42 protein-coding genes and 1 riboswitch (2 of these 43 running past the window's edge) are annotated in these 57671 nt (G+C 42.4%); of the genes, 21 read left to right on the forward strand and 21 right to left on the reverse strand.

Features of this window, described 5'->3' with window-relative positions; all coding sequences use genetic code 11:
* The 5 genes from AC1DYB_RS01240 to AC1DYB_RS01260 all read left to right on the forward strand — a co-directional run.
* Positions 1 to 1716: the 3' portion of a SusC/RagA family TonB-linked outer membrane protein gene (locus AC1DYB_RS01240; RefSeq protein WP_477431736.1), read on the forward strand. 1419 nt of this gene lie to the left of the window's left edge; 1716 of the gene's 3135 nt are visible here — the last part of the coding sequence; its start codon lies off the left edge, out of view; the stop codon is at positions 1714 to 1716.
* Between the two features lie 23 nt (positions 1717 to 1739).
* Positions 1740 to 3512 (forward strand): RagB/SusD family nutrient uptake outer membrane protein, encoded by a 1773-nt coding sequence (locus AC1DYB_RS01245; protein ID WP_477431738.1) that lies wholly within the window; start codon positions 1740 to 1742, stop codon positions 3510 to 3512.
* 82 nt (positions 3513 to 3594) lie between these two features.
* The gene (locus tag AC1DYB_RS01250) at positions 3595 to 4893 is read left to right on the forward strand and encodes an MFS transporter (RefSeq protein ID WP_477431740.1); all 1299 of its coding nucleotides are present in this window, start codon (positions 3595 to 3597) and stop codon (positions 4891 to 4893) included.
* Positions 4894 to 4897: 4 nt separating this feature from the next.
* On the forward strand, positions 4898 to 5998 hold the full coding sequence (locus AC1DYB_RS01255) for an endo-1,4-beta-xylanase (protein WP_477431742.1): 1101 nt from the start codon (positions 4898 to 4900) through the stop codon (positions 5996 to 5998).
* A gap of 17 nt (positions 5999 to 6015) precedes the next feature.
* Positions 6016 to 8853: a glycosyl hydrolase 115 family protein gene (locus AC1DYB_RS01260; RefSeq protein ID WP_477431744.1), complete on the forward strand. Its 2838-nt coding sequence runs from the start codon at positions 6016 to 6018 to the stop codon at positions 8851 to 8853.
* A gap of 67 nt (positions 8854 to 8920) precedes the next feature.
* Here the strand turns inward: AC1DYB_RS01260 and AC1DYB_RS01265 are convergent, their stop codons facing one another.
* Both AC1DYB_RS01265 and AC1DYB_RS01270 read right to left on the reverse strand, forming a co-directional pair.
* On the reverse strand, positions 8921 to 9667 hold the full coding sequence (locus AC1DYB_RS01265; RefSeq protein ID WP_477431746.1) for an SDR family NAD(P)-dependent oxidoreductase: 747 nt from the start codon (positions 9665 to 9667) through the stop codon (positions 8921 to 8923).
* 31 nt (positions 9668 to 9698) lie between these two features.
* Entirely contained in the window at positions 9699 to 10730 is a 1032-nt protein-coding gene (locus AC1DYB_RS01270) for a LacI family DNA-binding transcriptional regulator (RefSeq protein ID WP_477431748.1), read from the reverse strand.
* Between the two features lie 170 nt (positions 10731 to 10900).
* Here AC1DYB_RS01270 and uxuA point away from each other — a divergent pair, with 170 nt between their 5' ends.
* The 7 genes from uxuA to AC1DYB_RS01305 all read left to right on the forward strand — a co-directional run bounded on the left by uxuA (position 10901) and on the right by AC1DYB_RS01305 (position 20981).
* Positions 10901 to 12088, forward strand: coding sequence for a mannonate dehydratase (gene uxuA, locus AC1DYB_RS01275; protein WP_477431750.1), 1188 nt, complete (start codon positions 10901 to 10903; stop codon positions 12086 to 12088).
* 147 nt (positions 12089 to 12235) lie between these two features.
* Complete coding sequence (locus AC1DYB_RS01280) at positions 12236 to 14176, forward strand: sialate O-acetylesterase (protein ID WP_477431752.1); 1941 nt, start codon at positions 12236 to 12238, stop codon at positions 14174 to 14176.
* A gap of 18 nt (positions 14177 to 14194) precedes the next feature.
* Positions 14195 to 15739 carry a glucuronyl esterase domain-containing protein gene (locus tag AC1DYB_RS01285; protein WP_477431754.1) on the forward strand — a complete coding sequence of 515 codons (1545 nt, stop codon included), beginning with the start codon at positions 14195 to 14197 and terminating at the stop codon, positions 15737 to 15739.
* A gap of 17 nt (positions 15740 to 15756) precedes the next feature.
* Positions 15757 to 16566, forward strand: a complete 810-nt coding sequence (locus tag AC1DYB_RS01290; RefSeq protein ID WP_477431756.1) for a polysaccharide deacetylase family protein — start codon at positions 15757 to 15759, stop codon at positions 16564 to 16566.
* A 254-nt stretch (positions 16567 to 16820) separates the two neighbouring features.
* Positions 16821 to 19001, forward strand: a complete 2181-nt coding sequence (locus AC1DYB_RS01295; RefSeq protein ID WP_477431758.1) for an alpha-glucuronidase family glycosyl hydrolase — start codon at positions 16821 to 16823, stop codon at positions 18999 to 19001.
* 23 nt (positions 19002 to 19024) lie between these two features.
* On the forward strand, positions 19025 to 20134 hold the full coding sequence (locus tag AC1DYB_RS01300) for a glycoside hydrolase family 43 protein (RefSeq protein ID WP_477431760.1): 1110 nt from the start codon (positions 19025 to 19027) through the stop codon (positions 20132 to 20134).
* A 10-nt stretch (positions 20135 to 20144) separates the two neighbouring features.
* On the forward strand, positions 20145 to 20981 hold the full coding sequence (locus AC1DYB_RS01305) for an alpha/beta hydrolase (protein ID WP_477431762.1): 837 nt from the start codon (positions 20145 to 20147) through the stop codon (positions 20979 to 20981).
* Between the two features lie 391 nt (positions 20982 to 21372).
* Here the strand turns inward: AC1DYB_RS01305 and thiD are convergent, their stop codons facing one another.
* The 8 genes from thiD to thiS are packed head-to-tail and all read right to left on the reverse strand — an operon-like array spanning position 21373 to position 28538.
* Complete coding sequence (thiD, locus tag AC1DYB_RS01310; RefSeq protein ID WP_477431764.1) at positions 21373 to 22203, reverse strand: bifunctional hydroxymethylpyrimidine kinase/phosphomethylpyrimidine kinase; 831 nt, start codon at positions 22201 to 22203, stop codon at positions 21373 to 21375.
* A gap of 17 nt (positions 22204 to 22220) precedes the next feature.
* Positions 22221 to 23276: a molybdopterin-synthase adenylyltransferase MoeB gene (moeB, locus tag AC1DYB_RS01315; RefSeq protein ID WP_477431766.1), complete on the reverse strand. Its 1056-nt coding sequence runs from the start codon at positions 23274 to 23276 to the stop codon at positions 22221 to 22223.
* Positions 23277 to 23279: 3 nt separating this feature from the next.
* A complete protein-coding gene (thiH, locus tag AC1DYB_RS01320) occupies positions 23280 to 24395 on the reverse strand; it encodes a 2-iminoacetate synthase ThiH (protein ID WP_477431768.1) in 1116 nt (371 codons plus the stop codon).
* The gene (locus AC1DYB_RS01325; RefSeq protein ID WP_477431770.1) at positions 24388 to 25155 is read right to left on the reverse strand and encodes a thiazole synthase; all 768 of its coding nucleotides are present in this window, start codon (positions 25153 to 25155) and stop codon (positions 24388 to 24390) included. Before AC1DYB_RS01325 ends, thiH begins: the two co-directional genes overlap by 8 nt.
* An 18-nt stretch (positions 25156 to 25173) precedes the next feature.
* Entirely contained in the window at positions 25174 to 25821 is a 648-nt protein-coding gene (locus tag AC1DYB_RS01330) for a thiamine phosphate synthase (RefSeq protein WP_477431772.1), read from the reverse strand.
* Between the two features lie 9 nt (positions 25822 to 25830).
* Positions 25831 to 26430 carry a thiamine phosphate synthase gene (locus AC1DYB_RS01335; RefSeq protein ID WP_477431774.1) on the reverse strand — a complete coding sequence of 200 codons (600 nt, stop codon included), beginning with the start codon at positions 26428 to 26430 and terminating at the stop codon, positions 25831 to 25833.
* Positions 26431 to 26433: 3 nt separating this feature from the next.
* Complete coding sequence (gene thiC / locus AC1DYB_RS01340; protein ID WP_477431776.1) at positions 26434 to 28317, reverse strand: phosphomethylpyrimidine synthase ThiC; 1884 nt, start codon at positions 28315 to 28317, stop codon at positions 26434 to 26436.
* 17 nt (positions 28318 to 28334) lie between these two features.
* On the reverse strand, positions 28335 to 28538 hold the full coding sequence (gene thiS, locus AC1DYB_RS01345) for a sulfur carrier protein ThiS (RefSeq protein WP_477431778.1): 204 nt from the start codon (positions 28536 to 28538) through the stop codon (positions 28335 to 28337).
* A 55-nt stretch (positions 28539 to 28593) separates the two neighbouring features.
* Positions 28594 to 28681, reverse strand: a riboswitch (TPP riboswitch).
* Between the two features lie 386 nt (positions 28682 to 29067).
* On the opposite strand from thiS, the gene AC1DYB_RS01350 reads away from it, so the two are divergent.
* A complete protein-coding gene (locus AC1DYB_RS01350; protein WP_477431780.1) occupies positions 29068 to 29763 on the forward strand; it encodes a DUF2461 domain-containing protein in 696 nt (231 codons plus the stop codon).
* 10 nt (positions 29764 to 29773) lie between these two features.
* On the opposite strand, the gene AC1DYB_RS01355 is transcribed toward AC1DYB_RS01350, so the two are convergent.
* Positions 29774 to 30391, reverse strand: a complete 618-nt coding sequence (locus AC1DYB_RS01355) for a hypothetical protein (RefSeq protein WP_477431782.1) — start codon at positions 30389 to 30391, stop codon at positions 29774 to 29776.
* A gap of 53 nt (positions 30392 to 30444) precedes the next feature.
* On the opposite strand from AC1DYB_RS01355, the gene AC1DYB_RS01360 reads away from it, so the two are divergent.
* Complete coding sequence (locus tag AC1DYB_RS01360) at positions 30445 to 30753, forward strand: MoaF-related domain-containing protein (protein WP_477431784.1); 309 nt, start codon at positions 30445 to 30447, stop codon at positions 30751 to 30753.
* A gap of 55 nt (positions 30754 to 30808) precedes the next feature.
* Here AC1DYB_RS01360 and AC1DYB_RS01365 read toward each other — a convergent pair whose 3' ends face one another.
* The 3 genes from AC1DYB_RS01365 to AC1DYB_RS01375 form a co-directional block, all read right to left on the reverse strand.
* Complete coding sequence (locus AC1DYB_RS01365; RefSeq protein ID WP_477431786.1) at positions 30809 to 32203, reverse strand: FAD-binding oxidoreductase; 1395 nt, start codon at positions 32201 to 32203, stop codon at positions 30809 to 30811.
* Positions 32204 to 32303: 100 nt separating this feature from the next.
* The gene (locus AC1DYB_RS01370) at positions 32304 to 33308 is read right to left on the reverse strand and encodes a c-type cytochrome (protein ID WP_477431788.1); all 1005 of its coding nucleotides are present in this window, start codon (positions 33306 to 33308) and stop codon (positions 32304 to 32306) included.
* 125 nt (positions 33309 to 33433) lie between these two features.
* Positions 33434 to 34132: a hypothetical protein gene (locus tag AC1DYB_RS01375; protein ID WP_477431790.1), complete on the reverse strand. Its 699-nt coding sequence runs from the start codon at positions 34130 to 34132 to the stop codon at positions 33434 to 33436.
* 343 nt (positions 34133 to 34475) lie between these two features.
* Here AC1DYB_RS01375 and AC1DYB_RS01380 point away from each other — a divergent pair, with 343 nt between their 5' ends.
* Both AC1DYB_RS01380 and AC1DYB_RS01385 read left to right on the forward strand, forming a co-directional pair.
* On the forward strand, positions 34476 to 35810 hold the full coding sequence (locus AC1DYB_RS01380; RefSeq protein ID WP_477431792.1) for a CehA/McbA family metallohydrolase: 1335 nt from the start codon (positions 34476 to 34478) through the stop codon (positions 35808 to 35810).
* A 298-nt stretch (positions 35811 to 36108) separates the two neighbouring features.
* On the forward strand, positions 36109 to 36567 hold the full coding sequence (locus AC1DYB_RS01385; protein ID WP_477431794.1) for an organic hydroperoxide resistance protein: 459 nt from the start codon (positions 36109 to 36111) through the stop codon (positions 36565 to 36567).
* Positions 36568 to 36713: 146 nt separating this feature from the next.
* Here the strand turns inward: AC1DYB_RS01385 and AC1DYB_RS01390 are convergent, their stop codons facing one another.
* The 7 genes from AC1DYB_RS01390 to AC1DYB_RS01420 form a co-directional block, all read right to left on the reverse strand.
* On the reverse strand, positions 36714 to 38552 hold the full coding sequence (locus AC1DYB_RS01390) for a right-handed parallel beta-helix repeat-containing protein (RefSeq protein WP_477431796.1): 1839 nt from the start codon (positions 38550 to 38552) through the stop codon (positions 36714 to 36716).
* A gap of 24 nt (positions 38553 to 38576) precedes the next feature.
* Positions 38577 to 40628, reverse strand: coding sequence for a hypothetical protein (locus AC1DYB_RS01395; RefSeq protein WP_477431798.1), 2052 nt, complete (start codon positions 40626 to 40628; stop codon positions 38577 to 38579).
* A gap of 42 nt (positions 40629 to 40670) precedes the next feature.
* On the reverse strand, positions 40671 to 42116 hold the full coding sequence (locus tag AC1DYB_RS01400; RefSeq protein ID WP_477431800.1) for a trehalase family glycosidase: 1446 nt from the start codon (positions 42114 to 42116) through the stop codon (positions 40671 to 40673).
* A gap of 168 nt (positions 42117 to 42284) precedes the next feature.
* Entirely contained in the window at positions 42285 to 43883 is a 1599-nt protein-coding gene (locus tag AC1DYB_RS01405) for a solute:sodium symporter family transporter (protein ID WP_477431802.1), read from the reverse strand.
* A gap of 9 nt (positions 43884 to 43892) precedes the next feature.
* Entirely contained in the window at positions 43893 to 44903 is a 1011-nt protein-coding gene (locus AC1DYB_RS01410) for a winged helix-turn-helix domain-containing protein (protein WP_477431804.1), read from the reverse strand.
* Between the two features lie 77 nt (positions 44904 to 44980).
* Positions 44981 to 46633 carry a RagB/SusD family nutrient uptake outer membrane protein gene (locus tag AC1DYB_RS01415; RefSeq protein ID WP_477431806.1) on the reverse strand — a complete coding sequence of 551 codons (1653 nt, stop codon included), beginning with the start codon at positions 46631 to 46633 and terminating at the stop codon, positions 44981 to 44983.
* A 12-nt stretch (positions 46634 to 46645) separates the two neighbouring features.
* Positions 46646 to 49771, reverse strand: a complete 3126-nt coding sequence (locus AC1DYB_RS01420; protein ID WP_477431808.1) for a SusC/RagA family TonB-linked outer membrane protein — start codon at positions 49769 to 49771, stop codon at positions 46646 to 46648.
* Positions 49772 to 50259: 488 nt separating this feature from the next.
* Here AC1DYB_RS01420 and AC1DYB_RS01425 point away from each other — a divergent pair, with 488 nt between their 5' ends.
* The 5 genes from AC1DYB_RS01425 to AC1DYB_RS01445 all read left to right on the forward strand — a co-directional run.
* Positions 50260 to 51882, forward strand: a complete 1623-nt coding sequence (locus tag AC1DYB_RS01425) for a capsule assembly Wzi family protein (RefSeq protein ID WP_477431810.1) — start codon at positions 50260 to 50262, stop codon at positions 51880 to 51882.
* A gap of 169 nt (positions 51883 to 52051) precedes the next feature.
* Positions 52052 to 54532, forward strand: a complete 2481-nt coding sequence (locus AC1DYB_RS01430) for an SLBB domain-containing protein (RefSeq protein ID WP_477431812.1) — start codon at positions 52052 to 52054, stop codon at positions 54530 to 54532.
* Between the two features lie 33 nt (positions 54533 to 54565).
* The gene (locus AC1DYB_RS01435; RefSeq protein WP_477431814.1) at positions 54566 to 55648 is read left to right on the forward strand and encodes a Wzz/FepE/Etk N-terminal domain-containing protein; all 1083 of its coding nucleotides are present in this window, start codon (positions 54566 to 54568) and stop codon (positions 55646 to 55648) included.
* A gap of 299 nt (positions 55649 to 55947) precedes the next feature.
* A complete protein-coding gene (locus tag AC1DYB_RS01440; RefSeq protein ID WP_477431816.1) occupies positions 55948 to 56850 on the forward strand; it encodes a glycosyltransferase in 903 nt (300 codons plus the stop codon).
* Positions 56847 to 57671: the 5' portion of a lipopolysaccharide biosynthesis protein gene (locus AC1DYB_RS01445; protein ID WP_477431818.1), read on the forward strand. Its footprint extends 453 nt past the window's final position; 825 of the gene's 1278 nt are visible here — the first part of the coding sequence; it begins with the start codon at positions 56847 to 56849; its stop codon lies off the right edge, out of view. Before AC1DYB_RS01440 ends, AC1DYB_RS01445 begins: the two co-directional genes overlap by 4 nt.

A 57671-nucleotide genomic window follows, 5' to 3' on the forward strand; every position in this document is an offset into this window, starting at 1 on the left:
ACTTACGGCCAAAACCAGGGGAATAATTATACCCCGGTGAACACAGCCTATAATACAGCCACCTCTCCATCGCAAACCAGCGAAAGCGTTAGTAACTCTGAAAACTATACCTGGCTGCTGGAAAATATCCTGACCTATGATAAGCGATTCGGGCAGAAACATCACCTTACTTTTACCGGTTTATATAGTACCGAAAAAGATCATAGCCAGGGTTTGCAGATTTATGGCGTTGGATCACCTGCAGATTATCTGCAGAGCTACAACCTTTTCCTGGCTAACCAGGTAAACTTCTCATCCACCAACCAACCATATTTTGCCGATAGGGGGCTTATTTCCTACATGGCACGTGTAAACTACGCGTTTAATGAAAAATATCTGCTTACAGCTACTGTAAGAACAGATGGATCTTCTGTACTTGATCCTAAGCACAGGTACTATACTTATCCCGCGTTTGCATTGGGCTGGAATATAGACAGGGAGGATTTTATGAAGAATATAAGCTTTGTAAACTCACTGAAATTAAGAGCAGGTTACGGTGTAACGGCCGATCAGAATGTGAACCCATACCAGATTCTGGGTAACCTGAGCAGTAACGCCTATAACTTTGGCGCGAATGGCCAAAACGGATACCTGGTGACCAACCTGGCCAGTTCTTTAAAATTTGAGCACACCAATAACTACAATCTTGGTGTCGATTTCGGTTTGTTTAACGACCGCTTAACCGGTACTGTTGACGTTTACAAACAAAAAACCTTTGATATTTTACAGGTAGAATCTTTACCACCAAGTAACGGAGCTGGCTCAACCACCGTGAACGCCGGAAATTCAAAAGGAAAAGGATTGGAAATATCACTGAGCAGTATTAATATCCGCAATGCCGGAGGCTTTAGCTGGAGCACAGATTTCAATATCGCTTTCGCGCGGAGTGTTATTGTTTCACTACATGATAACTTACCTGCCGATGTTACGAACGGATGGTTTGTAGGTCAGCCCTTTAATGTGATCTATGATTATAAAAAGATCGGTATCTGGCAAACCAGCGAAGCGACGCAGGCTGCTGTTTACGGCCAAAGACCGGGGCAGATCAAAATTCAGGATGTAAACAACGATGGTAAAATTAATGCCAGCGATTTGCAGATCCTCGGAAACTATCAGCCTAATTATACAGCCGGTTTCACCAACCGTTTTAGCTTCAGAGGCTTTGATCTTTCATTTGTGGCCTTTGCACGCATGGGGCAAAAGGTAGCTGTTACTTACCTTGGTTCTGATGCAGGCGCACAGGGATTTCCGTTCTTTAACCAGGGAAGGGTAAATCAGGTAAACGTTAATTATTGGACACCAACCAACCCAACGAATGATTTTCCTCGTCCTGACGCCAACTTAAGCGGCCCTACTTACGCATCCACGCTGCAATATCGCGATGGCTCGTTTATCAAAATGCGCAGTATTAACATGGGGTATACATTCCCTGGCGAAACCATCAAGAAAGCCGGTTTCAGGTCTCTGCATGTGTATGTTACCTGCAATAATCCTTTCATCATCTATTCGCCATTAGTTAAAAGCGGCCTGGCGATAGATCCCGAAGGTAACGGATATGGTAACCAGATTGCTGGTGCATCAAGTTTTTCAAGTGATGCTTTAGGGCGCGCGGTTACTGTGGGTTTAAGTAATCCGGTGGCACGTACCTTCCAGTTGGGTGTAAACGCAAAATTTTAGTTATAAAAATAAGATTGATAGATATGAAATCATATAAAACATTAGCCATTTTGCTTGCGGCATGTAGTTTAGTAAGCGTAACCGGCTGTAAAAAAATACTTGACCAAACTCCCAAATCAAACATCACCCCAAATGTATTGGCATCAACAGGCGGTGTAGTAGGGGGCATTACCGGTGTATATTCAGATTTACGTAACCTTTGGGGAACAGAAGGCTTTTTATACTACACCAATTTTGGGGTAGATGAAACGCTGGCAGGCGGCGGCGCATCTGCCGGTGGTGTTGCCTTTGCCACCTATAAAAATTATACCAACAACGTTTCTGACGTCTACAACGCTTTAGGAGGTGTATTCAATATCGCTTATCAGGATATAAACACGCTAAACGGCGTACTGCAGTTTGGTCCTGCCGCGTTTGCCGATGTGCCAACCCGTACAGCCTATTTAGCGCAGGCAAAGTTTTTACGGGCCTTTTACTATTTCCACCTGGTACAAACTTTTGGCGCGGTACCGCTGCACACTACGTTCATCAATACGGCCACATTATCTGATTCACGTGCGCCGATTGCTAATATTTACAGCCAGATCATCAAGGATTTGACTGAGGCATCAACAGAACTTCAGGATAAGCCGGGACAGAACGGATCGCCTTTTGCAGGGCACGCGGCTACCAAAGCAAGCGCCTTATACCTGTTATCCAAAGCCTATTTAACCAGGGGATGGTCAACAGCGGCACAGCCAGGTGATTTTCAGAGTGCTTTAACAACGGCTCAAACCCTTATTGCCAATAAAGGAACTTATGGTGTCGATCTGTATCAAAACTATGCAGATGCTTATGCCTTAGCTAATGACCTAACCAATAAAGAGGATCTTTTTGCAATAGAACATAGTACTGATACCAAATATGGCGATTTTACCCCTGGGGCATCCGGTGGTAAGATCAATGGCTGGGCGTATTTTTTCCGACCGAATTATCCCACCGTCAACGCAAATTATCCGGCAAGCGGCGGATCTGGCGTTATGACACGTGACCTAACCAACGGCAGACCATTCTTCCGGGTTCGCCCCAATTATGATTATGTGAATAATGTAGCTTTCGCAGATAAATCAAATGATTACAGGTATTGGAATACTTTCCAAACCACCTGGATTGCCAATACCGCAAACATCACAACACCAAGGGGAGCACTTACCGTGGGCACCGATACCGCTATCTGGATGCCTCCATATGATCCGGGAGCTGCAAAAAGGGCATCGTTTAAAGGCGTAATATTTTTACCGCCAAGTGTAGCCGCAGGTGTTTCCGGAGCTAATGCAAGCACAAGTGCTTTCTTCCCTGCACTTAAAAAGTTCGACGACCCAAGCAGGCCAAGTGTTAATGACCCGTCGTCGCGCCCGGTAGTGTTGTTCCGCTTTTCAGAAATATACCTGATTGCGGCAGAAGCTGCTTTTAAAATGAACGATCTTACTACGGCCGCTACGATGATCAATGTTTTACGCACACGTGCTGCTTTCCGCACCAGTAATATGCCTGCAGATGCTATTGCAAAAATGCAGGTTACGCCAGACCAGGTAACGCTTGATTTTATCCTGGACGAACGTACAAGAGAGTTATACGGCGAATCATTAAGATGGTGGGACCTGACCCGTACACAATCATTAGTACGTCGGGTTAAAGCGTACAATGCTGAGGCCGGGCCAAACATCCAGGATTTTATGTCACTACGCCCGATCCCTCAAACGGAGATCAACCTGGTGACGCAGGGAACACCAATTGCCCAAAATCCGGGTTTTTAATAAAACGAATAAATTACAACGGGGCAGGGCTTTATGCCGGCCCCGTTTTGTTATCACTGTCCCCCATGTCTTAATCTAACAGATGAAAAATTCCCCCGGAGGCCAATACAGATGGTTCATTTGTGCGTTGCTGTTTTTTGCAACTACCACTAATTACCTTGATCGGGCTGTAATCAGCCTACTGAAATCAGATCTTTCCAGGGAGTTTAATTGGAATGATGGCGACTATACCAACATAGAGATAGCCTTTAAAATAGCTTACTCCATAGGCTTATTAGGCGCCGGGAGATTGATTGATAAGATAGGGACTAAAAAAGGATACTTTTTGTCAACTTTTTTATGGAGCCTGTCTGCCGTTTGCCATGCCCTTGTTAATACCACTATGGGCTTTGGTGTAGTACGTGCCGCGCTTGGCCTGAGTGAATCCGGTAATTTTCCGGCGGCCATCAAAACAGTAGCAGAATGGTTCCCTAAAAAAGAACGCGCCGTTGCCACCGGTATATTTAATTCGGGGGCCAATATCGGTGCTATCCTGGCGCCTTTAACTGTTCCTTTCATCGCCGCAGCCTGGGGCTGGAAATGGGCCTTTGTGATAACGGGATCTACCGGCTTTATCTGGCTGGTTTTGTGGGTGTTGTTTTACGATGTACCATCCGTGCAAAAAAGACTATCCGTTTCAGAACTGGATTACATCAACAGCGATGGAGAAGACCTTGACCCTGAAAAGGATACCGAAAAATTAAACTGGTTACAATTACTTGTTCACAGGCAAACCTGGGCTTTTGCAGCAGGGAAATTCCTTACAGATCCCATCTGGTGGTTTTACCTGTTTTGGCTGCCCGATTTTTTGGAAAGCTCGTACGGGTTAAAAGGAATGGCCATAGCCTTGCCCGTGGCCGCGGTGTATACAATGTCGACAATTGGGAGTGTTTTTGGTGGCTATTTTCCAAAATACCTGATTGAAAAAGGATGGTCTGTTTTTAAAGCGCGTAAGCTGTCTATGCTGGTTTATGCATTCGCGGTAATCCCTGTTGTTTTTGCGCAATTGTTGGGCGGTGTTAATATGTGGTATGCAGTAATGGTCATCGGTGTGGCTGCCGCTGCCCACCAGGCATGGAGCGCCAATATTTTCACAACCGTATCAGATATGTTTCCTAAAAAGGCGGTGGCTTCCGTTACCGGTATCGGCGGGATGTTCGGTTCTGTCGGCAGCGTGTTGCTCTCCTTGTTTGTGCAAAAAAACTTGTTTGTGTATTACCGTGCTATAGGGCATATCGAGGTTGCTTATTATATCATGTTTGCTGTTTGCGCATCTTCCTACCTGGCTGCCTGGTTGGTTATGCATTTTCTGGTACCAAAATTTAAAACAATAAAAATTTAATTTTATGAATACAGCATTTAAGTTGATGAAGTTTTTAGTGCTTGCCATTTTTATTTTGCAAACAAATGGCGCTGTACATGCCCAGCAGCAATTGCCCGTTGTTAAGGGCTTAAAGGATGTATATGCTTCCTTTTTTCCCGTTGGGGTGGCTGTAATGCCGCAATCTTTAAGGGATACCGCCGAGGTGGCTTTAATTTTAAAGCACTTTAACAGCCTTACGCCTGAAAACGCTATGAAAATGGGTGTTATCCATCCCGAAGAGAACCGGTATTACTGGAAAGCTGCAGATAGTATTGTAGCTTTTGCGCAGGCCCATGGCTTAAAGGTACGCGGCCATAATCTATGCTGGCATGAGCATACGCCAAAATGGTTGTTTTATGATAAGGATGGTAAACTGGTAACTAAAGATGTTTTATTGAAAAGGTTAAAGGATCATATAGATCATGTTGTTGGCCGTTATAAGGGTAAAGTTTATGCATGGGATGTAGTGAACGAAGCTGTTGCTGATGATAGTACCCAGTTTTTGCGCAACTCCTTATGGTATAAGATCTGTGGCGATGAGTTTATTGCCAAAGCTTTTGAATACGCGCATGCCGCCGATCCGCAGGCTATTCTGTTCTACAATGATTATAATACCGAAAGACCTGAAAAACGGGAGCGCGTATATAAACTTTTGAAAAAATTGCTTGATGCAAAAGTTCCCGTTAACGCGGTTGGGTTACAGGGCCACTGGTCTATTGATGAGCCAAGTGAACAGGATCTGGTTGCATCCATTCAAAAATTTAGTTCCCTTGGGTTAAAAGTGCAGATAACCGAGCTTGATCTATCGGTTTATCCATGGGAGAAAGAGCGCCGTGCATTACGGGATGGAGAGTCGACCGCGTTTACCTCCGACCTGGAAAATAAACAGGCCGATCAGTATGCCATGGCGTTTATGGTTTTCAGGAAATTTAAAAACGTGATATCGGGAGTTACCTTCTGGAATATTTCTGACAGGTTTACGTGGCTGGATACTTACCCGGTAAAAGGCCGCAAAAATTATCCTTTGTTATTTGATCAAAAATTACAACCTAAAAAGGCCTACTGGGAGGTTGTTAAATTTTAATTCAATATCTATTCCACATGAAAAGAACTTTGATTTCATTGCTGTTGCTTATCAGTACTTTAAGTGGCTTTTCGCAAACGCCGGGCGATAAACTGTATATAACCAACAAAAGCGGCGCCGGTTATTTCCCCCTCGCGGTAAACGGTAAAGTAGTGCCCTTGTACATAAGCGATATGGATTATCCCGGTGTAAAAAGAGCGGTGGGAAGCCTGGGTAATGATCTCAGATCCGTTACAGGTACCGCCCCGGACATGTTAACGGATAAAGTTAACCAGGCTAAGCATATCGTTATTATTGGCACGCTCGGAAAAAACGAGCTGATAGATCAGCTGGTTAAACAAAACAAGCTGGATGTTTCGCAGGTTACAGGCAAATGGGAAACCTCGCTTGTGCAGGTTGTTTCAAAACCATTCCCGGGAGTTGAGAGTGCACTCATTATTGCCGGCAGTGATAAACGGGGAACGATATACGGGATCTATGATGTATCAGCCCAGATAGGGGTATCGCCCTGGTACTGGTGGGCCGATGTGCCCGTAAAGCAGCAAAAAAGCCTTTATGTAATCCCTGGCATGCAGACGAATGGCGAACCAGCTGTAAAATACAGGGGTATCTTTATCAATGATGAAGCGCCGGCATTTTCCGGCTGGACGAAAGAGAAATTTGGCGGAGTAAACCATCAGTTGTATGAAAAGGTGTTTGAGCTTATCCTGCGTTTAAAAGGTAATTACCTGTGGCCCGCCATGTGGGGAAATGCCTTTAATGATGATGACAAGTTAAACCCTATACTGGCTGATGAATATGGCGTAGTGATGGGCACATCGCATCATGAACCGATGGATAGGGCACAGCAGGAGTGGAAACGCTACGGCAGCGGCCAATGGAATTATGATAGTAATAAAGTGGTGTTGCAAAATTTCTGGAAAAAAGGCATCGAAAACATGGGTACCAAGGAAACTATTGTAACTGTTGGTATGCGCGGTGACGGCGATAAACCGATGACTGAGGGAAGCAATATAGCTTTACTGGAAAATATTGTAAAAGATCAGCGCAGTATTATTAGCCAGGTTACCGGTAAAGATGCCGCCCAAACACCACAAATGTGGGCCTTATATAAAGAAGTGCAGGATTATTACGACAAAGGCATGCGTGTGCCGGATGATGTTACACTGTTGTTATGTGATGACAACTGGGGCAATATCCGCAAGTTACCCAGCCTTACCGAAAAATCAAGAAAAGGAGGTTACGGCATTTATTATCACTTTGATTATGTGGGCGGCCCGCGAAACTATAAATGGCTCAATACAAATCCTATTTCAAAAACATGGGAGCAAATGCACCTGGCCTATGCCTATAATGCCCGGCAGGTTTGGATAGTAAATGTGGGCGATTTGAAACCAATGGAGTTTCCGATCAGCTTTTTCCTGGATTATGCGTGGAACCCAAAAAAATGGCCGGCTGGCAGGTTGCAGGAATATACTGATTTATGGGCTCAACAACAATTTGGCCCCCTTTACGCCAAAGAAATTGGGCGCATATTATCTGCTTATACCCAATATAACGGCAGGCGTAAGCCCGAACTGATTGAGCCGCGTACTTACAGTTTAACAAACTACAGCGAGTTTGAAACCGTTGCTGCCAATTACAACCGCTTAAAAGCCGATGCCGAAAGATTGTATGCTAAACTTTCGCCTCAATATAAAGATGCTTATTATCAGCTTGTTTTGCACCCGGTTCAGGCCTGTGCCAACTTAAACGAAATGTACTTTGAGGCTGCAAAAAATAATTTGTACGCCACACAACAGCGGGCCGCTACCAATACTACAGCAGCAAAAGTGAAGCAGCTTTTTGAAAAAGACAAAGAGATATCTAAGTACTATAACACCAAACTTGCCGATGGCAAATGGAACCATATGATGGATCAAACGCATATTGGTTATACTTATTGGCAGCAGCCTCCGGTGGATGTAATGCCCGCGGTAAAGGAAATTACGCTACCGGAAGCGGCTGAAATGGGTGTGTATGTTGAAGGCGCCAGCCAGCCCACCACTAATGGACTTGCGGCCGATGCTTTGCCAGGTTTTTATCCATGGGAAAAAAACAGCCACTACATCGAAATTTTTAATAAAGGCAAAACAGCTTTTAGTTATACGGTTCAGTCGCCTTTATCCTACGTGATTGTTAAACCGGGCAGCGGTAAAGTTGAACAGCAGGAGCGGATTTGGGTAAGCATTAATTGGGCTAAGGCTCCGCGTAAATCGGTTCATGTACCTTTAACTATATCCGCAATGGGGCAAACAGTAACTGTTCAGCTTACCATTAACAATCAACAGCAAATAAATGATGGCGCATTTCATGAAAATAACGGGTATATAGCTATCGAAGCGCAACATTGTGCCAAAGCGGTTAATAGTAAGGCTGTTTCGTGGATAGTTATACCGGGATATGGCAAAACTTTATCTGGTGTTACAACGATGCCGGTAACAGCCAGCAAACAAAAGCCCGAAAGTAATTGCCCACATCTTGAATACCGGATTAATTTGCCAGATACCGGCCTGGTATCGCTGCAAACTTTTGTATCACCAACGCTCGACTTTAAAAACGGACAAGGTTTGTTTTATGCTATTTCGATAGATGATGAAGTGCCACAGGAGGTGAAGATCAGTACTGCCGCGGATAGTAAAGATTGGGCCGCGGCTGTGAGTGATAATATCAGGAAATTGATTACCAGGCATTACATAACTCAGCGGGGCCCACACATTATAAAATACTGGATGATTGATCCGGGTGTTGTTTTACAAAAAATAGTAGTAGATGCAGGTGGCCTTAAACCAAGTTATTTAGGTCCGCCGGAATAGGGGGGAGTAATTGCAAGAGAACGTAAAAAGGGGGGATAATTAAGTTTATCACCCCTTTTTTATTTTGTTAAAAACCTACAGAGTTTCCGCCATCAACCGGCAGTACAACTCCCGTTACATATTTTGCTGCATCGGATGATAGGTATAATATGGCATCTGCTATATCTTCGGGTTCACCTAACTTACCCATGGGGGTTCTTGACATTACTTTTTGTTTGCGTTCCGCATCACTATCCAATGCTTTGGCCGACATATCTGTTGCTATAAAGCCGGGCGCCACGCAATTAACCCGAATGCCCCGGGGAGAAAGCTCTGTTGCCATTGCCCTGGTCATCCCCTCAATGGCTGATTTTGTTGCGGTATATGATATTACATAGGGGATACCATATTGCGACGCCATAGAGCTGATGTTCACAATATTTCCTCCGCCGGCAATAATCATATGTTTAACAACTTCACGGCTGATTACAAATACCGCTACAAGGTTAGTTTGTATAATTTGCTGAAAATCATCATCGGTAACATCGGTAAAATGCTTTTTTTGATTGATACCTGCGTTGTTAACAAGAATATCAGGCGTGCCAAATTCGGCAACTATCTCATTGATTAAAGCAGGAATCTTTGTGGTATCACTTAAATCAAAGGCTTTGTAATGGCAAAGTTCGCCAAAAGAATCGGCTGCATGTTGCAGTTTGTTTTCATCGCGGCCAATGATGATGGTGCGGATATTGTTTTCGATAAATTTTCGTGTGGTAGCCAGGCCCAGGCCTGATGCCCCGCCGGTAACAATAGCAACTTTTGTTTTAGAAATCATTTAAAAAGTATTATAAATCTGTATCGCTTAATTACCCGTTTCGCAGGGATGATTCGCGGATAATTAGTTCTGATCTGAGCACCAGGCTGTGTGTTTCCTGGATATCGTCTTTATTAAGCAGGTGATTCACCATTAGCCTTGCGGCAGTTTCACCCATTTCATATCCTTTATAATTGATGGTTGTAAGGTTAGGTTCAATCACACAAGAGGTAGGGTCATTGTTAAAGCCGGCAACGGCAATATCATGAGGTATTTTTATGCCATGCTTTTTTAACGTTTGCATACAGGCCACCGCACAAATATCATTTGCTACAAACAGTCCATCAGGAAGTTGCGGCATTTTCATGAGCTGGTGCGCTGCATCTATTCCCGACTGTGCACTAAGGTCGGCGATGATCACCAGGTCGTTATCAAATTCCAGTTGATGAGCTTCCAGCGCTCTTTTGTATCCATAAAAGCGGTCGCTGTAAACATTGCGCAGCTGGTTACCCGTAATGTGTGCTATCTTTTTGCAGCCCTGGCTTATCAAATGCGTTGTTACTTCCTGCCCCGCCTTATAATTGTCAATGTAGATCTGCGGGCATGATTCATGGTCCAGAACTCGGTCAAAGAACACCAAAGGGATTTTGCGTTTTATAAATGGTTCAAAGTGATCAAAGCTGTTGGTGTCATAAGCAACGGAAACAAGTAAGCCATCAACCCGGTTATGAAACATAGCCTGCACATTGCTGGCTTCTTTTTTCATGGTTTCCAACGATTGGCTGATGATGAGGTTATAGTTATTTTCATTAACCACCTTTTCAATACCGGCAATTACATCGGCCATAAAGTTGCTGTTCAACCTGGGTACAATCACGCCGATAATATTGCTTTGCTTTTTGCGTAAATTACTGGCAAATGAGTTTGACCTGTATCCCATTTCCTCGGCGGTCTTGTTTATCAGCTTGCGGGTTTCTTTGCTTATCCTGGGGTGGTTTTTCAGCCCCCTGCTTACTGTAGCAGCCGAAATGTTAAGTTTGGTGGCAATGTCATAAATTGTTATTTCTTTTTCCCCGTTTGCCATAAAGTGTTTTACTATAAAATCTAATGCGTGATAAATATAAAAATAAAATCAGGATATTTAATGTTTTTTGAGCAATCGATTGCGCATTTGTTTACTTTTGTTTTTCGGATGGCGTTGTTCATCTGTAATAATATCAAATTCACCAGTTTAACAGATTAAAAACCTTTTATATGATACCTGATTTAGCACAAACCTTTAGGTGGTTTGGCCCTTCGGACCCGGTTACTCTTCATGCCATTAAACAAACCGGTGCAACCGGTATTGTAACCGCGCTGCACCATATCCCGGCAGGAGATACCTGGGGTTTGAACGAGATTGAGAAGCGAAAAGCAGTTATAGAAAATTCGGGCTTTAAGTGGTCGGTGGTAGAAAGTGTCAACATTCATGAAGATATAAAGATTGGAACGGATAGGCGTGATCACTACATTTCAAACTATAAGGATACCTTAAAAAATCTTTCACAGGCCGGTATAAATATAGTGTGCTATAATTTTATGCCCGTGCTTGACTGGACCCGCACGCACCTCGATTTTCGGCTTCCGAATAACGCTTCGGCATTAAGATACCATGCGCCGGCAATAGCCGCTTTTGATCTGTACATCCTGCAGCGTGAAAATGCTTTTAATGAATTTACGCCCCAGCAGCAGCAGGCCGCTAAAGTTTACCTGGATAGTTTAAATGCAGCCGAAAAAAAACTGCTTTTGAATACGGTTTTGGCAGGTTTGCCCGGCACCGATGAAGTGTTTACTGTTGATGAATTTAAAGTATATCTTGAAAAGTATAGCGCTGTTGATGAGGCTAAATTAAAGGAAAACTTAGGTTACTTTTTAAAAGCGATTATCCCTTATGCCGAAGAACAGGGCATAAAAATGTGTATCCACCCGGATGATCCGCCATTCCCTATTTTAGGATTGCCAAGGGTTGTTAAAAACGAAGCGGATTTGACCGATATTGTTAATATGTGCCAGTCGCCGGCCAACGGGCTCACGCTGTGTACCGGTTCATTAGGTGCAAACGCCGCTAATGATATTCCCGGCATTATTACCCGCCTGGGCCAGCATATCCATTTTTTGCACCTGCGTAATGTGAACAGGGAGGCCGACGGCAGTTTTTACGAAGCCGATCATTTAGCAGGGAGTACCGATATGTTTGCAGTAATGAAAAGCATTATTATGGAACAGCTTAAAAGATCTGATGCAGGCAGGGCAGATATTAGTATCCCAATGCGGCCCGATCATGGGCACAAGATCCTGGACGACTTTAATTATAATACCTATCCGGGATACTCGGTAATTGGCCGCCTTAAAGGATTAGCAGAATTGCGCGGACTTGAACTTGGTATAAAAAGGATGTTATGATGAGATAGCAGGCTCCCCGGCACTGTCGTATATTCATTGGTTTAATAGGACTAAATTGTTACACAAAATTTATTGCAATCGATTGCATGATTGTTTTAAATTTTGTTACTTAGTAACTATAAACCTTTAGAATAAAACCTTTTAAATATGAAGTCAATGTTACGGCTGTGCTTTATGATGTGCTGTTGTTTGATGTGTTGTTCCGCGTATTCGGATGTACGGTTGCCGCAATTAGTTGGCAACGGAATGGTGCTTCAGCGCGATGCCCCGATCAATATCTGGGGCTGGGCCGATGCCGGTGAAAAAATTACTATAGGTTTTCGCGGCAGTTATCACACTATTGCCGATAAAAACGGCCGGTGGAAAATAGTATTGCCTGCCATGAAGGCGGGAGGGCCTTATGCTATGGAAATTAACGCGGGCAATTATATCGTACTAAATGATATTTTAATAGGGGATGTATGGTTTTGCTCGGGGCAGTCAAATATGGTTTTGCCCATGGAGCGGGTAAAGGAAAAATATCCCGATGAAATAGCATCGGCCAATTATCCACAGATCAGGAACTTCTTTGTCAAAACCGAATCGGATGTTACTAAAGTACATGAAGATGTGTTACCCGGCAAATGGGTAAAAGCCGACCCCGAAAATGTACTTAGTTTTGGTGCTGCCTCGTGGTTTTTCGCTAAAAAGCTTTACCTAAAATACCATGTACCCATTGGTATTATTAACTCAAGCGTAGGCGGTACGCCAGTACAGGCATGGGTAAGCGAAAATGGGTTGAAAAACAATGTTATATACAGCCATCGCGCGGCCCGGTTTCATGATGGCAGCTATATAGATAGTGTGATGAAAGTAAAGCCTGAGCCTGTTGACCCTGCAAATACCGAAATATATGATAAAGGCCTTAATGGTAGTGTAACCTGGTATGATCCGGCTTATGTTCCTGATAAGTGGCACCATTTCTGGTTGCCGGGGTATTGGGCCGATCAGGGAATTAAAAATTTAAATGGGGTAGTATGGTTTCGGAAAGAGTTCACATTGCCTGCAGGTGTTGAAAGCCAACCGGCCAAATTACTTTTCGGCAGGATGATTGACGCTGATCAAACTTATGTTAATGGCCATTTGGTAGGGAATATTACCTACCAATATCCACCCCGCATGTATAATGTGCCGGTTGGTTTGCTAAAGCCCGGCAAAAATATTATTGTAATCAGGCTAACAAATTTTTCGGGTAAGGGGGGCTTTGTACCCGATAAATCATACAACCTAAACATTGGCGGGCAGCTTATTGATCTCCGTGGCGATTGGTTATATCGTGTAGGTCAGGCGTTTTTGCCAAGGGATAAAAAAATGGTGGCAATTTTTTCTGCACAGAATGAACCAACCGGGCTTTACAATACCATGGTTGCGCCGGCAATTAATTACACCATAAAAGGCATACTTTGGTACCAGGGCGAAAGCAATGCAGACAAAGCCACCGAATATGGGCAATTGCTTACAGCATTGATTACCGATTGGCGCGAACGGTGGCAGCAGGGTAACTTGCCGTTTATATATGCCCAGCTGCCCAATTTTAATGAAGTACAATATTTACCAGCCGAAAGTAACTGGGCTATACTAAGGGAAGGCCAGCTTAAGGCCCTTTCGCAGCCCAATACCGCAATGGCTGTTACCATTGATGCCGGCGAATGGAATGACATTCACCCGCTTAATAAAAAAGATGTTGGCGAACGGCTGGCCATAGCGGCCGAAAACCTGGCTTATAAAGAAACAGCCATGGTAGCATCCGGGCCAATTTATCAATCGGCCCTTGTGCAGGGAAACCATATCCAGATCAGTTTTAAAAATGTGGGTGCCGGGCTTACGATACATGATGGCGACGAGCTGGAGCAGTTTGCAATAGCAGGCGCTAATAAAAAGTTTGTTTGGGCAAAAGCTAAAATTGAGGGAGATAAAGTAATTGTGTGGAGTGATGGAGTGATCAGTCCGCTTTATGTAAGATATGCATGGGCTGATAATCCGGAGGGGGCTAATCTCTATAATAAGGAAGGTTTACCTGCATCACCGTTTAGAACCGATAACCCATAATCAATATTTTAAACCGATATGAAAACAGTAAAAATAAAGATTGCTATTTTTCTGATCCTGCTCTCTATTGCAGCGGCTGTACATGCTCAAAATGCCCCGCCGGTTAATTTCACCGCCGAACAGGATCATCAGCAAATGATGAAACAGTTAGGCATTAAAACCTTGCGCCCTGGTCCCAATGGTGACGCAACTGCTCCTGATCATGCTAATTCTGATGAAGCGCTTGCAAACCCATATCCCGATTTACCTGATGCGCTTACCGGTAAAAACGGTAAAAAGGTAAGCAACGCCAAGATGTGGTGGAAACAACGGCGACCAGAGATAGTGGAAGATATGGAACGCGAAGTGTATGGCCGTATCCCGGCAAATGTGCCCAAAGTAATTTGGACGGTTAAAGTAACCGATAAAGAACGCGTAGGTTTTTACCCGGTAATAGCCAAACAGCTTATCGGGCACGTTGATAATACGGCATATCCACTGTTAAATGTTAATATTGATATGACGCTGGTATTACCTGCCAACGCCAAAGGGCCTGTACCTGTGTTGATGATGTTTGGCCGCAGTACTTTGCCCGCACCTGCCCAACCTAATCCGGCCGATCTGGAAAAAATAAATGAAGCCTTAAAAGAGCTGCTTACTAAAGAACATCCCGAACTAAAAACCATATTTGAACAGTACCCGGCTTATAAGCCAATTCCCGAGCAATCGCCCTTTGGGCCGGGCGGCTTTCCGGTGGTTAAAGGCGATCCGCCAACGGCTACACAACTGATAGCCAATGGCTGGGGATATGTGCTGATTGATCCTTCATCTATACAGGCCGACAATGCGGAGGGCCTCACCAAAGGAATAATTGGCCTGGTTAACAAGGGGCAACCCCGTAAACCCGAGGATTGGGGGGCTTTACGTGCCTGGTCCTGGGGAGCGGCAAGGGCACTGGATTACCTGGAAACCGAACCCGCGGTTGATGCAAAGCATGTAGGTATTGAGGGCGTATCAAGGTACGGTAAGGCAGCATTGGTAACGCTGGCCTTTGAACAACGTTTTGCTATGGGGCTCATTGGCTCATCGGGCGAGGGTGGTGCAAAGCTTCACCGGCGAAACTTTGGTGAGGCAGTAGAGAGCCTTACCGGTGGCGAGTATTACTGGATGGCCGGCAATTTTATGAAATACGGTGCATCTGATGCTACATCCGGTGCTAAAACGGCTAAGGATCTGCCTGTTGATGCACATGAACTTATTGCATTGTGCGCGCCCCGGCTTACTTTTATAAGCTATGGTATTCCTGAACAGGGCGACGCCAAGTGGCTTGATCAACAAGGTAGTTATATGGCTACGGTCGCTGCCGGCGCAGTTTTTAAATTAGTGGGGGCCCAGGACCTGGGCGTCACCAATGATTACAAAACGGAAAAAATGCCCCCGGTAAACACCGGCTTGCTGAACGGTGAACTGGCATGGCGACAACATGATGGTGGCCATACCGATGCACCCAACGTTAAATATTTTATAGCCTGGGCTAATAAGCTGATGCATTATGGCAAAGAAGGGGCACAACCCGCTAAATAATAAAAAACATTAACAGCATGAGATTAATAAAGTATTTACTGGTAGCAGTACTCTTGGCAAATAGCGTAATGGCACAGGCCCAAAATGGAGCGATGTGGAATAAGAAACAATGTGCTGTGGTATTGACTTATGATGATGCCATTGATGTGGACCTGGATAATGTTTTGCCCGCCCTGGATTCCTTAAACCTCAAGGGAACTTTTTACATCATTGGCTCATCACCGGTTGTTACCAGCAGGATAGCCGAATGGCGAAAAGCGGCTGCCCACGGTCATGAACTTGGAAATCACTCCCTTTTTCATCCCTGCGATGGTGGTTTACCCGGCCGTGGTTTTGTTACTGCCGAAAATGACCTGAGCAAATATACCGTTGCACGTGCCGTAAAAGAGATCAGGACCAATAATGTGCTGCTACAAGCCATCGATGGTAAAACCAACCGGACCTTCGCCTTTCCCTGCGGGGATTTGCAGATAGGCGGCAAGTATTTTTACGACGGGTTAAAACATGATTTTGTTGGCGCACGGGGCGTAAACCCGGGATTTGAAAGCATAGGCGCAACCGATCTCGATAATATTAAATGTTTTATGATCAACGGTCAGTCGGCCGCATATATGATCGGGCTTGTTGAAAAGGCTTTACAATCACATACCCTGCTGGTTTTTTTATTCCATGGTGTAGGAGGTGGGCATAATATCAATGTAGGCCTTAACGAGCATAGCAAATTACTGCATTACCTCAAAAAAAATGACAAGGCTATTTGGGTGGCCCCCATGGTTGAGGTAGCAGAATATATCCGGAAAAACCAGGAGTTCGCGGCAAAAAAATGATCATGTTATTCATCGGCTGATAAATTCATTCATGAGCTTAAAAACCGGAGGGCCAGGCGGCAAATAATTGATTTTGAATTACTGAAAATAAATAAAGGTTTATATATTTGCAATCGATTGCGTAAAATGCAATTCTTTATAAACCATACAGATGGGACATGTTTTAATCATGTTTCATTTGTGAACACCAATATATCATTTTATCTTTTTTATAAGCTGTTTTAAAAAGTTTATAAAGCTGAATTAATAACATCATGACCAAATATTCATTGAAAAATAGGTGTTTACTGGTGCTGCTTTTATTAGCGGTTATAAACCAAGCCCATGCGGATAATGGATATAAGCTATGGCTTGAATATAGCAGGATAACCGCCCCGCAACAGGCAGCTGTTTATAAGCAACAATTGGCATATTTTATCTTTCCGGCAGCGTCATATCAGCTTAAGGCCGCTAAGACGGAGCTGTTGACCGGGCTGGATGGGATGCTTTCCCTCACTCCCCGCGATACTAAGGCCATAATAAGCGGGCAAACAATTATTGTTGGCACCCCACGAACTTTAAAATCTTTATCAATAGTTATTCCCGATAGTATTGGCGGCGAGGGATATCTCATAAAAACAACCCTTATTAACCAACAGAAATGCACCATTATTACTGCCAATACCGATGTGGGCGTTTTGTACGGTGTTTTTAATTTTTTAAAGTTGATTCAAACCCATCAGCCCATCAACAGGCTGGATATTTCAGATCATCCACACATTATGTACCGGGTGTTGGATCATTGGGATAACTTAAACCGTAGCGTTGAACGGGGATATGCAGGTTCATCCATCTGGAACTGGCATAAGCTGCCTGGCGTTGTTGATCAGCGTTATATTGATTACGCGCGTGCCAACGCTTCGGTTGGTATCAATGGCTCGGTTATCAACAACGTAAATGCAGATGCGCTGATCCTTTCACCCCAATATTTAATAAAAATCCAGGCACTGGCCAATGTTTTCAGGGTGTATGGTATTAAAATATACCTGTCGGTAAAATTCAGTAGTCCGGTTGATTTTGGCGGACTAAAAACAGCCGATCCGCTTGATGCCGCTGTAAAAAAATGGTGGGCCGACAAGGCTGATGAAATTTATCGTTACATCCCTGATTTTGGCGGTTTTTTGGTGAAAGCTAATTCTGAGGGGCAACCGGGCCCGCAAACTTATGGCCGCACCCATGCAGATGGAGCCAATATGCTGGCCGATGTTTTAGCACCGCATCATGGCATAGTGATGTGGCGAGCCTTTGTATACGATAATAATGTACCCGACGACCGGTCAAAGCAGGCCTATAATGAATTTAAACCTTTTGATGGCAAGTTTAAGGATAATGTGATTATCCAGGTTAAAAACGGGCCGATCGATTTTCAGCCTAGGGAGCCGTTCCATCCTTTATTTGGCGCGATGCCCAATACCCCGTTAATGATGGAGTTTCAACTAACCCAGGAGTACCTTGGCTTTTCAACGCACCTGGTTTATGAGGCACCTTTATTTGCCGAATGCCTGCAAGCTGATACTTACAAACAGGGTAAAGGGTCAACTGTATCCCGTGTGTTACAAGGGGATTTTAATAAGAAACTGATAACCGGTATGGCCGGGGTAGCTAATATTGGCAGCGATTTAAACTGGTGCGGGCACCCCTTTGCACAGGCCAACTGGTACGCTTTTGGCCGTATGGCCTGGAACCCGGATCAATCATCTGTTGCCATTGCAGACGACTGGCTAAAAATGACGTTTACCAATGATGCAGGCTTTGTATCGCCGGTAAAAAGGTTAATGCTGCAATCAAGGGAAAATACCGTTAACTATATGACGCCGCTCGGCTTGCATCATATTATGGGTGTATCCACCCACTACGGCCCAGGGCCATGGGTTGACAATGCCGGTCGCCCGGATTGGAACGCCACCTATTACCACAAGGCCGATTCGGCCGGGATTGGCTTTAACCGTACAAGTACAGGCAGCAATGCTTTATCGCAATATGCGCCGGAGGTTAAGGCCAATTGGGAAAGCCTGCAAACCTGCCCGGACGAATACCTGTTATGGTTTCATCACCTAAACTGGACGTATAAAATGCGCTCGGGAAAGTCGTTATGGGATGAAATTGTTCACCACTATTATATGGGAGCCGATTCGGTTAAACAAATGACTTTAACCTGGAATAAAATGCAAGGAAAGGTAGATGCAGAACAGTTTACCGAGGTACAACAATTGATGCAAACGCAGCTTGCCGAGGCCACCACATGGCGGGATGCCTGTGTTTTATATTTTCAAACTTTTTCGAAAATGCCTATTGAGGCTAGTTATGCAAAACCCGAACATCCGCTCCCTTACTATAAAGGCATGAAATTTTACTATGTGCCCGGCATAGGAGGCAATAACTACATGACTAATTAATAATCACCATAAACCAAACGCCAATGAGCAAGCCATTTACAACAGCAAAATTATTACTTACACTTCTTATACCCGCAGGCATGTTGGGTGCATGTAACTCAACTGCTAAAAAAACAGCCGATGCTGACAGCAGTAAAACAGACACTGGTAAAAAAGTAAAATTTCTTTCGCAACCACTGATCAGCTCTATCTATACTGCTGATCCATCTGCCCACGTGTTTAACGGTAAAATTTATATCTACCCCTCACATGATATCAATGCCGGCATCCCCGAAAATGATAACGGCGATCATTTTGCTATGAAAGACTATCATATTCTTTCGATGGATAGCATTGGCGGTAAGGTTACTGATAATGGCGTTGCCCTGGATATAAAAGATATTCCCTGGGCCGGCCGGCAGCTTTGGGCGCCCGATATTGCTTTTAAAGATGGTACCTATTACCTCTATTTCCCGGTAAAAGATAAAAAAGATGTTTTCCATATTGGTGTGGCTACATCGGCCAGCCCTGTTGGTCCGTTTAAGGCCGAACCGGAACCCATTGCAGGAAGTTTTAGTATTGACCCGGCTGTTTTTACAGATAATGACGGCAAAACCTATATGTATTTTGGCGGCATTTGGGGCGGACAGCTTCAGCGCTGGACAACCGGAAAATACGAAGCTGATGGTTCAAAAACCGATTCGAAGCAGGAGGATGCACCGGCAATAAGCTGCAAAGTGGCCTTGCTTAAACCCGATATGAAGAACTTCGATGGGGCGGTAAAAGATGTTGTTATTTTAGATAGCCTGGGTAAACCTTTATTAACCAAAGATCATGATCGTCGTTTTTTTGAAGGTTCATGGATGCATAAGTTTAACGGTAAATATTACTTCACTTATTCAACCGGTGATACCCATTTACTTTGCTACGCGATAGGGGATAGTCCCGTTGGTCCGTTTACTTATAAAGGTGTATTTTTGAAGCCGGTACAAGGGTGGACAACTCATCACTCTATTGTTGAAATAAAAGGCAAATGGTACATGTTTTACCATGACACCCAGCTATCGGGCAAAACCCATTTGCGTAATGTAAAAGTAACCGAGCTGCAACATAATGCGGATGGCTCTATTAAACTGATTGATCCCTTTTTGTAACCTCATCCCTATGAAAACACTCAAATTTATAACAACGAGTTTGCTGTTATGTGCTATTCTGTGTACACATGGCTTTGCGCAGCAGGCAAAACTGGTTACCATACCCAACTCGGAGCACCGTTTAATGCACTCCAAATTGGCTGGTAATGATTATGATATTTATATCCATTACCCGGCGGGTTATGATACCGCGAAAAAGAAATTCCCGGTGCTGTATGTTGTTGACGGCGACAATGATTTTTCGCCCTCGCTGGAGTATTTGGGGCTGTTAATGGCCGAATATCATATTCCCGAACCTATATTGGTAGCCATTGGCGACGGTGGGTTGATTGGCTCTCCCGGCAATAAACGTAACCGTGATTTTACGCCAACCGCATCATCTGCAACGCCGGAAAGTGGGGGAGCTCCCGTATTTTTAGCCTTTATTGAAAAGGAATTGATTCCGGTTATTGACGCGGATTTAAAAGCAGATCCTTCAAACCGTACGCTTTATGGCTACTCCATGGGCGGGTTGTTTGCAACTTATGCCTTGTTTGAGCAGCCTACGCTGTTTAAAAATATCCTTATAGGTAGTCCGGCTTTGGGTTATGCTAATGGGGGAATCTTTGATGTTGAAAAAAAGTATTTCGCCAAACATAAAAGTTTGCCTGTAAATGTTTTTATTGAAGTGGGTGCATTGGAAACTCCAGGACAGGTAGTACCCAATAAAAAATTGGTTACATTACTGGACGAGCGGCATTATGAAAACCTTGTTTTTAAGCATATCATCATAGATGATGTTACACATTTATCTGGCAAACCGGTTACTATGCTTAAGGCATTGCAATGGGCATACGCACCTAAGTGATTAATAATAGCATAGTGTTAAAGAAAGTGAAAAATGCTGTAAACCGATGGTTTATGGCATTTTTTTATACTTCTAATGAAGCACATATCCATGCGTCATTGTAGTTGTAAATCCGGTGGCCTTTGAAGGAGAAAATGACGTAACAAAAAAGGCTGTCATCCTGAGCCTGTCGAAGGATAGCGGGCAAAGGCCACTCCGCGCGAGTCTTCGACAGGCTCAGACTGACAGGCCCACACGCCTCAAAATCCCATACGTCATGGGTAGGTACGAAGCAACCCCCGCCTTGTAGAGAAGCTTTGCAAATCCGATCTGCATAGTTTGGGATTGCTTCGTGCCTTGCAATGAGGGGCGATTTATTTATTTTTAAACAGCCTCTGATGAACCGGGTTCGCTACAGCTCAAACTTTACTAATTTCTGCGGATCAAAAAAATGATTTAATGGGCCGTGCCCTTGCCCGGTTTTCACATCCCTGCCATGCTCAATAGCCTGTTGGATGTAGGCTTTGCTTTTAGATATCGACGTAATGAGATCATTTCCCAATGCCACGTATGATGCTATGGCCGATGAAAGGCTGCAACCTGTTCCATGTGTATTGATGGTATCAATTGCTGAGGTTCTGAAAATATGTTGCTCACCCGTTTTATCCAGGTAAACATCACAAAGATCAGGGCCTTTTAAATGGCCGCCCTTAACCAGCACCGCGTTACACCCATATTGCATTATTCTTTGTGCTGCTTTCTTCATATCATCAATGGTACTGATCTCCATTTGTGCCAGTATTGCCGCTTCATCCAGGTTGGGCGTTACGAGTTTTGCAATCGGGAAAAGTTCTTTTTTTAACGTGGTTACGGTATCGCTTTCTATTAAATGCTGACCGCTTGTAGCCACCATAACAGGGTCGAAAATAATGGGAATATCTAAATAATTCTTTAATACGGAGGCAATGGCAATGGCCAGATCTGTGCTGTGCACCATGCCTATTTTAACGGCTAATGGTTTTAAATCATCCATTACTGCTTTGATTTGTGCTTTTACTACTTCAACCGGAATAGGGTGTATTCCACTTACTCCTAATGTGTTTTGAATAGTAACGGCAGTAATGGCTGTAGCGCCAAAGCAGCCTAATGCACTTATGGTTTTCAGATCGGCCTGTATGCCTGCTCCGCCGCCACTGTCAGATCCGGCAATGCTTAGCACTACCGGGTACTTGTATTTACTCATATAAGCTAATGAATTAATTAAATGATGCCGTTTTTTAAACTGTACATTTCGCCGGTGTAAAAGGGCTTTACTATCTGTATGGCTATTTTACTGCGCTGACCGGTTTGGCAGCAGAAGACCAGTTTTTTGTTTTTTGGTAATGATTCAATATGCTCCTTCAGTTCATATAAAGGGATGTTGATACCGCCTATATTATAGTCTTCAAACTCATAACTTTCACGTACATCGATAAGGTATATTTCATCCGGAAATTCTATTAGCTGTGCATTAAGTTCATCCATGGTAATTTCGTAATCAGCGGGTAGGACAGGGGGATCAACGGTTACCGGTGGGGCTTTAACGCTTTGTTTTTGCTGTTTGGCGATTTTAAAAACATTGGTAGTGTTGTTGAGTGCATTTATGGTCATTAATTTACCGGATAAAGTTTCTCCGATGTTACAAATGATTTTGATAGCCTCGTTAGCCATATAAGTGCCAATGATGCCAGGTAATACACCCAATACCCCGATCTCCGCACAATTCGGAACTTCATCCGCTGGCGGTGGTTCGGGAAAAATATCTCTGTAATTTGGTCCATCATTATAATTGAATACCGAAACATGACCTTCAAACTTAAATATGGAACCGAAGATCAGCACTTTATTTAAAGCCAGGCAAGTATCATTAACCAGGTAACGTGTTTCAAAATTATCCGATCCATCAATCACCAGGTCATACCCCTCACAAATACTTTCTGCATTCACCAAAGTAAACCGCTCATTAAAAGCGGTTATATTAATATGTGGATTAAGCATCTCCAGCTTTTGTTTAGCGGTGATAGCTTTTGGTTTACCTACGTCGGCAGTTGAATATAATATTTGCCGTTGCAGGTTGGTTAGGTCAACCATATCATCATCCACAATCCCAATCCCACCCACACCAACTGCAGCCAGGTATTGTAATACAGGGCATCCCAGGCCACCTGCACCAATCATCAACACCCTTGCGCTCTTGAGTTTTTCTTGTCCGGGTAAACCAATTTCGGGGAGTATGATCTGCCTGCTGTACCGTTTTAATTCTTCTCCTGCTAACATTTTTTATAGGGCTAAGCTGTTATCCCAATCTTTCCAAACCGGCTCATATCCCTGTTCGGTTATCATCCGGGCAATTTGTTGCGGACTGCGTTCATCACTGATCTCAAACTGTTCCAATGATTCCGGCTCAACTGCATAACCTCCGGGATTGGTTTTAGATCCCGCACTGATAGCGGTAATACCTAATCGGATGATGTTGTTCCTGAAGTTTGGAGATTCGCGGGTAGAGATAGATAGCTCCACCTCCTCATTAAATATGCGGTAAGCGCATATCAGTTGCACCAGTTCCCTATCATTCATTTCCACTTTAGGTTCCAGGCCACCGCTAAATGGTCGTAGCCTGGGGAAGGAAAGACTGTATTTGCTTTGCCAGTACTTTTTCTCGAGGTAATTTAAATGCAAAGCCGTAAAAAACGAATCGGTGCGCCAATCTTCTAACCCAATCAATACGCCTAAACCCATTTTATGGACGCCAGCCTGCCCCAGCCGGTCAGGAGTTTCAAGCCGGTATTCAAAATTTGATTTTTTCCCTTTAGGGTGATGCTTTTTATAGTCTTCCTGGTGATAGGTTTCCTGGTAAACAAGAACGGTATTTAAGCCGTAAGGCGTTAGTTGCTGATAATCTTCCAGATCAAGCGGTTGCACTTCCATTGATATATGCGCAAAATGCGGGTGGATGAGGTAGAGCACTTTTTTAAAGTAATCTACATGGACGGTTTGGTTGGCCTCGCCGGTAACCAGCAATATATGCTCATAGCCCATAGCCTTGATAGCAGCAACCTCCTGCATAATCTCCATTGGCGAAAGTGTTTTACGCTTTACCTTATTATCAAAACTGAAACCACAATAGGTACAAATATTATTACACTCATTGGAGAGGTAAAGGGGAACATACATTTGTATTACTTTACCAAAACGTTTTAAAGTGAGCTGCTGACTGATAAGGGCCATTTGTTCCAGGTAAGGCGCTGCTGCAGGCGAGATAAGGGCCTTGAAATCCTCCAATGACCGTTTTTTGGCCGATAAAGCCGTTTCTACATCCTGGCTTGTTTTGGCATAGATGCTGGCTTTGGTTTCGTCCCAATCAAATGATTTGAAAATATCTGTGAAGTTATTCATCTAAAAAAGAGGTTAAGGGACTGCTTGCTACAGCGTGCATTACAGGTAAGGCCAGTTTGGCTTCATAGGCTATTCGCCCGGCTTCCACAGCCATTTTAAATGCTTTGGCCATTTGCACAGGGTTACCGGCAACCGCTATTGCGGTATTCACTAACACGGCATCGGCGCCTATTTCCATTGCCCAGGCCGCATCTGATGGCGAACCTATCCCGGCGTCCACAATTACGGGCACATTACTTTGGCTAATGATGATCTCTAAAAAATCAATGGTTTTGAGCCCTTTGTTGCTGCCGATGGGCGAACCTAAGGGCATCACTGCCGAAGTGCCGGCGTCTTCCAGTCTTTTGCATAATACCGGGTCGGCATGGATGTAAGGCAAAACTATAAATCCCATTTTCGCCAATTCTTCGGTGGCTTTTAAAGTTTCGATGGGGTCTGGCATTAAATATTTTGGATCGGGGTGGATCTCCAGTTTAATCCAGTTGGTTTCCAGTGCTTCACGCGCAAGTTGAGCCGCAAAAACAGCTTCTTTCGCGTTTCTGACTCCTGATGTATTGGGCAGTAAATTAATATGCGGATATTTCAGATGCGTTAACAAATCGTCCTGATCGTTGCTTTTGAAATCCACGCGTTTTAGGGCAACCGTTACCAGTTCTGAGCCGGAAGCAAGTAAGGCTTGTTCCATTAATACGGAAGAACTAAACTTGCCCGTTCCGGTGAACAGGCGCGAGTTAAATGTTTTATCGGCTATTTTTAACATGGTTTTTTATCTACAGTTTTAGGTCACCTGGTTTAACAACGTGGTATTTAATTGCTGATAAATTTGTTTTACAGCTTGTTGCTGATTATCGGCAAAAGTGATAGCTCCCGATATGGCAACACCATAAAGCCCGGCCTGCATAATAGTGCTTACATCTTCGGCTAAAATTCCGCCTATGGCAATTACAGGGATCCGGATACCTGCATCCTGCATTTGCTGCATAATGACATGGTAACCCTGCAGGCCTAAAATGGGACTTAAGTTTTGTTTGGTAGTAGTAAACCGGTATGGCCCAAGCCCAATATAATCAGCGCCTTCGGCAACTCTTTGTTTGATATGCTGAAATGTATTGGCGGTTCCGCCGATAATTATTTTTTCGCCCACGATATCCCTGGCCTGGCTAACCGGCATATCCTGTAAGCCCAGGTGTACACCATAAGCGCCGGCCTTTAGCGCAATTTCGGGGTAATCATTAACTATCAGTTTAGCACCATATTGATTGCATAATCTGTTGGCTTCTATCGCGTATTCCAGGATCACATCGGCAGGCTGGTTTTTAACTCTTAGCTGTACCCATTTGCATCCGGCCTCCAGCGCCTGTTTAATGGCTGTAAGGTGCGATCCGTTTTTGGGTTGTTGTGATATATAATGTAATTTATCAATCATTGTAATTTATTAAAACAGGTAGTTTTTATTTAATTCCAGGAAACGGGTTAATGATTTTTCCGGTTCATTCCATATTGTTCCTAATACGGCAGCACCATCAAAATTCATGGCTCTGATTTTTAGCAGGTTTGATTTTTCAACCCCGCCTAAAGCAATTACCCGTGGATTAGTATTAGCCTTGTTAAGCTTAAAATCCGCGGGTAACCTGCTTTGGTAGCCGGGCTTTGATAAACTGTTAAATACCGGTCCGTAAAAAACATAATCAAACCCTGTTAATGAAGGCAGTAAAGTAGTATCATGGATAGAAGTGCTAAGCTTATAACCCTGATCTGTCTGTACCTGTATCTTTTGTCCGCTGGTTTCCTTCCGGGTTTGTTCTGTATAATGCAGCCTTGTAATTCCGTAATCTGGTGCAATTTCATGAAACTGGTGTAGCGAGATGCGGTCATAAAAAAGCGGTGCTATCCCATTCATCAAATCCCTTACAGTTTTGACATCGCTATCGGGTTTCCTGATATGCAAGTATTTTAAACCCGATTGAAACAGTTGATTGATGATCATACTTTCATCAGCAACAGCAACCGGGTTTGAAATTACAATCAGCTCCATATTTTACAGATAAATTTCGCTTCCTTTTTGTAAAAACTCTTTCGACTTTTCTTCCATCCCTTTTGACAAAACATCGCCATCATCCAGGCCGTTCTCTTTAGCATAGTCGCGCACATCCTGTGTAATTTTCATCGAACAGAAATTCGGACCGCACATGGAGCAGAAATGAGCGATTTTGGCGCCATCGGCAGGCAGGGTTTCATCATGAAATTCCTTTGCCGTATCGGGATCAAGAGACAGGTTGAACTGATCCTCCCACCGGAACTCGAACCGCGCCTTGCTTAAAGCATTATCCCTGTATTGTGCCCCTGGATGTCCTTTGGCCAGGTCGGCAGCATGAGCGGCGATCTTATACGTAATTACTCCATCCTTTACATCTTTTTTATTTGGAAGGCCCAGGTGTTCTTTAGGGGTAACATAACAAAGCATAGCCGTACCAAACCAGCCAATCATGGCCGCGCCAATGGCCGAAGTAATATGATCATAACCCGGTGCAATATCGGTAGTAAGCGGCCCTAAGGTGTAGAATGGCGCTTCGCCACAATGCACCAGTTGCTTATCCATATTTTCTTTGATCATGTGCATAGGAATGTGCCCCGGACCTTCTATAATGGTTTGCACATCATGTTTCCAAGCTATTTTGGTTAGTTCACCTAAAGTTTCCAATTCACCAAATTGCGCTGCATCGTTAGCATCAGCAATACAGCCCGGTCTTAATCCATCGCCTAATGAAAAGGATACGTCATAAGCTTTCATGATCTCGCAGATCTCCTCAAAATGGGTATACAAAAAGTTTTCCTTATGATGGGCAAGACACCATTTAGCCATGATAGAGCCACCGCGCGATACGATGCCCGTAATGCGTTTGGCTGTAAGAGGTACGTAGCGCAACAATACACCTGCATGAATGGTAAAATAATCTACACCTTGCTCGGCCTGTTCAATTAGGGTATCCCTGAACAATTCCCAGGTAAGGTCTTCTGCTTTTCCGTTTACTTTTTCCAATGCCTGGTAAATGGGCACTGTACCAATTGGTACGGGCGAATTACGGATGATCCACTCCCGGGTTTCATGAATGTTTTTCCCTGTTGACAGGTCCATAATGGTATCTGCGCCCCAGCGGCAGGCCCATACCGCTTTTTCTACTTCTTCTTCAATGCTGGAGGTAACAGCGGAGTTACCGATGTTGGCATTTATCTTCACCAGGAAATTTCGGCCAATGATCATCGGTTCAATCTCGGGATGGTTAATATTTGATGGAATAACAGCTCGCCCCGCCGCTACCTCCTGCCGTACAAACTCTGGCGTGATGTAACCTTTGGGTGTATTGGCGCCAAAGCTTTGACCCTGATGCTGGTGAGCCATTACTTCATACTGGCCATTTAACTGCTCCTTTAAAAGGTCAATCCGCTGGTTTTCCCTGATGGCGATATATTCCATTTCGGGCGTAATGATCCCTTTTTTGGCATAATGCATTTGCGATACATTCATTCCCGGTTTAGCACGATAGGGCTTGCTGATGTGTCCAAACCTTAAGGCGTCCAGGTTTTTATCATTGGCGCGCTGGTTTCCGTAATCTGAGGAAATGTGTTCCAGTTGCTCTACATCGCCGCGGTTTATAATCCATTGCTCGCGCAGCCGTGGCAAACCAAGCTTCACATCTATTTGGATGTTGGGGTCGGTGTAGGGGCCGCTGGTGTCATAAATGGTAACGGGCGCGTTAGGCTCGGTTTCGCCAAAGCGGCCATGCAATTTGGTTTCGCTCAGGCTTACTTCGCGCATAGCTACCTCAATGTTATGAAGCTGCCCTTTTACAAACACTTTACGTGATGACGGGAACGGCGTACGGCTGATCACTTGTTCTCCTGGAATTTTTTCAGTTTTCATATATGGTTTTTGATGTTTTATCCGCCCTGGGTTGCTTTGATGATGGTGACATGATCACCGGGCTGCAATAGGTGGGTTCCCCAGTTACTTTTAGCAATAATTTCCTGGTTCACAGCAATGGCGATGCCCGTAACAGGCTGCAGCGAAACAGTGTTAAACATTTGCTGCAAAGTGCAACTTGCAGATACGGAATAGTTTTGTTGATTTACGGTGATGTCCATTCTGTTTAATTATAAACGATAGGAATGGACCCATGGGAGGATTGGTAAACAACAACAAGGTTGTTCTACTTTTCCCTTCGGCAGTACTAACTGCATCAGGTTCAAAGGGTATTTCTCAGCACAAGGCACCCCTAAAGTTCTTTGCTAAGTAAGTAAATAATTATCAGATATTAAAACAATGATTTTTAATATGTGTGAAAGGCTGTCGAAAAATAAAAAAAGGTCGTCATTGCGAGGTATGAAGCAATCCCGAACTCTGCAGATCCGATTTGCAAAGCTACTCTGTAAAGGCGGGGATTGCTTCGTACCTCGCAATGACGCGTGGGTATGTGCTTCATTGGAAGTCTAAATATTTAATAAATCATTTTTGGACAGCCTGTGAAATAATAAGAGAAACCTAAAATTTTTGAACATTGGACTTTATAAGAAACATGAGAAAGGTTTATGACAAAACTTTGTTCCCTTATACTTTTTCTCACTTTATATTTGCCATGGCCATTATTTGCCTCATTTAGTTTCACGGTAAAATATGTTACAACAGCAACAACTCATTCCGGCGTCAAGCCTGGAGTTTTTAAAAACATTAAAACAAAATAACAACCGGGAGTGGTTTAATACGCATAAAGAGGAATTTGCCGAACAGCAATTGTTTATAGCGGATTTTGCCGATCTGTTGTTGGCTGAGCTGAATGCTCATGATGTGATAGAGACTCCATCGGGCAAAAAAAGTCTTTTCCGTATCTACCGCGATTCGCGTTTCTCCCTCGATAAAACACCTTACAAAACCCATTGGAGCGGGCATTTTACCAGGGCTACCAGCAGGCGCAGGGGCGGTTATTATTTCCACATCGAATCGGGTAACAGCTTTGTTGCAGGTGGTTTCAGGAATCCAAATCCGCAGGATCTGAAACGCATCCGCGACGATATAAGTTTTGACGACAAGCCATTGCGGGAGATCTTAAATAGCGAATCATTCCTGGCTACATTTGGATATTTACATGGCGAAAAGTTAAAAACCGCCCCTAAAGGTTTTAATATCAATGATAAGGCGATAGACCTGTTATGTTACAAACAGTTCATCCTGATCAGGAGATTTTCGGATGAGGAGGTGCTATCCTCATCTTTTTTAAAGGAAGTTGGCGAAACGTTAAGGAACATGCGCCCATTTTTTGATTACATGAGTGACGTTTTAACGGCCGATGTGAACGGAGAGGCCCAGTATTAACCCCATCATTTTATTTTTCCATAGCGATTTGCGGAGTGTAGCCTGCCCTGAATGCATTGATGGTTGATTTTGGCGTAAGTAACGTTACTGCCGGAGATGATGGCAGGGGCTGGCCTGTTTCATAACCATGCGGCGTCCACATAAAAATTTGGTTATGCATCAGTAAGTACGGCTTATTATCGAGTTGTATAAAGGTTCCGTCGGGGAGGTCTTTGCCTAAGGCTTCAAAGGTAACTTTGTTGCCTTGTTTATCAATCCGCTCAGCATGCAGTACATCGTCAATCTCCCGTATGGATGTTTTTTCGGTAAAGCCATATTCAGGGTTGCCTTCAATCCAGTATAATTTAAATCGTTTGTAGTCTTCCCGCCGGCATTCAGCGCAGGGGCGGTGGCCGGCGGCAAAAGCGGTAGCCTCATCTAAAAAGAACAATTCTGTATAAAGGTTGGGCGACATTACCTGCCTGTGCCAGCCCTTAAATTGCAACAGGCAGGTGATCCAGGCTTGTAATTTAAAGGGCCGCAGGATCTCTTTACCTTTGCCATGCAACTGGCCACGGTTGCCCATCCAGGCACCGCGTGCGCTGGTCCTGATGATATTCCCTTGCGGGTCGACCCGATTTTGAAGCATAATTTAAAGATAGGTTAAACTATTGGGCCGGCAAGGTGTTATCCCATAAAACGATGAGCAGCATTATAGGACATCAATTTTTAGTAGACTTTGGTATGGCCAAAGCAATATTGAATATACAAAGCGAAACTTCCCTAACCTTTACCATCACAGAACATGAGGGTAAACCGGTGAACAAAAGCGAAACTGTTGCTATCAAATTAACGGAACTGAGGCCGCAACTTTGGCTGTTGACATGGAAAGAAGTAAACGGAAATACCGTTACCCAAATACAGGACCATGAAAATGGTAAAGTTTATATGAACTGGACCCATCCGGGCGGCAAGTTTATCAATACAACTGCAAGCATCAGGCCGGTTTAAGCCTCATCAGCTTGATTGCTTTATAAAATCAAGCTGATGAGGAATGAAGTTCACATCAATCTTCCTGTAAATGTAACGCGGGTTTTATGTTCTGATTTACTCTGAACAGGTTACCCGGATCATATTTTGTTTTGATGGCAGCCAGTTTTTCATAGTTATCGCCGTAAGTTGCTTTAATCCTGTCGTCACCTTCCTCCATCATGAAGTTTACGTAGGCGCCGCCTGCAGAATAAGGATGTAACGCTTCCCAGTAATCCCTTGCCCATTTGGTAATTTTTTCATCATTGGCCGGGTCTGGATCTATGCCTGCAATTACCATTGCCCATGTAGCGCCCCGATAATTCCAGGCGGTATCTTTGTTGCTTATTCTGGAAGCCGCGCCATTAATGGGGTATAGGTGCATGGTTGAAAGTAAGGTAGGCAATTGGGTTCCATACTTTAAATGCTGAGCAATAGCCTCATCGCCTAAATCATTTACAAAATCGGCTTTCCAATACCAGCTTAATCCTGGTGGCATCAGTGCATCAAACATACTATTCAATGCAGGTACAGGCAAGGGGCCTACAAAATCAAGCGCCGGTTTTTTAAAATTGCGTATTGGCTCAAAAACCTTTTCGGCCTTTTCCATATCGCCGCTATAGCACCAAACTACGCCGCACATGTTTTTTTTGTGCAAATGTTCTGGGAATGGAGGGCCCGGAGGCACACACAAAAAGGCGAAGAACCCGTTAAGTTCATCGGGCGCATTTTTAATCAGGTCCTGGTACCATTTTAGCACCTCCTCAGTTTCACCTGGTTCCCACAGCATGGGGCCACCATAAACGGTACTTAAAGGGTGCAGCCTGAATACAAAAGAGGTTACTACACCAAAATTGCCGCCGCCACCTCTAAGGGCCCAAAAAAGGTCACCGTTGGTTGTCGCATTTGCCTTTACAAAGCTTCCATCGGCCAATACTACATTGGCTTCAAGTAAATTATCAATGGCAAGGGCATAATGCCGCGTTAAGTGCCCAAGGCCTCCACCTAAGGTTATGCCGCCAATGCCGGTGGTCGAAAAAATGCCACTCGGGGTAGCCAGGCCAAAAGCATGTGTTGCATGGTCAACATCGCCTAAGGTGCAGCCTGTTTCTACCCATGCCGTTTTTGCCGAGGGGTCAACATGAATGCCCTTCATTAATGATAAATCAATTACCAGGCCGTTGTCGCAAACACCCAGGCCGCCGCCATTGTGGCCGCCGCTTCGTACAGCTGTAAGTAATTCATTTTCACGCGCAAAATTTACGGCCGTAATTACATCGGCTACATCAACACATTTGGCTATCAATAAAGGGTGTTTGTCTATCATACCATTATACACTTTGCGTGCAGTATGATAATCGCTGTCATGTGGCTGAATCAGTTTCCCGCGCAGGGATTGCTTCAGTTGTATGATCTTGTCTTCAGATATCATAACTTTCTTTTTTAGTTGATAAAAAAATATTTAAATCGTTAATAGTTTTAACATGAAAATTGGGTTGGGCTCATAATGGTACCCATAGTCCCGGCAAAAATTATCTCTTATTAATTAGTGACCTATAATGTTCCTTTATAGCCGTATACGGGCCATATTTACGCTGATCTTTCGAAAATAGATCATCGGCATATGGGCCAAACGGATAGTCATAAGGTTTGGCAACGAGATTTGGCCAGTCTGTACTTATATTTTTAAAAGGATGAAATTGTGAATTAACAAAAGCCGCTACATCCCAGGCTTCTTCATTGGTAAGCTGCCTGTTCTTATAATTAACCCCAAAAGGCATGTTGTTTTTTACAAAACCGGCAAATTTTGAAATGCCATATATACTGGCGCCTATATTATAGCTATGCGCACCCCAAAGCGGTGGATAAGTATATGATACCCCTGTTGCATTTAAAACTCCTGTTCCATTTTTGCCATGGCAGGTTTGGCATTTGGATATGTATACTATCCGTCCGCCCGCTGTATCCGCCGCCCTGTTTAAAAAGGGCAACTCTTCAATCCCTGATCCGCCGGGCTTTGTACCTTTTTTTACATTTTTCCCAATCCATTTAAGATAAGCCATAAAGGCTTTCATTTCCCGGCCATTGCTGTCGATCTTTTTGCCATTCAGGCTTCGTTCAAAACAATCCTGAACTTTTTTTACCATTGTTTCAACAGTACCGCTCCTGTCCTTAAATTTAGGATAGTCTGCTGCCGCTATTGAAAAATTGTTTCCGAAAAGTTTTGTTCCTGCATTAAGATGGCAGTTCTGGCAATTCAATCCGTTACTTTTATGGGCAATTATACCTTTTGGGCCAAAGTAATAAGCGGTGTTTGTAATAAGCAAACGGCCATATTTTATCAGTTCGGCATTTTTAGCGTTTGTTAGTTCGGTGGTATCAGGAATAATCCATTGCGGATTGGCCAATCCAGCAGTTACAGCGGAAGGTGCGCTGTTGTTTACGGTATTATTTTTACCATTTGGCGAACATGCAACAATCACGTTCACCAAGGCTAATGCAATAGTGGCAAATATGCTATTTGAATTATAATGCATAGCTCATTTCACCTGTTAATATTAAATGATTTAAACACAGGGAGATTTGGCAAGCCGGAGGTTTTAAAGAATAAGCTCTTATTTTCCCTTAACAAGCTTCCGGCTTTGTTAATTTGCAGTACGGCTTAACTGGCAAAGCAATAAGAACAGCCATGTTCCTGGGCGCGGCCCACTGCCCAAATGCCCGATGGTACCGGTTGTACTCCTGGTAATAAACCCGCCAGCCATTCCTTCTTAACAGCAGCGGCGTCTTGTTTGGTATTCTCGGCTACAACTGCGCTAAACACGGTTAAAGCCATATCGCAGGCACAAAACATTACGCCACTGGCTTGCAATTCATCTATCCCGATTTTTACCTCACCAATGCCTGGTGCCTTAAAGGTGCCAGGTTTTGGTTGCCAAAAGGGGTTCTGGGTTGCAGGAGTTTTGGAAGCCTCATCATTGATCTTAAACATTTCGCCAAATTTGTATTTTTCCCAAAGCGGATTTCCCATTGCATAAGGGATCGCATTGTGACGCAGGATCACTACCACTCCGCAATCTTTTTCGGGCGAGCCTGTTGCCGCGTTTGTAAGCAGGAACACCTTGGGCCATGCAAACGGAAATATTTCATGCGGTTGCGTTACATCAAATACCATTCTGTGTTTTCCTTTTACCTTGTTGAACCAGGCATCGGCATCAGAAACATCAGGTAGCGAAATATCCGCAGCTGCTGATTGTAGCGGAGAGGAGATGATACTTGCACCTAATACCGCGGCGCCGGTTGCAAATTGTTTTAAAAAAGTTCGGCGTTGACTTAACTGGGGTTGATTGTCTTTTTTCATCGCGATAAAATTTAATGTGATAAAATATCTGAGTATAAAAATCTTCTTAAATCCTTAATCAAAAATTTACTTAGAGTTTCGGCTTGAAAAAAAATGCTTGTATAAAGTTATATATAACAAACTGATTTTAAAATCTTTAAAAAAAATAAGATTTTATATAATTGGAAAATATACCCCTTGCCTGAGTGTAATATCGTAAAGGATTTTGGACTATTCCAATAAGAACGTTTTACAAAATTCCCAGCTGTAAATGGACCTTGTGTTTTTTTTTGTAGCAAAGGATTGTAGCATCTTTTTTACCTCATTTTACCCAAGTTAACTATTTGTTAATATCAACCAAAGGATGAGTTACTTATCAAAAGGTACTTTTGGCGCTATAAAAAAAATGACCACAGGCTACTTTATGAAAATGATTTTAAACATTAAGCTTACTGATAATTACAACAAGAGGTTCAAAAATAACAGGGAAATAAATCCGTTCATGAGGGTTTGTTGTACCGCGTTACTGGCCATCATGGCGGGCTGCATTAGTAACACTGCGCTGGGCCAGGCTAACCATAGCAATCCCTGGGCACCCACTGAAATCGGCGTGATGCCACCCATTGCCAGCATGACAAAAGGCGTTTGGCTCAGGGGCGAACTGCACGTACACTCCAGGCACAGTACGGAATCATCTAACAATCCCATCGCGAAAATTATCGCTTTTTCTAAGTCGGTGGGCATGGATTATGTATGTATTACCGACCACGACAACCATGTGGATGGCGATGTAGCAAACCACACCTGGGCAGATCCCGAGTTTAAGTCAGACTCTGTTCTGCTTCTGTATGGCGCGGAATGGACAACTACCAGGGGCCACGGGAATGTATTCTCGGCCAAACCATATGATCATCAGCGGTTATACGATGTACGCGATCAGCGCGATGTGGTAGTTGGGGCTGTAAAAAAAGGGCTTGGCATTCATTTGTCGGCCAATCACCCGAGTGGTAAAGATCATTTTGGATACTCCTATGATATGGTAGAATCGATTGAAGTATGGAATTCTGCAGTTTGGCCCAAAAATGCCAATGCGATCATGATTTGGGATGATATGCTTTCATCGGGGCGCAAGCTAACCGGTAGAGGTGGAAGCGACGCGCATCATGGCGTTCCGGATTCGCCAGATAAGGCAACTAAAAACAGTTACCAGGCTAAGGCCAACTATGTAGGTACCCCCACAACATGGGTATTTGCTACAGCGCGGACATCGCAGGCGGTTGTTGATGCCCTTACGAACGGGCGGGTTGCCATTAGCGCAAATCCGTATGCGCCTCGCGTTGAATTTTATGCCGACCTTAATCAGGATGGTAAGATGGACATGATGATGGGCGACAATGCGAAGTCGACCGGTAAATCTGTTAAGTTCCGGGTTCAGCTCACAGGGAATACTTTACCAGCAGCAACTTATACAATCAACGTGATAAAGAACGGTAACAAGTTAGGTAGCTACCAGGCAACAGGTAAAATACCAATGATTGAGTTTAACGATACTCCTGTAACCATTGGCCGCACCTATTACCGTGTGGAGGTTGAGGGCCCACAAACGGACTATCCGCAGGTACCCCAATCAATGGCGCTGAGTGGGAACATGGTTGGATTATCGAATCCGATCTACTTCAATTTCGACCCGAATTTTTAATCGAGGCAGATAAAAAATATTTTTAAAACAGGTGTTGTATCATAGGCCGACAGAGCTGATGATACAACACCTGTTTTGTTATAATTAGCTTTTTCCTGTTCTTAAATTATGCCAGGCTCATTTGTTTTATGTGGGTAATGAAGTGTGCTCTTCGCCGCGTGGAAACTAAAAAGATTTCAAGGTTGAAAATGACTAATTCAAGATCAAGTTAGTCCATTTAAGGCATTTGTTGATTGATTGCAGGGCGTTGTTGGGGTACTTTTGACTCAACAAATCAAAACAATTTAAAAATAAAACAATGGACACTAACAAAATCGGAGCTACATCAGAAAATGGTACTGCTCAAGAAGTAAAAGTATTATACACAGGTAAAACACATACAACAGGTGGTCGTGACGGCGGTTCTTCCCGCAGTTCAGATGGCCATTTGGATATTAAACATTCAGTTCCGGGTTCTGAAGGTAGCGGCACCAATCCTGAGCAGCTGTTTGCCGCTGGCTGGTCGGCTTGTTTTATCGGCGCAATGAAAATTGCTGCTGGTAACTTGAAGGTTAGAATACCTCAGGATGTGGCCGTTGACGCCGAAATAGACCTGCTTTTAAATGATGGTGCATATTCTCTCGGGGCTCGCCTTAATGTAAGCTTGCCAGGTTTAGAACGCGAAGTTGCCCAGGCTTTGGCAGACGCAGCACACCAGACCTGTCCGTACTCTAAAGCTACCCGTGGCAATATCGATGTTGAAATCAACGTGATCTAAGCTAAACTTTTTTACAGAACTGTCCTGCCCATGTTTACCGGGCAGGACAGTTTTTTTTTATGTCAAAATATTTCCTGTTCAATACCCACTCCGTATCATTAAAGGGGGAGTTATAATCTGCCCGAGGACGCCAAACTGGCTTTAACCTATTTCTTCAGGATGCTATTGCCGTAGAGTTTAACATTGGTGCAATTCTTCCATAATACCAGTTTATCAATGCTGGTGTTTGAATGAATTACATTGTTAAAAAAGCTAATGTTTGACGTGCTTTCGGCGCTTAACAGGCTTGCAGCTGTTAACAGGAAACTGTTGTCATAAATGGCAATGTTTTTATGCACGGCGCCCTCATCTCTTTTGTTTTCGGGATGGATACTGATAACGGGTTCCCCTGAGCTGATAAATGTGTTTTTACGAATGGTCAAATCTCTTACCATACCAGATTCATACCAGCTGCTGGCATCATCTTCAACCAGGATACTGCTTGAATTAACGTTTTTAAAGGTGCAATTTTCAATAATAGCCTTTCTACGGGTGGTGACTAAAATCCCTCTTGTCGGGATGCTGGTTATTATTGTATTTTGAATTAATAGTTTAGGGGTCCAGGAAATGTTTTCAACTACATCCCCATTAGTAACAGCTGGGACTGATTTTTGAAGAGTTAACAATATAGTTTTATCATCTATTTTCTTTTGGGCAGTGATCAGGTTGTTACCAAATGGCAGCAAGCTTGCAGGATGTATAAAATCTACGCTATCTCCCGCTTTAAACGCGTCAAAGCCATAGGTTTGATCATGCATAAATCTTATTACGACTTGATAGGGCGAAGGTTTTTCTACAATTTTTAAAAATGTTCCGTGCACGTTGACGGCATCATCGTTAGCGGCAGACAAATAGCTGTGGTTAATTTTGATGGTACCACGGCAGCCCGAGAAATGTAATATATCTGCCCATGCAGCGCAGGTTCTCCCAGAATTTGGCGCGGGTTTTACCGTTAGGGAATCTATACTGATGTTATCACAATATTGACTCACCACGCCCATCCCATGCATAAAATAGATGTGCATGTTTTTCAGCGTTATGTTTTTGCTTCGCTGTAAAAAAATGCCTGCACAATCTCTTGTTACATCCCGGGTTTGATAGATCATGCCTTTTTTAAAGCCGGGATTATGTATAAAATATGCTTTCAATACACTATCATGCTGAGCAAATTTTACATTGCCCATGCTCAAATCCACCCTGGATACGTTACCTGTTTCAGGGTTAAATTCCTGCCAGTACCAGCCTGTTTTGTAGCGCCAGCCTTCACCTTCCCAGGTGAGCACACTATCCTGTATGGTGTATTTTGAATCCTGGTGAACTTTAAGATCAACATAATTTTGAGCTACAGCCATAACCTGCAACTCCGAAACGGTGGGGCGCTTATAATCAAAACTCATACCCTCCATGCTGATGTTCTGGCATCTGTCAACACAGGTTTCAATCATTTTACCTCTTAAAACAAACTGCGCGCCGCGGGCGGTTAACTTTATATATTTTGAATCAACAAAGTATAACGCAATTGCTTTTAAGGCCAAGGGGGTATCGTTAGTATTGGAAATATTAAAACGTGTTTTAAAAGCACTGTCGGGGTAAAAGTCATACCGGCCCGGCGCAAAATTGATAGAAACCGGTGACGCCTGATTGCCATGGGCCATCATCACCAGGGATTGATCCAGTTTTCCGGGTGCGACAATCATTAATTTATCGCCGGCTGCAAAAATCAGTTGATTGGCTTTCTTGAAGCTTTTCCAGGGGTACTTTACAGATGTACCGCTGTTTTGGTCATTGCCCTTATTGGGATCAATAAAATAGGTGGTTTTACCCGGCGAATGTCGGCGGTTGTTATAAGACGGATATAAGCCGCTAAGCTGTGCCTGAAGCTGGTTTGGAAAGCTTTCCAATAACAGCATTAATAACAAAAGACAAGTATATTTATTCCTGTTCATCGGCACAAACATGCAAAAACAATTTTATAGTTGAACATGCGCGGTCTCTCCATTTTGAATAATATAGGTGTGTTTATCTTTTCCTTTAAGGATGCTTATGGCCATTTTACCATTGGCTTGCCTGGAGATCTTTAAATCAAATACCGTCCCAAAGGAGTGGATATTATTTAAAGCCATATGCTGCCAGCCATTGGGCAACCTTGGGGTACAATTGAAACGGTTAAAGCCCGTTGGTCTTATCCCAAACAAACCTTCTGTAAATATTCTGCAGTATAAACCGCTTTCGGCCGATAGATGCCTTTGGTTACCTTCGGGGTAGGCTTCCACGGGGTAGGGTACATGCTCGCCCAATAGCCTGCGGCGCGAGTAGTAACGCAGAAAAGTTAATGCTTTTTCGGTTTCGCCGGCCTGCAGCACCCCGCGAAGGGCATATAAGGTAGAACGATCCCAGAAAGTATCCTGCCCTTCCTCGGTAGCCAGGCCGTCCGCCGTCCACAGCTGTGGCGAAAATAGGGCATCAATGGTGCCTTTGCTCCGGTCAAAAATTCCCATCGTTAATGGCATACATATCCAAGCCCGTAAAACGGTATTGGTTTCATAGTATTTGTAGGTATGGAAGCCATCAACAGTTGCTCCAAAATACTTTTCAATATTTATTTTAAGTTGCCCGGCCTCCCGGTTGTATTGATTAGTTAGCTTATCTGCCACATGAAGTTGTTTGCCAAGTAAAGCTGCAGAAATCAAGGCATCATAATACAGGCAATTTGTGGAGAGGTTAGCCTTACCTGCCGGAAAACGACCTTCCAGTTCATCCGCATCTGATGTTACTACGCCTTGTTGGTTGATATGCCTGCGGCTGTATTCCAGGCACCAGGTTATCAGTGGCCACAGCTTCCGGGCAGAGTCGGCGTTGCCATAGGTAAGCGCGTACCTTGATGCTCCATAGGAGATCATGGCCTGGTCGCCCCGGTCGCCGGCACCATTCCAGGTGGCATCACCTTCGGCAACTATGGAGCTGGGTATTGGCTTATATTGCGGATTCATGTAATGCGCAAACAACCGGTAACAATTCATGGCCGATAAATTACCTATGCTATCGCCAGAAAAAGCAAAATACGGACTGATGTATTCTGCCTGGTCATTTGCCCAGATAGCGGCGTAATATGACAAGCCTCCCGGGCCATGCATGTACCCATTCTTTGTCTTAAAGATGCTTTCTGTCGCCCGTATTTTGGCAAATGCAAATTCTGTATTCAAAATACTGTCTGGCGTTTCTAATTGCAACGGACTTAAAATTTCCGCGATGCGTTTTTCCCTGGCTTTTTCTTCTGCCGATGGATCAACCGGGTGTAAAACACCAGGATGATCGGTTGCCAGGTAACATATTGAAAAGTAAGTAGTTTGGCCAGGCTGCAATACACGGCTACCTGCATTAACAGACTCCATAATCACCGTATGGGCTGATGACTTACTGGTAGTCGAGTCTGTTGTTATCTCCCGTTTTAATTTTTCCATTGATACGGTTACCGGCTTATTGCCCGTGTTAGTCATCTTAAACTTTTCGATGGCTAAAGGTTTATCTATCGAAGGGAACAAGCTCCGTTCAACATCAACCATGCCGATGCTGCCTGCCAGGGCGGAGATGCGCATAATGCCATGCTGGTTAATGCTGCTAACCTTTAGGGAGATGTCGCCGGCTTCCTGTGTATTGTTGATTTTTAGCAGTTTATGATCGATATAGATCCGGGGTAATTCATTATCCTGGAATGTATAAGCTATGTGACTACGGGTATCATCAGGCAACATCCTAAAGGTTGGGAAAACTACGGTACGGGTAATTTTAGCTACACCGGTTGCATCTACACTATAGCCAACCCAAAGCGAAACCTTCTCGCCCGACATTTCGATGTGATCAGCATGCGGAAGCCTGTCAGTTATTTTCCACGATATGCCGCCATCCTGTTGAATGGTCCACCTGTTATTTTGTATGGGCAGGTTTTTTTGCTGTGCATGAATTGTTAAATGGGTGGATAAGATAATTAACGTTGAAAAAAAATAGTTTTTATTAGCTCTCATAAATGTTGGCGAGGTACCTGTAATGATGTGGTTGTGATAGGGTTAATATATTTTAACATTTGCTTGTTGACCGGGCTTTACAATTGTTTCCACAAAGGATATCATTCTGTTTTGATCATCCTTGCCTTTTCTTATGTTAACAGCATTTCCATTAATATTTGCCCGTTTAAATGTACCGTAAAACATCGCTTTCCATTTAAAAGACTGCTTTCCTGTATTACTTATCGTTGATTGTTGTGGGCTCAGGTGGGCCAGGTTAACTGTAGTATTCAAAAGTGATAGCTGATCAATAGCGGCATTCCCGGTACCATTTGTTTTATAAATGGTGCCCAATGTTTTGGTGCGCGCATCGGGTGTTATACCCATCAGGCCCTGTACAACGCCTTCTATTATTCCGTAGGATACTTCGGGATATTCACGTCTTGCGGTAGATGGATTTGACAGGAATAAGATGTATTCCCTCGCTTTTTCCCATTCGCCAAATTTGTAAAGCAGGAAAGGGTAATAAGACATGTTCTCAACGTTCCATTTAGAAGCTGCAACACGTTTCACCGTTTTATTTGTCCTTACAGTATCCTTCAAAGCATCAAACCAAAGCAGGAAGGTTTCTCCTTCTTGCATCCCAAATTGGTTGTTATTACTGTAATAGGTATAATACTGATTGTCTTTTTCGTTCCACCAGTCGGCCTCCAGGCGTTTCCTGTATTGTTGTGCCTTTTGCGCGTAAATTGCGGCTTCCTTATAGTTTCCTTTTCTTGTCAGGATCTCCGAATAGGTGAGCATTCCCCTGTATAAAGCGGCAACGAGGTCGACACCGGTCTTCAGGTTATGGACACCTTCGGAGTAAGAAGGTAAGCCGCGGCATCTGTGGAAGGAATCATTTTCATCATAAGGTACCGGCGCATTAGGGTGGGCGGGTCTTTTAAGTAAGGAATCTGCCGAAAGGCCCCAGGTTTTTATATATTCATTTACAGTTTTTTGCTGAAAGTTGACAAAAGCAGGCGCATCCACATAATGGCTATCACCGGTCCACAGGTACATCCTCCAGCTTGCATATAAAATATCGAAATTGGCGGGCAGGTTATACCAGAATTCCTTGTCGTTCCGGTAATCGTCTGGTGCGGGTTTTGCCCATTTGTTAATCTCCCAATAAGAACACCAATCCTTTGATTGCGAAATGTTTTGGGCAAAAAGGTTAAACATGTTGGTGTTTTCACGGCTCAGTCCCAATATTTCGGCACCTATACACTGATGGGATACATCGCGCATACAAAATGCAGACCTTGGCGGAAGGGCGGATTCATACCATGGGCCAACAGGGTCAGTGTCAGATCCTTTATAATGGAGGGCCGTTTCTTTGGCCCAGTTAAATGCCTTTTCCAATTCCTTATCAGAGGAGCTGAAAACGACGCCTTTTTTCTGCGCAACGGCAGTTGAGCACGTAAATAAAAATAGGAGTAAAGCCGCTTTGTATTTAAGCAAAATCATATGGTATAAATTAAAAATCTTAGTTATCCAGGTTTATAATGAAAATAGGATTATCAGTTTGAACGTCAATGATCAGTAATTGACCACATGATAAAACTTAATCTGTTTGGAAAAAGTTCTATTCTGTTCTATTCTATAAAATTATTAAATATTTTTTTGGTAGCAAATTTATTTTGACAGAATTAGTGGTGAGAACAAAATAAACAGCATAATCATCAGTATAAGCAGTATGCCGGTATAATAATGACGGTTTTTCCAGGGCCTTATATCTACTACATTATTTAGCTTTAGGGTATACGGAACCGGCATAGGGTATACTTTACCAATGAGGAGCATAATACCACAGGTAACCACAAATAAAATGGCCAGGATGTGCAGGAAATGGATATGCGTATCAACAACTAACTGGGTAAGGGCATAGCATGCAATAAAAAAGATTAAGCCGGTTTTGGCCGCAACTGCCGGTACTTTTTTGGTAACAAAGCCCATGAACATGATAGTAAATATGGGTACATTAAAGAAACCATTAACGATCTGTACATAAGTATAGAAACCATTTTTAACAAAGATGATCAATGGCGCAATAAACATGGCAGCCAGGCACACTGTAATTTCAAATTGCTTGGCTGTTCTTAATAGTTTCTTTTCCGTAATCTGCTTTGACCGTTTTTGTAACCAGGGCTTATAGATATTCAACATGAATAGTGTGCTGGAGCTATTAAGGCCGGCGTTAAAAGTGGTAAGGGCGGCAACAAAAATTACTGCGGCAATAAAGCCCGCTATAAAAGGGGGAGATACCAGGCTATCCAGTCTCGGGAACACCTCGGCGGTATTATGCATTTTTGAAAAAATATGAACCGCGATAATACCCGGTATATTTAAAAGCAAAGGAGATATTAATTTCCCCAAACTGGCTACCGCTAAACCTTTTTGAGATGTTTTCAGGTCTTTTGAAGCCAGTACCTGCTGAATGATATACTGTTCGGTACCCCAGTAATACAGGTTAACCAGCAGCATGCCCGTGAACAGGGTGCCAAAGGGAATAGCGTCAGCAGATGAGCCTATACTATTCAGATGCTCCTTATGTACGGTAAGTAATTGATGGAAACCCGCCTGCATACTGCCATGGCCTATATATTTTAATCCAAAGAAGGGTAGGAGGATTCCGCCAGCAAAAAAGCCAATGCCAAGCAAGATGTCCAGTACGGTTATCGCCTTTAAGCCCCCAATCATAGAAAACAGGCAGCCGATGGTACCCATGATCCATACCAGGATCAGGATGACGGTCCAATACTCTATTTTCCACACATCCGAAAAATGAAACAGGCCGTTAAATGCTATGGCCCCCGCATACAATACAGATGGAAGCAGGTTAAATATATAGCTGATTAAAAATATAACAGAAACTAATTTGCCTACACCCGCACTGTATCTCGCGGTCAAAAAATCGGGCGTGGTTGCTATACCCATTTTAAGATACAGCGGCATAATGAACTCTGATACCAGTAGCATAGCCAATACAGACGTTACTCCCCATGCCATAACGGTCATGTTATTGGTGTAGGTGAGCTCGTTTTCGCCAATGATGGAGGCTGTATTGATATTGGTGAATAATAACCCACCACCTACCAGTAAGAAACCCAGGCTTCTGTTTGCAAAAAACAGCCCATTTAAGCTATTGACCTTGCTTTTGCCGGATTTGTACCACAATGTACACGCCACTATCCCGGCAAAAAAAAGAAAGCCAATGATCATCGTGGGATTCATAGGGAATACCTAAAGCGTTAGCCTGTCAAATAATATCATAGGGACGGTTAGTTGTATCTTTTCTTTAGATAAAACAACTTCACCGGCTATTTTTCCCATGTTTGAAAAGTCGGCTGAAAAGGTAGTAATGCCGATGATCTCTTTAGCCGGTTCATCATTATGCGATAAAACGCCCAGATCTTTCCCTGGTTTGAGTTTTTGAGTTTTGCAATCACGCATGATCTGCCACAGCGCAAAGTTGTCCAGCGTAAAATACACCTTCCCTTTTTCAACGGAGCCTGGCTGATATTCTTCTTCAATCCGGCCTTTGATGTTAAAATCTGTCAGGAATTTTTTGAATGATTGAACAATCTCCTTTGGATCTAAGGAGTTTTGGGAATGGTAAAATATAAACTCATCAAACTGACTTATTTTCGAGGCCAGCTTTGAAAAAATATCATAAGAGGTTTGGCCAAACTCCTGGGTGATGTGGTTAAATTCACCATCCAGCTGTTCGTAACGGTCAAACATCAGGAATTTATTACGCGGAATACTTTCTAACAGTTCTTTAGTTTTGGGGTGGGGTATAGGCGCCACCACATACATACCGTATTTGCCTTTAATCTGGAGCAGGATAGTTTCAAAAATCTCAATATTTCCGTGGTGAAAATAAGTGGTTAGCTGTACATTATGGCCCAGTTCATGCCTGAAATTGCGGTAAAACTGCTCCTCAAAGGTATCGAGGTTATACATCAGCAATGCCACGTTTAATGTTTGCCCGGTATTACCGTTGCCTACAAAATAACCCAAACGGTTCTTAGCCTCTACAATTCCGCGACTGATGAGGTCCTTATAGCCTTTAACAATGGTTTCCCTTGAAAAACCGAGCTCTTTGATTAATTTATTTACCGATGGCAGCATTTCGTCCTGACCGATTATTTTTTCGTCGATAGAATTGATAATTCCCTGAACAAACCGGTCATGCTTTGAATAAGATGGGATTTCTGCCAGCTTTCTTATTTCCTCAAAAATTCTGTCCATTAAATACGTGTAGTTTTTAGCCAAAGTAAGAAAAAAAAGGCAGCAAGGTAGCTGCCTTTTTTTATGCACCTTTTGTTTTAATTATAATTTGGATTTTGTTTCAGGTTAGGATTGATCTGGATCTCCTTACGAGGAATTGGGTAATAATAAAATGAAGGTACCCATGTCCGTTTTTGCATGGTCATCACCTTATAAGTGAACGCGGTATTGGCGGATGATGTGGGTGTTATGGTAATGCCCAAACCATCTTTTGAGCCAATTTCGGCTATTCCCCAACGGCGAATATCAAAATAACGATGCCCTTCAAAACACAGCTCTATTCGTCGTTCATGACGTATCGCGTCTGTTAAAGCAGTTCCTGTTGCTGTAACTGTTGGCATCCCGGCTCTGTCCCTAATCTTATTGAGGTAAAGTAATGCTTGCCCGCTATTGCCAAGCGCCTGCTGTGCCTCCGCATAATTTAAATATATCTCGGCCAAACGGAACGACACCCATTGGCAGGCGCTGTATGGCTGGATATTAAAATTATAGCTTTCGTCAACCATCTTTCTCATAGTGTAGCCTGTTTTTGAAGCGTTCCATGGAGATAAGCTGCTCCCTTTGGAATCAAGCCCTCCTTCATAAAACTGTGCGCCACGGCCCTGGAAAGGTGAACCGTTAAACAGGATATCTGCATAAAAACGGGGATCCCGGTTCTGGTACGGGTTTGCGCCGTTATTAGCCCAGCTGAACGGCGTTCCATCTGCCATGTCAAAGTCTTCAACCATTTGCTCCAGCACATTGTAGGCGCTATATCCATTGTATCCGTTCGGACTAAGGTCACGGTAAAGCGTGTTGTACCTGTCTTCCTGAACGGTAGCATTGAATACCCGCGAGAAAATTACTTCGCTGTTAAAGAAGTCGGTAAAAATAGTGTTGTAGGTAGATGAATTTCCGTGAAGAGAGTACAAGCCAAGGTCGATAACAGCCTTAGCCGCATCGGAAGCAGCCTGCCACCGGCTTACATCATTTGTAGTGTTGTAAGTAGGACTCGCGGCATACAGCAACAGGCGCGATTTGAGCGCAAGCGCAGCACCCAGGGTTGCTTTACCATAATCGCTGTTATTTGTATAGGTTTTGGGTAAGGCCGCAGCGGCAGCGCTAATCTCGGTGAGGATGAAATCCCTTGTCTGGTCCCATGTGGCCCTTGATTCGTTAAAGGTGTTATCATTAGCCGTATAAACTTTTGTGATCAGTGGAACCCCGCCGAAACGCTTTAATAACTCAAAATAACATAGTGCTCTTAAAAAATGAACCTCACCTTTCATATTATTGAGCTGCGCCCCATGGCCAACGGTATCTGCCTGTACCACATTTTGAAAAAATTGGTTTGTTTTTTGGATAGTACTGTACAGGGTTGTCCAATAGTTCAGCGTAGAGCTGTAATTTAAAGGGAAAGAGCTACCCTGGTTATCGGGCGTTGCCTGGCCCATGATATAGGTATTTTCGTGACACCAGTTAAAGTTGCTGTACAGCTCATCTGTTTGCGAACCCCATCCAAAGCCACCATCTTTAAAAGCGAATACCGATTCTTTATAGATCTGGTTAACAAATACCTGTATAAGAGCCGGATCAGTCCAGACCGTGTTGGTTGAAAAGGAGCTTGTGGGCTGCAGGTCGAGCACTTTTTTACAGGATATCCCCGTAAAAAACAATAGTGTCAAACTAAAGATTGTATATATTTTTTTCATCACACAAATCATTTAAAATGTAACATTTACGCCAAGATTGATGATCCGTTGCTGCGGATACGTCCTGCCATAATTTAAGGAGGAGCCTGGGTTTAATAAAGAACTTATGTTCGAAGCACTTTCGGGATCAAAAGAGGGCCCGAATTTATCAATCGAAAACAAGTTGTTCCCGCTCACAAATATCCTCGCTGCCTTTACTTTGATCCTGCTTAGCAGCTCCTTTGAAAAACTATAGCCTATTTCCACATTTTTTAAACGAAGGAAGGCATCGCTGCGCAACCAATAGGTTGAGGGGTAGGCATTGGAGCCAAAGGTTCTTTCGGTAGGGCCATTAAAAGTACGGGGATAGGTATTGTCACCCTCCTTTTGCCAGCGACCTGTAAAAAACTGCTCGGCCATATTTAAACCATTGGGCATTAAAAGAGCCTGGGCCTTTGCCTGTCCCTGGAAAAATATGGTAAAGTCGAAGTTTTTATACTTGCCACCTAAGGTAAGCCCATAAAGTAGCTGCGGGGTGTTGGATAGGGTGTTCCTAACCTTGTCCAGATCATTGATCACACCATCGCCGTTAACATCCTTATATTTGATATCGCCCACTCCTGTGCCGTTTTGGTGAGGATAGGCATTCAACTGAGCAGTGTTCTGAAAAATACCCTCTGCCTGGTATAAAAGATATGAATCTGTAGAATAACCGGTCACCTTCTGATAGCCCGGAACATTCAAAGGCTCGGCACCGTAGATTACTTTATTAACCGCATAGGTCATGTTTCCGTTAACATTGAAGGAGAAATCCTTACTAACCGTTTTACTATAGCCCAGATCAATTTCAAAGCCTTTATTATTAACCTTACCCAAATTCACATCTGGTAAGGTAAGGCCAGCATAATCAGGTACAGCCGCGCTTGGTTTTACCAAAATGTTGTTACGTGAAGAGCGGAATACATCTACACTAACCGAAAATGCTTTAAACAATTGTGCATCAAGCCCCAGGTTGGTTGTAGTAGCCACTTCCCAGGTGATATTGGAGTTAGGGGCCGGACCTAAAGAGAAGCCTGGCACCTGCGTAGCATTTGGCCCAAAGTAGTATCCGGCTCCTAAATACTGTGAGATTTGCCCGGCCTGAAGGCCATAGGTTTGGATATACTGGAAGGCATTAACCGCGTCATTACCTGTTTTTCCCCATGATCCCCTCAGTTTCAGGTCGTCAATAACTGACGAATGAAAAAAGCCTTCCTGCGAAATTCGCCATGCTGCAGATACGGACGGGAAGAAGCCAAAGCGTTTGCCTGCCGGAAAGTTGGGAGAACCGTCATAGCGCATGTTATAATCCAGCAAGTACCTGTCGTCATAATTATATGATAACCTGCTGATAAAGTTTTGACGTGCAAACTGTGTAGTAATAGAATTATTGGTTTCGCCAACAGTACTGCCTGCGAATAATTCGGTTACGTTATTACTCAGGAAACCGGTTCTGTAAGCATCCAGCTCTGTATAAGTTTGCTGCTGCTGCTCGTAGGCTACAAATGCTTCAATACCATGTTTCTGGAATTTGCGCTCGTAACCTAATTTAATATTGATCAGCCTGCTTACGGTTTGACTATTAGTTATCGATAAATTAGGCGGAATGGTAGAGGTTACCTCATCATAATTGCCTGTTGTTTTATTATAACTATAAGCAGGTGGGGGCAATGCATTGAATCCTTTATATTGGTTGGAGTTTACGTCATACGCAAAGTAACCATCCAGGTGCAGCCCTGGTGTAATTTTCGGTAATGCCCAGTTAAACGATGTTTTGGTTTGTAAAAAATCATAATTGTTGTGGGTATAGCCTAAACCGCCATTTAATACATAAACCATGCTGTTTTGCGGGCCTCCACCTATACCAACACCTACTTTACCGTTTGGATAAACCGGAACCAAATATGGATAGGCTGCCCAAAGCTGATTAAATATCCCATTGGCATCGTAACCTGGAGCTTCACCATTTTTAAATTCGTCACGGTACATTACGTCCACGCCAATCTTAAAGTTGTCGGTAGCCGTAATGTCAATATTGGCCCGGGCATTGTCGTTTTTATAATAGTCTGCTCCGCTATTATACATACTGTTTTGAAACAGGTGCTGACCCGAGATATAGTATTTCACCTTATCCGAACCGCCCCTTAAGGTAAGCACGTTATTGGTTTGCGTTGCCCAGTTTCTCATAACCGCATTCCACCAATTGGTATTAGGGTGGCCAAGCGGATCGGTACCGTCTTTGTATTTTTGAATATCATCAGCTGTATATTCATGCTGCTGGCCAACCAGGTCGTCGTATTCATTTGCAGATTGCGCAAACTGCCATGAACTCAGCATTTTTGGAACCCGGGTAGGCTGCGTCATAGAAAAATTGGAAGTAAATGATAAGGTGGTTTTACCTGTCGTTCCCCTTTTGGTGGTTATCAAAATTACACCATTAGCCGCCCTGGCGCCATAAATAGAGCCAGTGGCATCTTTTAACACAGTAAAGGATTCAATATCCGCAGGATCTAAGCGATTAAAACCACGATCTGGAATTCCATCAATTACAATGAGTGGGCTGGTGTTTCCGAGGGTTCCCTTTCCCCGCACAAGGATACTGGCATCGTCGGCTCCGGGTTCGCCGCTCCGGGTGTTTACGATCAGTCCCGGTACAGCGCCTGCAAGCGTATTGGATACGTTAGCAACGGGCGATTTTTCCAGTTCGGTACCTTTAATGGTACTTACGGCTCCCGTGAGGTTGGCTTTTTTCCGGGTACCGTAGCCAATCACCACTACTTCGCCAAGGTTTCCCGAGGCTTTATCCGGGGCCATGGTTACGTCTCCATTCCAGTCTTTGGTAACTACGACTACTTTTTTCAAATAGCCGATAAAGGAAAAGGAAAGTTTTGCGTTGGTTTCAGGAACGCTGATCTTGTAAAATCCGTTCGCATCGGTACTTGTGCCTTGAGCGGTTCCATCAAGCAAAATACTTACTCCGGGAAGGGCCTGGCCGTGTTCATCGGTTACATGGCCCGAAATGCTTCTTTTTTGTTGGGAAAAACCCTGCTGATAACACAGCAGCAAAATAAAGCATAGTAAATACATGCCCAGTTTTTTAGGTGGTACTTTTTTTTTCATAATGATTTTTTGGTTTGAATTGGTTATTCTGTTCTGTTCTATTCTTTAATAAAGGTAATGACAAAATTGTTACCTCCAAATGTTTTTTTTAATTATTTGAAAAAAGGTGTTTGGAGGTTGTACTCAATAGGAAAAGAAGGCGATTAATATCTGCCTGAATTATATTATTAAAAAGTTGTAGCGAATTAGATAGGTCGTTCGTATAGGGTTTGTACCTAAGTGTAATTATTACATGAAGTAAATATTATATATTTGTTATTATGTCATATATCCGACGCATGTAAGGAAAAAAAACAGCTATTTTGCTGTGAACATAGATTACAGCATTTTACTTTATTGTGCTCTTTTAAGTAAATAATAAGGTCGAATAGATAGCCAGATATACTTTGAAGTAAACAATTACGTTTTTAATATCCTTAAACCCTACAGTCTTATCCGTGAAAAATTTATATCTTATAATTTGCCTCTTACTCTTTACTACTATAAGTATGAAGAGTTATTCTCAAACTATTCCGGTTGGTAATTACCTTGAAGATATTGCAAGGAGAGACCAAATTTTAGGTAAAACTGATAATCCAATTTCCTTTACCATTCGTCCTGTTAGTCCTGAATGGAATAAGAATGCGCCAGACTCTTCTTTGCAGAACCTGGTGGCAAGTAAACAATATTTAAAGTTTAAGCTTATGGAGGTGCCGTCCGGAGTGCAAGTACTTCCCTTTAATTGGTTAAATGAGTATAATGTAAATAGGCCCTATGGATATAATAATGCTTCGTTATATCCTAATAAAGGTTATCAAAGCCTCATCAGCGGTGGTTTTTTAATAACAGCAGGAATATTAAAAATTCAACTTAAACCAGAATTGGTGTATGCTCAAAATAAGGCATTTAATACTTTTGCCGATTTACAGGCTAATAATAACTCACCAGCACTTATGGCAGCTTATTTTAGTACTATAAACGGGATAGATGCTCCAGAAAGGTTCGGAAATAAATCAATAACTCATTTGTACCCAGGGCAATCAAAAATCACCTTGAATTACAATAGTGTTGAAGCCGGAGTTTCTACCGAAAATCTTTGGTGGGGGCCTGGCATAAAAAATTCCATTATGATGAGTAACTCCGCGCCTGGCTTTTTACACTGGACATTTAATTCTGCAAAACCGGTTAAAACAATCATCGGCTGGTTTGAATGGCAATTAATAGGCGGCAACTTAAAGCAATCAGGATACGCACCTGATGATGTAAGTAAATTAATTTACGGCACCGGCCTCTATAATCCTAAACCTAAAGTTACCAGGTATATATCGGCATTAACTGTTAACTGGCAGCCCAAATGGTTAAAGGGATTATACCTTGGTTTTACAAGCTATGATTATCTTGATAAGGATTCTACCTACCACCAAAGAAATATTATCCGTAAAACATTTCCGGTAATCACCGGCTCATCTTTAAAAGCAAATGATATTTCAAATGCTACACATGGCGACGGACAGGATTTTGCATATGCATTTAATATAAGGCAACTTTTACCGTTCTATAAATCAGAGATTTATTTTGAATGGGCCAGGAATGACAGATCAGGCGGCTTTAATGATTTTTTACTGGAGCCCGAACACTCAACGGCTTACACCCTTGGTGGCAGAAAACTGTTTGACCTTGGTAAGAACGATTTTTTACAAATTAAAACCGAAATAACTCAATTGCAAAGAGCACCAACGTATTTATTAAGGGATGAGCCTACCTGGTATGAACACCTTACAAATCCGAGGGATGGTTATACCAATGATGGCAGATATATAGGAGCCGGAATTGGACCGGGAAGTTACAGCCTTATACTTGACTTTAGTTACCTGAAAAATCTAAACTCCTATGGCATAACCCTTGAAAGGCAGTTACATAACAATGATCTTTATTACAGTGCCTTTGCCGGTACCGGTATATATAATTTGCATTGGGTTGATCTTTCAGGCACCTTTTACACGAATATAAGATTGAAAAACTACCTGCTCTCTGCAGAAGTTACCCCTGTTTACTCCTTAAATTACGAGTATAGAAACGGCGCAAGCTTTAATTTACATGCAAGGCTCAATCTCACTTATTATTTTAATTAATTATCATGGCTTTTATTACAGAAGCATTAACTTTTCATATGCATCATAATTAACCTCAAACTAAAAGAACTTACATAGTTCTTAATAAATAATTATTTGACTTACTTTTGCAAAAAATAATATCATTTATTGGAGTGTTATTTTTTATGCTCTAATGGCTTTTTTACTTATGAATAAACTTAACTTTCGGGTACTTTTGGTTGTCCTCATGATTATCTGTGGGGCAATTAAAACAGTCTCGGCTCAAACTGCTCTTCAAAATATTTCTTCTGTTAATGTTGATGATCTTTCTGATCAGCAAATAGCCCAATTGATTCAGCAGGCGCAAAACGCAGGCTTAAGTGACGCCGAATTATTACAACAAGCCCAAAGCAGGGGAATGTCAAACGCTCAGGTTCAAAAATTACAAACCCGTATAAAAGACCTGCGAGCTAAAAATGGAGGTCAATCCAATAATCGGACTGATACCGTTGATGCCACAAACGGCAGGCGGCTTAATTATAAGCCGGACGGCGTTGATACATCATATACCGGAAAAGATATTTTTGAAAACCTAAAACCTAAAATTTTCGGTGCGGACATTTTTAAAAATAAGAACAGCTCATTTGAACCTAACCTGAAGCTGGCCACGCCGTTAAATTATATATTAGGCCCTAATGATCAGCTTAATATAAATGTGTATGGCAGTTCATTAGTAAACTGGAAACTGGATGTTTCACCAGAAGGTAACATTAACATTCCGGGAATAGGCATTTTAAACGTTGGGGGTAAAACCATTGAACAAGCCACCTCACTCATAAAAAATAAGCTTGCTGCAAATAACTATGCCATTGGGCGTGGTACAAGTGTGCAGGTAACACTGGGCAATATACGCAGCATACAGGTTATTATTATTGGCCAGGTTGTAAAACCGGGTACCTATACGTTGCCATCGCTTGCTACAGTTTTTAACGCGTTATATACAGCAGGCGGCCCAAATGATAATGGTAGTTTAAGGCAAATTGAAATCATCAGGAATAACCGGATAATAAGGCATCTTGATGTTTATGATTTCCTGGTAAAAGGTGATCAAAAAAATAATATTGCATTACAGGATCAGGATATTGTACGCGTACCTACCTACAGAACAAGGGTTGAGCTTGCGGGACAGATTAAAATACCGGCATTATTTGAGGCTTTACCCGGTGAGAGCCTTGAAAATATATTAAGCTATGCCGGTGGATTTACAGATAGCGCTTATACTGCACGCATAAAAGTTTCACAGATAAGTGATCAGCAAAGAAAAATTACCGATGTTTTAGAAGCCGATTACAAGAATTATATTCCTTTAAGAGGAGATAAGTATACCATTGAATCTGTTATCAATAGGTTTGAAAACAGGGTTGTAATCAATGGAGCCGTTTTTAAACCAGGAGATTATGAGCTGCAAAACGGATTGACTTTATACCAGTTAATAGGAAAAGCCGCTGGGTTAAAAGAAGATGCTTTTACAGATAGGGGGACAATTACCCGCCTAAAGCCAGATAATAGCACCGAAATGGTAGGTTTTAGTGTAAAGGATGTAATGAATAAAACAGTGAGCATCCCGTTGCAGCGCGAAGACATTATTAATATATCGTCGATTTTTGACTTGCGCGACAAATACATCGTCACTATTAATGGCAGTGTAAGGAAACCCGGAAAATTTGCTTTCTCAGAAAACATGAAAGTGGAGGATCTGATATTAAAGGCCGGCGGTTTTGCAGAAGGAGCGAGCACAAAACGCATTGAAGTAGCCAGGAGGATTTCTGATGCTGATCCATCATCCAAAAGCAGCTCTGTAGCCCAGGTATTTAGTGTTAATATAGATGGCCCTTTAAAACCTGCTGAGGCAAACTTTATATTGAACCCGTTTGATATTGTTTCGATATATAGCTTGCCAGGATATGAAAAGCAAAAAACAGTAAAAGTAGAAGGCGAAGTTCTATATCCCGGATCTTATACTATAAAAAATAAGAATGAAAAAATATCAGACCTCATAGCGCGCGCTGGCGGTCTTACCGCATCGGCCGATGTTGAAGGAGGTTCTTTAAAAAGAGAAAACATTGCCATATTAGGAGTTGATAAAAATAAGGTTGATACTACAGCCCTTGCGCTTGAAAGAACAGCCAAATTTGACAGGCTTAAAAGAACTTACAAAGATTCAACCAATACCGGTGATGCGCAACAGCGCAACAATTATGTAGGCATTGATCTTAATAGTATTTTAAAATCGCCGGGTTCAAAAATTGATCTTCTTATAGAAGATGGTGATGTTTTAAGAGTTCCAAAAAAGCAACAGATAGTGCGGGTTAATGGCCAGGTACTTTATCCAAGCGCAGTAGTTTACGAAAGTTCAAAATCGTTTAATGACTTTGTATATAACGCCGGCGGATATGGCCCTGACGCACTAAGAAGAGGCGCGTATGTAGTATATCCAAACGGAACTGTTAAAGGCACCCGGAAGTTCCTGTTTTTTAACAGCCATCCCTCGGTTAAACCAGGCAGCGAAATATATGTGCCTAAAAAATCTGAAAGTAAGGGTAACACAGCTCAAACCATTTTAGGGTTTACTACAGGCTTAGCTTCTTTGGGTGCTATTATTCTGGGGATTTTAAGTTTGAATAAATAGATATGAGATTCACTCAGTCATTAGACTAAATTTATGAATATAGAAGATCAGGAAAGATCTGGTAATAAATCAGATGAATTATCTGTAATAGAATTATTGGCTAAACTTAGATCAATAATTAAATACTTTAGAAGTAAGTGGTTAGTAATTTTATGCTTTTCAATAATAGGTGCATTGCTGGGATTAGGATATTCATTTTATAAAAAGCCAACCTATTCTGCTGTTTGTACCTTTGTTTTGGATGATGGTGATAAAGGCGGAGGACTTGGTCAGTATGCAGGGTTAGCAAGCTTGGCCGGTATCAATGTAGGGGCTGGTGGTGGTGGCGGTATATTTCAGGGCGACAACATAATAGAGTTATATAAATCAAGAACAATGATTGAAAAGGCCCTGTTGAGTGAAATTACAATTAATGGCAAAGCCACTAAATTAATCGATAGGTATATTGATTTTAATAAACTACGCAAAAGCTGGAAAGAAAACAATCATATTGATACTATCAATTTTAGAGACAGTTCTCGAAAGTTTAATAGAACTCAGGACAGTATAATTACAGATATAGCAGATTCGTTTAATAAAAACTTTTTAAAAGTTGATAAACTTGATAAAAAATTAAGTATTATAGTTGTAAATGTAACTTCTAAAGATGAATTGTTTTCAAAAGAGTTTAATAACAAACTTGTAGAGACTGTAAACGATTTCTATTTAAAAACTAAAACTAAAAAGACTTTTCAAAATTGTCAGATATTGCAGCATCAAGCTGATAGTTTAAGGCAAATTTTAAATATTTCAATTAGTGGAGTTGCTTCAGCAAATGATGCTGTTCCTAATTCTAATCCTTTATTTTCTGCATTAAGGGTTCCGTCGCAAAAAAAGCAGGTAGACGTGCAGTCAAGTATGGCGGTCTACGGAGAAATTGTAAAAAATCTTGAACTTGCTAAGATTTCACTTAGGCAAGAAACTCCTTTGATACAAATAATCGATAATCCGGTATTCCCCTTGTATAAAGAAAAATTAGGGAAGCTTAAGGCAATTTTGATAGGTGGGTTATTAGGCTGCTTCATGACTATCCTATTTTTAGGTATAAAAGGACTTTTTAAAATGTTAATGATTTGACAAATTATTTTAAGTAAATAGTAATTTTCTTAACTCTAAATATGGAAAATTAGTTTAGTAAAATTACCGTTATATATAGCCGGCAATAAATTTTTGGTAAAACTTTTATAAAAACGAAAGCCCATCAATTTGAACGTATCCCCGATTTATTTAGTCATTACTCTATATGTAATAACCCGGTTTAAAATGGAATATATCTAATGTGTTTGGTGAATGTATAACCGGGCTTAATGAATAACCATTAAGATTATAAATAAAAGTAATTAATGATTACTTAATGATAATTACAAATAACTTATATGTTAAAGGACTTAACGGTAGTGATACCAACATACAACAGGAATGATTATTTAATTAAAATCTTAAACACTATCCCTAAAAATGAAAATGTAGTTATCGGTGATAATGGAGGGAGCGTAACAGAGGCCATAATTAAACAATATCCTGATTTTTCATTTATACGTCCGGCTAAAAAGCTCAATATGTTTGAGAACTGGAACTTTTGTATCAACCATGTTAAAACAAAATGGTTTATCATCCCCTCTGACGATGACATGTTTTATTCAGGAGCTTTTAAAAAAATTGAAAACGCGTTGAATAATTACAGTGATGCTAATATAATTTTATTCGGGCACAAAGTTATTAATGCGTCGGACGATGAGCTCTCATCCTGGAAATCAGAAAAAATTGAGATGTTGGAAAGCCCGCATGGCTACAATTATTTTAAATATGGTGTAGATGCACGATTGCCTGCAATTATTTTCAAAACAGATGTGGCAAAATCATATGGGTTATTTGATGAAAGCTATGAGTACACGGCTGCTGATAGCTTGTTAATTCAAAAATGCATGCTTTATGGTAAAGCCGTTATATTACCAGAAATTATAGCTGCATACCGGGTATGGCCGGATAATTTTACAAATAAACATATATCAACTCCTGATTGGCTAACAAAAATAGATAGATGGCAAAATGAAATTGGTACAGCTGCTAAAATTGTCTATAATAAACTAAATAAAGAAATAAATACTGTGCAAATCAAAGATGAGGTTTATGCGAGGAATTTATTAGGTGGAGTAGCAAGTAAAAAGGCCAAATCGGGATTTATGGGAGCTTATCTTTTGGTAAAGAGTGTACGCTTTCCGTTAAAAGCTAAGTTAATTACCCAAATGAGGATTATTAAAGCTTTGTTGATAGGATGAAAGCCAATTATAGTGTAATTAAATCCATATTAGGTTCTACAGTATTTAAACTTTCTTCTGCTGCCGTTTCCTTTATAACAGTTCCGTTGCTTTTAAAAACCCTTGGAACCAATAACTATGCCGTTTGGGTTACTATAACAGCTTTATTGACATGGCTCAACCTTTTTGACTTCGGATCAGGCTACAGTCTTAAAAACAAGGTAACAGAATCCCGTGCCAGTAACGACAGTGAAACCCTTGAGGTATTAATTGCCGGTACAATGCAGTTTTATATATTAATGACGCTATTATTGGTAGTCATTTTTATTATCTCCACATTTTTTGTAAATGTATTTCAATCGCACCTGGCGCTGGCTTATGTTGTTTATTTGCCAATAATACTTTCCTTTCCATTTACATTGGGGCATTTCATAATACAAGGAATAAAAAAATTCAATGTATTTAACTCTATCCTATTTGCCCAAAATATTATATGGTTAATTGTTTTATTGATTTTTAAGTTTAAACTTTTTGAAGTAAACATTTACAGGTTGGCGTTTTTCTACGGCACACTCTATGTAATAGCCAATTTTACAATTATCTTTTATTCTCTAAAAAAAGTACATTTTAAATGGGAACAAATATTAAACTTTAAACATTTTATAGCATCAAAAAAGTCACTATTAACAGGAACAAAGTTTTTCTTACTACAAGTGTCGGCTCTATTTCTGTATTCCATGGGTAATATTTTAACTTACAATAATTTATCCTTAAAAAATGTAGCACAATATGATACCGTCAATAAAATTTTTTTGCTGGGAATGACAATATTCAATGTGATT

The sequence above is a fragment of the Mucilaginibacter sp. P2_A4 genome (genome assembly GCF_056405015.1).

Excerpts from the sequence above, each read along its gene's own strand:
- AC1DYB_RS01245 (WP_477431738.1), top strand. The coding sequence starts at position 1,740 with ATGAAATCATATAAAACATTAGCCATTTTGCTTGCGGCATGTAGTTTA.
- AC1DYB_RS01250 (WP_477431740.1), top strand. The coding sequence starts at position 3,595 with ATGAAAAATTCCCCCGGAGGCCAATACAGATGGTTCATTTGTGCGTTG.
- AC1DYB_RS01255 (WP_477431742.1), top strand. The coding sequence starts at position 4,898 with ATGAATACAGCATTTAAGTTGATGAAGTTTTTAGTGCTTGCCATTTTT.
- AC1DYB_RS01260 (WP_477431744.1), top strand. The coding sequence starts at position 6,016 with ATGAAAAGAACTTTGATTTCATTGCTGTTGCTTATCAGTACTTTAAGT.
- AC1DYB_RS01265 (WP_477431746.1), bottom strand. The coding sequence starts at position 9,667 with ATGATTTCTAAAACAAAAGTTGCTATTGTTACCGGCGGGGCATCAGGC.
- AC1DYB_RS01270 (WP_477431748.1), bottom strand. The coding sequence starts at position 10,730 with ATGGCAAACGGGGAAAAAGAAATAACAATTTATGACATTGCCACCAAA.
- uxuA (WP_477431750.1), top strand. The coding sequence starts at position 10,901 with ATGATACCTGATTTAGCACAAACCTTTAGGTGGTTTGGCCCTTCGGAC.
- AC1DYB_RS01280 (WP_477431752.1), top strand. The coding sequence starts at position 12,236 with ATGAAGTCAATGTTACGGCTGTGCTTTATGATGTGCTGTTGTTTGATG.
- AC1DYB_RS01285 (WP_477431754.1), top strand. The coding sequence starts at position 14,195 with ATGAAAACAGTAAAAATAAAGATTGCTATTTTTCTGATCCTGCTCTCT.
- AC1DYB_RS01290 (WP_477431756.1), top strand. The coding sequence starts at position 15,757 with ATGAGATTAATAAAGTATTTACTGGTAGCAGTACTCTTGGCAAATAGC.
- AC1DYB_RS01295 (WP_477431758.1), top strand. The coding sequence starts at position 16,821 with ATGACCAAATATTCATTGAAAAATAGGTGTTTACTGGTGCTGCTTTTA.
- AC1DYB_RS01300 (WP_477431760.1), top strand. The coding sequence starts at position 19,025 with ATGAGCAAGCCATTTACAACAGCAAAATTATTACTTACACTTCTTATA.
- AC1DYB_RS01305 (WP_477431762.1), top strand. The coding sequence starts at position 20,145 with ATGAAAACACTCAAATTTATAACAACGAGTTTGCTGTTATGTGCTATT.
- thiD (WP_477431764.1), bottom strand. The coding sequence starts at position 22,203 with ATGAGTAAATACAAGTACCCGGTAGTGCTAAGCATTGCCGGATCTGAC.
- moeB (WP_477431766.1), bottom strand. The coding sequence starts at position 23,276 with ATGTTAGCAGGAGAAGAATTAAAACGGTACAGCAGGCAGATCATACTC.
- thiH (WP_477431768.1), bottom strand. The coding sequence starts at position 24,395 with ATGAATAACTTCACAGATATTTTCAAATCATTTGATTGGGACGAAACC.
- AC1DYB_RS01325 (WP_477431770.1), bottom strand. The coding sequence starts at position 25,155 with ATGTTAAAAATAGCCGATAAAACATTTAACTCGCGCCTGTTCACCGGA.
- AC1DYB_RS01330 (WP_477431772.1), bottom strand. The coding sequence starts at position 25,821 with ATGATTGATAAATTACATTATATATCACAACAACCCAAAAACGGATCG.
- AC1DYB_RS01335 (WP_477431774.1), bottom strand. The coding sequence starts at position 26,430 with ATGGAGCTGATTGTAATTTCAAACCCGGTTGCTGTTGCTGATGAAAGT.
- thiC (WP_477431776.1), bottom strand. The coding sequence starts at position 28,317 with ATGAAAACTGAAAAAATTCCAGGAGAACAAGTGATCAGCCGTACGCCG.
- thiS (WP_477431778.1), bottom strand. The coding sequence starts at position 28,538 with ATGGACATCACCGTAAATCAACAAAACTATTCCGTATCTGCAAGTTGC.
- AC1DYB_RS01350 (WP_477431780.1), top strand. The coding sequence starts at position 29,068 with ATGTTACAACAGCAACAACTCATTCCGGCGTCAAGCCTGGAGTTTTTA.
- AC1DYB_RS01355 (WP_477431782.1), bottom strand. The coding sequence starts at position 30,391 with ATGCTTCAAAATCGGGTCGACCCGCAAGGGAATATCATCAGGACCAGC.
- AC1DYB_RS01360 (WP_477431784.1), top strand. The coding sequence starts at position 30,445 with ATGAGCAGCATTATAGGACATCAATTTTTAGTAGACTTTGGTATGGCC.
- AC1DYB_RS01365 (WP_477431786.1), bottom strand. The coding sequence starts at position 32,203 with ATGATATCTGAAGACAAGATCATACAACTGAAGCAATCCCTGCGCGGG.
- AC1DYB_RS01370 (WP_477431788.1), bottom strand. The coding sequence starts at position 33,308 with ATGCATTATAATTCAAATAGCATATTTGCCACTATTGCATTAGCCTTG.
- AC1DYB_RS01375 (WP_477431790.1), bottom strand. The coding sequence starts at position 34,132 with ATGAAAAAAGACAATCAACCCCAGTTAAGTCAACGCCGAACTTTTTTA.
- AC1DYB_RS01380 (WP_477431792.1), top strand. The coding sequence starts at position 34,476 with ATGAGTTACTTATCAAAAGGTACTTTTGGCGCTATAAAAAAAATGACC.
- AC1DYB_RS01385 (WP_477431794.1), top strand. The coding sequence starts at position 36,109 with ATGGACACTAACAAAATCGGAGCTACATCAGAAAATGGTACTGCTCAA.
- AC1DYB_RS01390 (WP_477431796.1), bottom strand. The coding sequence starts at position 38,552 with ATGAACAGGAATAAATATACTTGTCTTTTGTTATTAATGCTGTTATTG.
- AC1DYB_RS01395 (WP_477431798.1), bottom strand. The coding sequence starts at position 40,628 with ATGAGAGCTAATAAAAACTATTTTTTTTCAACGTTAATTATCTTATCC.
- AC1DYB_RS01400 (WP_477431800.1), bottom strand. The coding sequence starts at position 42,116 with ATGATTTTGCTTAAATACAAAGCGGCTTTACTCCTATTTTTATTTACG.
- AC1DYB_RS01405 (WP_477431802.1), bottom strand. The coding sequence starts at position 43,883 with ATGAATCCCACGATGATCATTGGCTTTCTTTTTTTTGCCGGGATAGTG.
- AC1DYB_RS01410 (WP_477431804.1), bottom strand. The coding sequence starts at position 44,903 with ATGGACAGAATTTTTGAGGAAATAAGAAAGCTGGCAGAAATCCCATCT.
- AC1DYB_RS01415 (WP_477431806.1), bottom strand. The coding sequence starts at position 46,633 with ATGAAAAAAATATATACAATCTTTAGTTTGACACTATTGTTTTTTACG.
- AC1DYB_RS01420 (WP_477431808.1), bottom strand. The coding sequence starts at position 49,771 with ATGAAAAAAAAAGTACCACCTAAAAAACTGGGCATGTATTTACTATGC.
- AC1DYB_RS01425 (WP_477431810.1), top strand. The coding sequence starts at position 50,260 with ATGAAGAGTTATTCTCAAACTATTCCGGTTGGTAATTACCTTGAAGAT.
- AC1DYB_RS01430 (WP_477431812.1), top strand. The coding sequence starts at position 52,052 with ATGAATAAACTTAACTTTCGGGTACTTTTGGTTGTCCTCATGATTATC.
- AC1DYB_RS01435 (WP_477431814.1), top strand. The coding sequence starts at position 54,566 with ATGAATATAGAAGATCAGGAAAGATCTGGTAATAAATCAGATGAATTA.
- AC1DYB_RS01440 (WP_477431816.1), top strand. The coding sequence starts at position 55,948 with ATGTTAAAGGACTTAACGGTAGTGATACCAACATACAACAGGAATGAT.